The sequence below is a fragment of the Flavobacterium sp. GW823-FHT06G12 genome (assembly GCF_058794775.1).
In genome coordinates, this window is record NZ_JBXAHE010000007.1 from 115,343 (window position 1) to 173,013 (window position 57,671).

Annotated in this window: 48 protein-coding genes (2 of these 48 running past the window's edge); 17 read left to right on the plus strand and 31 right to left on the minus strand. The window is 34.5% G+C overall.

Translation table 11 applies throughout. The features are described 5' to 3' along the window. The 3 genes from AC1Q5Z_RS22750 to AC1Q5Z_RS22760 all read left to right on the plus strand — a co-directional run. Positions 1-263, plus strand: the final stretch of a protein-coding gene (locus AC1Q5Z_RS22750) for a LytR/AlgR family response regulator transcription factor (RefSeq protein WP_492446985.1). It extends 433 nt beyond the left edge of the window; the window shows 263 of its 696 coding nt (coding positions 434-696); its start codon lies off the left edge, out of view; it ends in the stop codon at positions 261-263. A 46-nt stretch (positions 264-309) separates the two neighbouring features. Beyond that, the gene (locus AC1Q5Z_RS22755) at positions 310-678 is read left to right on the plus strand and encodes a hypothetical protein (RefSeq protein ID WP_492446987.1); all 369 of its coding nucleotides are present in this window, start codon (positions 310-312) and stop codon (positions 676-678) included. 129 nt (positions 679-807) lie between these two features. Next, positions 808-1,308: a GNAT family N-acetyltransferase gene (locus tag AC1Q5Z_RS22760; protein ID WP_492446989.1), complete on the plus strand. Its 501-nt coding sequence runs from the start codon at positions 808-810 to the stop codon at positions 1,306-1,308. 227 nt (positions 1,309-1,535) lie between these two features. Here the strand turns inward: AC1Q5Z_RS22760 and AC1Q5Z_RS22765 are convergent, their stop codons facing one another. The 3 genes from AC1Q5Z_RS22765 to AC1Q5Z_RS22775 all read right to left on the minus strand — a co-directional run bounded on the left by AC1Q5Z_RS22765 (position 1,536) and on the right by AC1Q5Z_RS22775 (position 3,502). Further along, positions 1,536-2,021, minus strand: coding sequence for an anthrone oxygenase family protein (locus AC1Q5Z_RS22765; protein ID WP_492446991.1), 486 nt, complete (start codon positions 2,019-2,021; stop codon positions 1,536-1,538). A gap of 5 nt (positions 2,022-2,026) precedes the next feature. After that, positions 2,027-2,653, minus strand: a complete 627-nt coding sequence (locus tag AC1Q5Z_RS22770) for an NAD(P)-dependent oxidoreductase (RefSeq protein ID WP_492446993.1) — start codon at positions 2,651-2,653, stop codon at positions 2,027-2,029. Between the two features lie 78 nt (positions 2,654-2,731). Then, on the minus strand, positions 2,732-3,502 hold the full coding sequence (locus AC1Q5Z_RS22775) for a helix-turn-helix domain-containing protein (protein ID WP_492446995.1): 771 nt from the start codon (positions 3,500-3,502) through the stop codon (positions 2,732-2,734). A 236-nt stretch (positions 3,503-3,738) separates the two neighbouring features. Between AC1Q5Z_RS22775 and aspT the strand changes: the two genes are divergently transcribed. After that, positions 3,739-5,415 (plus strand): aspartate-alanine antiporter, encoded by a 1,677-nt coding sequence (gene aspT / locus AC1Q5Z_RS22780; protein ID WP_492446996.1) that lies wholly within the window; start codon positions 3,739-3,741, stop codon positions 5,413-5,415. A 30-nt stretch (positions 5,416-5,445) separates the two neighbouring features. Here the strand turns inward: aspT and AC1Q5Z_RS22785 are convergent, their stop codons facing one another. The 10 genes from AC1Q5Z_RS22785 to AC1Q5Z_RS22830 all read right to left on the minus strand — a co-directional run bounded on the left by AC1Q5Z_RS22785 (position 5,446) and on the right by AC1Q5Z_RS22830 (position 15,647). After that, positions 5,446-5,892 (minus strand): copper resistance protein CopD, encoded by a 447-nt coding sequence (locus AC1Q5Z_RS22785; RefSeq protein WP_492446998.1) that lies wholly within the window; start codon positions 5,890-5,892, stop codon positions 5,446-5,448. Between the two features lie 20 nt (positions 5,893-5,912). After that, entirely contained in the window at positions 5,913-6,629 is a 717-nt protein-coding gene (locus tag AC1Q5Z_RS22790; protein WP_492447000.1) for an anaerobic ribonucleoside-triphosphate reductase activating protein, read from the minus strand. Beyond that, positions 6,583-6,750 (minus strand): anaerobic ribonucleoside-triphosphate reductase, encoded by a 168-nt coding sequence (nrdD, locus tag AC1Q5Z_RS22795; RefSeq protein WP_198858071.1) that lies wholly within the window; start codon positions 6,748-6,750, stop codon positions 6,583-6,585. The genes AC1Q5Z_RS22790 and nrdD overlap by 47 nt, the downstream gene beginning before the upstream one ends. Continuing rightward, the gene (locus AC1Q5Z_RS22800) at positions 6,731-8,854 is read right to left on the minus strand and encodes a ribonucleoside triphosphate reductase (RefSeq protein WP_492447002.1); all 2,124 of its coding nucleotides are present in this window, start codon (positions 8,852-8,854) and stop codon (positions 6,731-6,733) included. Before AC1Q5Z_RS22800 ends, nrdD begins: the two co-directional genes overlap by 20 nt. A gap of 14 nt (positions 8,855-8,868) precedes the next feature. Then, positions 8,869-9,600 carry an iron-sulfur cluster repair di-iron protein gene (ric, locus tag AC1Q5Z_RS22805; protein WP_198858073.1) on the minus strand — a complete coding sequence of 244 codons (732 nt, stop codon included), beginning with the start codon at positions 9,598-9,600 and terminating at the stop codon, positions 8,869-8,871. 31 nt (positions 9,601-9,631) lie between these two features. Further along, complete coding sequence (nadB, locus tag AC1Q5Z_RS22810; RefSeq protein ID WP_492447004.1) at positions 9,632-11,146, minus strand: L-aspartate oxidase; 1,515 nt, start codon at positions 11,144-11,146, stop codon at positions 9,632-9,634. A gap of 29 nt (positions 11,147-11,175) precedes the next feature. Then, positions 11,176-12,108: a quinolinate synthase NadA gene (gene nadA / locus AC1Q5Z_RS22815; protein ID WP_492447006.1), complete on the minus strand. Its 933-nt coding sequence runs from the start codon at positions 12,106-12,108 to the stop codon at positions 11,176-11,178. Between the two features lie 189 nt (positions 12,109-12,297). After that, positions 12,298-14,295, minus strand: coding sequence for a TonB-copper family protein (locus tag AC1Q5Z_RS22820; protein ID WP_492447008.1), 1,998 nt, complete (start codon positions 14,293-14,295; stop codon positions 12,298-12,300). Between the two features lie 60 nt (positions 14,296-14,355). Beyond that, positions 14,356-15,204, minus strand: a complete 849-nt coding sequence (locus AC1Q5Z_RS22825) for a hypothetical protein (protein ID WP_492447010.1) — start codon at positions 15,202-15,204, stop codon at positions 14,356-14,358. 74 nt (positions 15,205-15,278) lie between these two features. Then, complete coding sequence (locus tag AC1Q5Z_RS22830; RefSeq protein ID WP_343586449.1) at positions 15,279-15,647, minus strand: hypothetical protein; 369 nt, start codon at positions 15,645-15,647, stop codon at positions 15,279-15,281. 127 nt (positions 15,648-15,774) lie between these two features. Between AC1Q5Z_RS22830 and AC1Q5Z_RS22835 the strand changes: the two genes are divergently transcribed. The 7 genes from AC1Q5Z_RS22835 to AC1Q5Z_RS22865 are packed head-to-tail and all read left to right on the plus strand — an operon-like array spanning position 15,775 to position 22,447. Further along, positions 15,775-16,251, plus strand: coding sequence for a c-type cytochrome (locus tag AC1Q5Z_RS22835; RefSeq protein WP_109193600.1), 477 nt, complete (start codon positions 15,775-15,777; stop codon positions 16,249-16,251). A gap of 32 nt (positions 16,252-16,283) precedes the next feature. Next, positions 16,284-18,257 carry a Sec-dependent nitrous-oxide reductase gene (gene nosZ, locus AC1Q5Z_RS22840; protein ID WP_492447011.1) on the plus strand — a complete coding sequence of 658 codons (1,974 nt, stop codon included), beginning with the start codon at positions 16,284-16,286 and terminating at the stop codon, positions 18,255-18,257. 54 nt (positions 18,258-18,311) lie between these two features. Beyond that, complete coding sequence (locus AC1Q5Z_RS22845) at positions 18,312-19,313, plus strand: nitrous oxide reductase accessory protein NosL (protein ID WP_492447012.1); 1,002 nt, start codon at positions 18,312-18,314, stop codon at positions 19,311-19,313. A 28-nt stretch (positions 19,314-19,341) separates the two neighbouring features. Further along, complete coding sequence (locus AC1Q5Z_RS22850) at positions 19,342-20,574, plus strand: nitrous oxide reductase family maturation protein NosD (RefSeq protein WP_343586437.1); 1,233 nt, start codon at positions 19,342-19,344, stop codon at positions 20,572-20,574. Further along, positions 20,571-21,293, plus strand: a complete 723-nt coding sequence (locus AC1Q5Z_RS22855) for an ABC transporter ATP-binding protein (RefSeq protein WP_492447014.1) — start codon at positions 20,571-20,573, stop codon at positions 21,291-21,293. Before AC1Q5Z_RS22850 ends, AC1Q5Z_RS22855 begins: the two co-directional genes overlap by 4 nt. Next, positions 21,277-22,044, plus strand: coding sequence for an ABC transporter permease subunit (locus AC1Q5Z_RS22860; RefSeq protein WP_492447016.1), 768 nt, complete (start codon positions 21,277-21,279; stop codon positions 22,042-22,044). The genes AC1Q5Z_RS22855 and AC1Q5Z_RS22860 overlap by 17 nt, the downstream gene beginning before the upstream one ends. Positions 22,045-22,075: 31 nt before the next feature. Next, the gene (locus AC1Q5Z_RS22865) at positions 22,076-22,447 is read left to right on the plus strand and encodes a group III truncated hemoglobin (RefSeq protein WP_492447018.1); all 372 of its coding nucleotides are present in this window, start codon (positions 22,076-22,078) and stop codon (positions 22,445-22,447) included. Positions 22,448-22,584: 137 nt separating this feature from the next. Here AC1Q5Z_RS22865 and AC1Q5Z_RS22870 read toward each other — a convergent pair whose 3' ends face one another. The 3 genes from AC1Q5Z_RS22870 to AC1Q5Z_RS22880 all read right to left on the minus strand — a co-directional run bounded on the left by AC1Q5Z_RS22870 (position 22,585) and on the right by AC1Q5Z_RS22880 (position 32,080). After that, positions 22,585-23,181: a Crp/Fnr family transcriptional regulator gene (locus AC1Q5Z_RS22870; RefSeq protein ID WP_286967611.1), complete on the minus strand. Its 597-nt coding sequence runs from the start codon at positions 23,179-23,181 to the stop codon at positions 22,585-22,587. A 251-nt stretch (positions 23,182-23,432) separates the two neighbouring features. After that, positions 23,433-24,746 (minus strand): OmpA family protein, encoded by a 1,314-nt coding sequence (locus AC1Q5Z_RS22875; protein ID WP_492447020.1) that lies wholly within the window; start codon positions 24,744-24,746, stop codon positions 23,433-23,435. 29 nt (positions 24,747-24,775) lie between these two features. Continuing rightward, on the minus strand, positions 24,776-32,080 hold the full coding sequence (locus AC1Q5Z_RS22880) for an MBG domain-containing protein (RefSeq protein WP_492447022.1): 7,305 nt from the start codon (positions 32,078-32,080) through the stop codon (positions 24,776-24,778). An 84-nt stretch (positions 32,081-32,164) separates the two neighbouring features. Between AC1Q5Z_RS22880 and AC1Q5Z_RS22885 the strand changes: the two genes are divergently transcribed. Continuing rightward, positions 32,165-33,172 (plus strand): SAM-dependent methyltransferase, encoded by a 1,008-nt coding sequence (locus AC1Q5Z_RS22885; protein ID WP_492447023.1) that lies wholly within the window; start codon positions 32,165-32,167, stop codon positions 33,170-33,172. Between the two features lie 15 nt (positions 33,173-33,187). Here AC1Q5Z_RS22885 and AC1Q5Z_RS22890 read toward each other — a convergent pair whose 3' ends face one another. From AC1Q5Z_RS22890 to AC1Q5Z_RS22900, 3 genes are all read right to left on the minus strand, one after another. Beyond that, positions 33,188-33,748 (minus strand): phage tail protein, encoded by a 561-nt coding sequence (locus tag AC1Q5Z_RS22890; protein WP_492447025.1) that lies wholly within the window; start codon positions 33,746-33,748, stop codon positions 33,188-33,190. Positions 33,749-33,960: 212 nt separating this feature from the next. Then, positions 33,961-36,315, minus strand: a complete 2,355-nt coding sequence (locus tag AC1Q5Z_RS22895) for a mechanosensitive ion channel family protein (protein ID WP_492447026.1) — start codon at positions 36,313-36,315, stop codon at positions 33,961-33,963. A gap of 95 nt (positions 36,316-36,410) precedes the next feature. Continuing rightward, complete coding sequence (locus tag AC1Q5Z_RS22900; RefSeq protein WP_492447028.1) at positions 36,411-36,656, minus strand: hypothetical protein; 246 nt, start codon at positions 36,654-36,656, stop codon at positions 36,411-36,413. A 90-nt stretch (positions 36,657-36,746) separates the two neighbouring features. Between AC1Q5Z_RS22900 and AC1Q5Z_RS22905 the strand changes: the two genes are divergently transcribed. The 4 genes from AC1Q5Z_RS22905 to AC1Q5Z_RS22920 all read left to right on the plus strand — a co-directional run bounded on the left by AC1Q5Z_RS22905 (position 36,747) and on the right by AC1Q5Z_RS22920 (position 43,095). Beyond that, positions 36,747-37,040, plus strand: a complete 294-nt coding sequence (locus tag AC1Q5Z_RS22905; protein ID WP_343586411.1) for a winged helix-turn-helix transcriptional regulator — start codon at positions 36,747-36,749, stop codon at positions 37,038-37,040. A gap of 87 nt (positions 37,041-37,127) precedes the next feature. Beyond that, complete coding sequence (locus tag AC1Q5Z_RS22910) at positions 37,128-37,505, plus strand: hypothetical protein (RefSeq protein WP_492447030.1); 378 nt, start codon at positions 37,128-37,130, stop codon at positions 37,503-37,505. A gap of 80 nt (positions 37,506-37,585) precedes the next feature. Further along, the gene (locus AC1Q5Z_RS22915; RefSeq protein WP_492447032.1) at positions 37,586-41,962 is read left to right on the plus strand and encodes a CusA/CzcA family heavy metal efflux RND transporter; all 4,377 of its coding nucleotides are present in this window, start codon (positions 37,586-37,588) and stop codon (positions 41,960-41,962) included. A gap of 2 nt (positions 41,963-41,964) precedes the next feature. Next, complete coding sequence (locus AC1Q5Z_RS22920) at positions 41,965-43,095, plus strand: efflux RND transporter periplasmic adaptor subunit (protein ID WP_343586404.1); 1,131 nt, start codon at positions 41,965-41,967, stop codon at positions 43,093-43,095. Between the two features lie 327 nt (positions 43,096-43,422). Here AC1Q5Z_RS22920 and AC1Q5Z_RS22925 read toward each other — a convergent pair whose 3' ends face one another. From AC1Q5Z_RS22925 to AC1Q5Z_RS22950, 6 genes are all read right to left on the minus strand, one after another. Beyond that, positions 43,423-45,363 carry an oleate hydratase gene (locus AC1Q5Z_RS22925; protein ID WP_343586401.1) on the minus strand — a complete coding sequence of 647 codons (1,941 nt, stop codon included), beginning with the start codon at positions 45,361-45,363 and terminating at the stop codon, positions 43,423-43,425. A 119-nt stretch (positions 45,364-45,482) separates the two neighbouring features. Further along, a complete protein-coding gene (pdeM, locus tag AC1Q5Z_RS22930) occupies positions 45,483-46,124 on the minus strand; it encodes a ligase-associated DNA damage response endonuclease PdeM (RefSeq protein WP_343586398.1) in 642 nt (213 codons plus the stop codon). A gap of 6 nt (positions 46,125-46,130) precedes the next feature. Next, on the minus strand, positions 46,131-48,590 hold the full coding sequence (locus tag AC1Q5Z_RS22935) for a ligase-associated DNA damage response DEXH box helicase (RefSeq protein ID WP_492447035.1): 2,460 nt from the start codon (positions 48,588-48,590) through the stop codon (positions 46,131-46,133). Beyond that, complete coding sequence (locus tag AC1Q5Z_RS22940) at positions 48,591-50,192, minus strand: ATP-dependent DNA ligase (protein WP_492447037.1); 1,602 nt, start codon at positions 50,190-50,192, stop codon at positions 48,591-48,593. It lies immediately after the preceding gene. A gap of 33 nt (positions 50,193-50,225) precedes the next feature. Further along, on the minus strand, positions 50,226-51,236 hold the full coding sequence (locus AC1Q5Z_RS22945) for a ligase-associated DNA damage response exonuclease (RefSeq protein ID WP_492447038.1): 1,011 nt from the start codon (positions 51,234-51,236) through the stop codon (positions 50,226-50,228). Between the two features lie 82 nt (positions 51,237-51,318). Further along, positions 51,319-51,636 (minus strand): hypothetical protein, encoded by a 318-nt coding sequence (locus AC1Q5Z_RS22950; protein WP_492447040.1) that lies wholly within the window; start codon positions 51,634-51,636, stop codon positions 51,319-51,321. A 225-nt stretch (positions 51,637-51,861) separates the two neighbouring features. On the opposite strand from AC1Q5Z_RS22950, the gene AC1Q5Z_RS22955 reads away from it, so the two are divergent. Further along, complete coding sequence (locus AC1Q5Z_RS22955; RefSeq protein ID WP_255562403.1) at positions 51,862-51,993, plus strand: hypothetical protein; 132 nt, start codon at positions 51,862-51,864, stop codon at positions 51,991-51,993. 87 nt (positions 51,994-52,080) lie between these two features. Here the strand turns inward: AC1Q5Z_RS22955 and AC1Q5Z_RS22960 are convergent, their stop codons facing one another. The 6 genes from AC1Q5Z_RS22960 to AC1Q5Z_RS22985 form a co-directional block, all read right to left on the minus strand. Then, the gene (locus AC1Q5Z_RS22960) at positions 52,081-52,710 is read right to left on the minus strand and encodes a DsbA family oxidoreductase (protein WP_492447042.1); all 630 of its coding nucleotides are present in this window, start codon (positions 52,708-52,710) and stop codon (positions 52,081-52,083) included. Positions 52,711-53,143: 433 nt separating this feature from the next. Next, positions 53,144-54,262, minus strand: a complete 1,119-nt coding sequence (dnaN, locus tag AC1Q5Z_RS22965; RefSeq protein WP_095930019.1) for a DNA polymerase III subunit beta — start codon at positions 54,260-54,262, stop codon at positions 53,144-53,146. Between the two features lie 107 nt (positions 54,263-54,369). Beyond that, complete coding sequence (gene gldG, locus AC1Q5Z_RS22970; RefSeq protein ID WP_343586381.1) at positions 54,370-56,055, minus strand: gliding motility-associated ABC transporter substrate-binding protein GldG; 1,686 nt, start codon at positions 56,053-56,055, stop codon at positions 54,370-54,372. Next, positions 56,055-56,780, minus strand: coding sequence for a gliding motility-associated ABC transporter permease subunit GldF (gldF, locus tag AC1Q5Z_RS22975; protein WP_343586379.1), 726 nt, complete (start codon positions 56,778-56,780; stop codon positions 56,055-56,057). Before gldF ends, gldG begins: the two co-directional genes overlap by 1 nt. 127 nt (positions 56,781-56,907) lie before the next feature. Beyond that, positions 56,908-57,204: a putative quinol monooxygenase gene (locus tag AC1Q5Z_RS22980; RefSeq protein WP_198858108.1), complete on the minus strand. Its 297-nt coding sequence runs from the start codon at positions 57,202-57,204 to the stop codon at positions 56,908-56,910. Positions 57,205-57,341: 137 nt separating this feature from the next. Next, positions 57,342-57,671, minus strand: partial view of a hypothetical protein gene (locus tag AC1Q5Z_RS22985; protein WP_343586376.1) — the 3' portion only. Its footprint extends 189 nt past the window's final position; the window shows 330 of its 519 coding nt (coding positions 190-519); its start codon lies beyond the right edge, outside the window — the gene reads right to left on this strand; it ends in the stop codon at positions 57,342-57,344.

Genomic DNA, 57,671 nt, shown 5'->3' on the forward strand with positions numbered 1-57,671 from the left:
TTGCTCTAAACGATATTTTATATATTGAAGGATTACGTGATTATATTCGCATTCATACCAATGACGAAAAGATAATGGCACTGGAGAATATGAAAGATATTTTGGAGAAACTTCCTAATCAGTTTATTCGAATTCATCGTTCTTATATTATTCCAAAGGATAAAATAAAGGTAATAGATGGAAACCAGATTGTAATGAAAAGCGGAAATGCTTTGCCAATAGGAGAGACGTATAGGAAATTGGTTACTGAGTGGTTGATGTAAGTCTAGAATTTTTTATAAATAGAAAATTAAAGTAAACTAAAAAGAAATGAAGAAGTTGGAATTGTATTGGAGAGACCTTAATATCGGATCGATTGTTGAAACCAATTGGGATATGAGAAGCTCTGGTAATATTTCGTTTAAATTTGATTATTTGGCTGAACCATCTGAAAATAAACATTTAGCTGACTTTATAAAATTCTCTATAGAAGATAGCATTTTATTAGGGGAAGGAGTTCAGGATGATGATTTGATTTTTGCTCAAGCGGAAGAGGAAAAAAAATTTCTTGATTTAATAGTTGATACTGCTACAGATTGGTATATTCTCAATGAGAAAGGCGAGAAAAGTATAATTCTTTGTCCAATATTTCATGAGGATGATCAGATAACATGGATGAAAGATTCTGACTATTTTTAATTTTGTTTTATTCCCTTGCACCAATCAGTGCTTTTTTATGATTGGAAATTTTCGATATATTTACAAAAGAGAAATCCTGTTACTGATTTTAGATGACAGATTCTAATTCATTTATATTAATAGTACCAAATGCATATTATCTATCAAAGCCCCAAAATAATTATACGCGAATTTTTGCCTGAGGAAAAACAGACATTCTTAGACCTTTTTGAAGATAATCAAGTGACGCAATATCTTCCTAATACTTCACCTGAAAGATATATCGAAATGTTTAGCGAACTGCTAGAAAATTATAAAAACAAAAATCTGAGCCGATGGGCGATATTTGACCCTGCGGATAATGGTTTTATAGGAATGTGTGTTGCCCGTATTTTTGTACACAATACAGATCAGATAGAGATAGGGTATGTGCTTAGTAAGGAATACTGGGGAAAAGGTATTGCTACAGAAGTATGCAGCGCTATAACTCAGTATTGTTTTGAAAATACAAATACAAATGAAGTGGTCGCCATAACAGATCTTGAGAACACTGGATCTCAAAATGTGTTACAAAAAGTTGGTTTTAAGCGATTAAGCAATCTGATAAGAAACGAGGAGGAACTTGCTTATTTTAAAATAGAGAGATCATAATTTCATTTATGATGGTATTAAAACTTTAATTTGGTCCAAATGACTTTATAAGATAAAAACAGAAGTAAAAGTATGTATTTAGATGTTGGATCGAATTCTATCTCATTGAGGTAAATAGAATAAAGAAAAGCCTGAGATTATATAGTTTCAGGCTTTTTTTATGCTTGGAAAATCTTTTCGTATTTTCTGTTTTTAGAAAGTCATATTGCTTTTAGTTGCAGTCCTCTTTATTTGTTTTCTTGAATACAGGTTAAAATCACAATTATCAAACTTAAAATTGATGCAACTGTTCTTATATTGTTCCAAAAATTCCAACGTTTTTCAAATATATTTCGCATTTGCTTTGCTGCTATTTCTGTCGAACTTGAAATGTCAAAAACGTCTAGTTTGTTGTTCAGCGGAACGTTTACAAATGCCGTTACCAGAAAAACACCTAATAAATAGATCAACGTTGCAGTAATCAAAAATATAAATGAGTTTTGATTGTAACGTGAAATACAGGCAATAACAAGCATTATTAAAGCACCAAAAAAGCAGGTGAAAAATATTGGATTTTGAATTTCTTTATTTATGTGCTGCATAGCACTAAGAAATTCTTTATCGCTCAATTTTCCTAAACCTAACATAACAGAAACAGAGTAGGAAAAGAAAAGACCAGCCATTAAAGCAGTAAAAGTTGCCGTAATAATAAGTATGATATCAGTCACTTTCATAGCCATTAATTAGAAATACTAACCGCTTTTTTCAAATACTCTTTTGCTAAAACCTGTTGCAGCATGAAGTTCGCAACATCTGCGCGAGAAATTTTCAAATTGAGCCCTTTAAGATTCCCATCAAACCCAATTTTAAATTGGTTGGTAATTTCTCCATCCGTGAAAGCACTTGGTCTTACAATGGAATAATCTAAATCGCTGTTTAAAATATAGTGCTCCTGTAATTTATGATCTGCAAAAGCTTTTTTTAGCAGCATTCCAAACATGATGTGTTTCCAGACAAAATTTAGGTTTGCGTAACTTTCACCCATTCCTAATGTGGTTTGGCAGATCAATCTTTTTATCCCGGTATTCCCCATTGCTTCAATGATCGTTTTGGTTCCTGCGGCTCTGATTGTTCCTGTTCTACCATCACCTAAGGCGCACAATACCGCATCTTGATTTTTTATTGCATTTTCTACTTGCTTGGCATTTAATACGTCTCCTTTATAAAGTATTAAATTGGTGTTGACTGCATGTTGCATTTTTTCAGGATTGCGAACAAAGGCTGTAACTTGGTGGCCTTGTGTTATTGCCTGTTTTACGAGTTCTTGACCTACTGTTCCTGTTGCTCCAAAAATTATAATTTTCATTTTATATCATTTTTTAAGTTAATGATACAAAGGTGCGACAGGGACTTTTTAGAAAATAGAATAAAAACGACAGTACCGCTATTTACTGAATTTTTTTGGTGTTTTGCCTGTGAATGCTTTAAACACTTTTATGAAATGTGATTGATCTGCAAAGCCATTTTCGTAAACTATATCAGTCAATTTTGTATAATTCTTTACGGACAATTGTTCCAATGAAGCTTGAAATTGCAATATTTGCGCAAACTGTTTGGGTGAAAGCCCTGTTTCTTTTAAAAACCTCCTTTCAAAAGTTCGCAGATTGATCTTTTGCTTCTCAGCAATGGCTCGAATAGGCACTTGTCCTTTTGCATCTATAATTTCTGCAATTGCCTGACGTATTTCTAGATTGAGATTTTGTTTTTTGGTTTCAAAATAATGTAGAAGCAGATTAGAAATAATGTCAATTTTTTCGTTTACCGTTTTGCATGAAATCAATTCCAGATTAAGTGCTGTAATTTTGTTGTCTGTATTGTCCAAATAATAGCAGTTGTCATTTATGCTTTGTGGAAGAATACCAAAGAAGGTTTGCAGGACAAAAGGATACAGCTGAAAAACGAGAATAGAGTAAGATCCTGAAATTTCTAGCACAATGGGATTGATGGTTTGTCCGTAAACAAAAATTTCTGGCATTTTCTTATCATGCGGTTTCACCGTCAATCCATTTTCAGACTGATTAAACATCAAACCTGGAAAACCATCTGCAAAAAATGGCAAACTCGTTGTCGCTTTGTTCTTTTCGCTTTCAAATACCCAAATATTTTTTACAAAAAGCGAAATAGATTTATCTGGTATTATGGTTTGAAAATTCATTTTTGTCTTTGTAATAATGGTTTCGTAGAATAATTGCTTGAGTTTATCATGCTAGAAATGGTTTGCATTTATGTTTATTCCAAATTAGCTCACTATCAAAAATAGCCATTTAGATTTAATTCTACCACTGTAACTTTTCCGTTTACTAGAATGTGATTATAATTAATTATTTGTAAATAATTGAAATATAGTATGTTGGTTGCTTTTTTTGCTTAAATTTATATAAAAAAAGTAATATGGCTACAGCTATACTTAGAGAACATCCTGAACTGGCACTTTTTTTATGCTTGGCTCTTGGGTTTTTAATCGGGCGTATTAAAATAGGTACATTTAAAATTGGTGTAGTATTAGGGACTTTATTTGCTGGAGTGCTAATTGGCCAATTGGATATTGATATTCCTGATATTGTAAAAACCATTTTCTTTGACTTTTTCCTGTTTTCTACAGGATATAAAGTTGGTCCGCAATTTTTTCAAGGTTTTAAAAAGAATGCATTTCCGCAACTATTGCTCACTTTGGTGATTTGTTTGTCGTGTTTATTAGTGGCATATTCTGTCTCCACTTTTTTAGGTTATGATATAGGGACAGCAGCTGGATTATTGGCAGGAGCGTTTTCTGAATCTACCGTGATTGGTACGGCTTCAGATGCTATCAGTCACTTAAATCTTGCAGATGCAGAAAAAAGCCGATTAATCAATAATATTCCAGTAGCCTATTCTGTAACTTATCTAGTAGGAGCAGCGTCTTTTGTGTTTTTTCTAACTGGAATTGCTCCAAAATTACTTGGAATTAATTTAGTTGAGGAAAGTGAAAAGCTGGCCGAAACTATTTCAGGTGAAACTGAGTATGGTCCAGGAATGAGAAGTGCTTACCAGAGATGGATTATCCGAGCCTATAAAATAACCAACGAGAAATGGATAGGAATCAGTATAAGCGAGTTTGAAAGATTAATATCTAACAAGAATATTGTGATCCAAAGGATACGCCATGAGCATCAATTGCTAGACCCAAAACCTGATACTATAATTTATAAAGATGATGTTTTGGTTATTATGGGACAGCACGGAATCATTTTAGACAGTCTCTTTTCTATTGGTCCAGAAATCTTGGATGAGGATTTATTAAACTTCCCATTAGCACATTTAGATGTTACAATAACCAATAAAGCAATTGAAGGAATAACAGTAAAAGCTCTTCGAAAAGCCAGTTTTTATCATGGACTAATGCTAAACAAAATAACGAGAGAGAATCATGAAATACCACTTGAATCGAGAACAGTTTTAAATAGAGGTGATATTTTGAATCTTTCAGGTAGACCTGCGAAACTGGAAGAAGCAGCGAAAGAAATAGGTTATCTGGATCGTTTAACTCCAGAGACCGATATCATTTTTGTCGGTTTAGGTATTGTTCTTGGCGGACTTTTAGGTTTGCTTTCGGTAACATTATTTGGAGTTTCGGTAACTTTAACAACAAGCGGTGGTGCGTTGGTAATGGGATTAATTTTTGGTTGGCTACATTCAAGAACTCCAGTTTTTGGAAAAATTCCAGAACCCGCTTTGTGGATATTTGACAACGTTGGTCTTGCAGCGTTTATTGGTCTTGTTGGTCTTGCAGCCGGTCCAAGTTTTATTTCAGGTCTTAAAGAAACCGGTTTTGGTATTTTGCTTGCCGGTGTAGCAGTTGCTTTAATCCCGCATATCATAGGAATGTATTTTGGAAGATATGTATTAAAAATAAACCTTCTAATCTTACTTGGCGCGCAAACAGGTGCAGGTACCTCAACAATCGGATTAAAAGCTGTTCAAGATGCATCAGGAAGCAAGTTCCCAGTTTTAGGCTATACTATTCCGTACGCATTAGCTAATATATTATTGACAGCTTTTGGACCAATACTTGTAGGAATGATGTCTTAAAATGGATAGATAAAATATTGGAGGGAATTTTTAAATCCCGCCATAACGCAACGTTGACCCCAAAATCAACATTGCAATACCAATTGAAGTAACAGTTAATATAATGAAAGCCATTTTATTGATATTATTAGGCTTAAGTTTTGGAATAATGAAAAACTGTGCACAAACTGCACAAAAGAAAGTGCAGAAAAGCAAAATCAGTTTTATTGAAACTACCTTTTCAAATCCGCTAGAAAAGTGAAACCAGGTTTCGGCTTTAATTCCAAAATCATACGCCATCCAGATTCCAGTTATAATAAGTAAAGCAAGAGAAGACATTCCGAGTTTTTCATACTTTTTTTCGAAATTTAAAATAATCTTAGGGTCTTTTTTCTTCAATGCTGTTGGAAGGTAGCAAATAGCTAAAAGCAAATGACCGCCAACCCAGATTGTGGCTGCCAAAAGATGAAGTATTAATACAAAATGATGCAAAGTCATAACGTGTTCATTTTGAGTTATCAAACTCTAAAAATAACTTTTATTTTTGAAGTTGAGAAGTTTTTAAATTGTATTTCTTTATTTGAATGGTCTAGTTTTGAAAGTGTTGGCACATTATTCATAAAGTGTTGCACATAATAGTTCCCTTCAAAATGTTTAGATTCAAGATATTTTATCATATTCACAAAATCATTTTCTGTAATTAAAGAAGAATGAAAAGTGGTGCGAACTTCAAACGGAATATTTGACTGAATTAAAATAGAAAGGCTTTCTTCAAATTCAGAAAATAAGCCTGATTGCGTTAGGTGTTTAAAGGTATGAGGAAGACTTTTGAAATCTAACGCGACATAATCAATTAATTGATCATGAATCAGGCTATTCAATATTTTTGGGTTGGAACCGTTGGTGTCTATTTTCACCGCAAATCCCATTGTTTTGATTTCTTTTATAAAATCAATTATTTTTTTGTGTAAAGTACATTCGCCACCACTTAATACTACGCCGTCTAATAATCCTTTTCGAGTTTTTAGGAAGGAAAGAACAGAATCAAAATCTATTTTTCCTTTTCCTAAAACAATATCAGGATTGTAGCAGTATAAACACCGCATGTTACAGCCTGCAAACCACACAATGCAGGCCGTTTTATGCGGATAATCTAATAAAGTAAAAGGCGTGAGGCTAAATATTCCTTTAATAGATAATGGTTTCTTCGAAATGTGTACGCTGTTGGTGTTCACCTTTTTTTCCAATATTAAAACTTTCTACAGGTCTGTGATATCCCATTACACGTGTGTAAACCAAACATTTACTTCTTTGCGATTTATTTTCTTCTAGAATCTTACGCGTTTTCGTTTTCATAAGCCAAGTGTTTTTGATTGTTTTTATTGAGTAAAATTTCGTCGCATTTTGGACAATATTCATGTTCTCCGTTTAAATAGCCATGAATAGGGCAGATGCTGAAAATTGGTGTTACGGTTATATAGGGCAGTTTAAAGTTGGTGAGAACTTTTTTAACGAAGTTTTTACAAGCTTCTGGACTGCTTATTTTTTCTCTCATATAAAGATGCAAAACTGTACCTCCAGTATATTTGCATTGTAATTCATCTTGAAGCAATAACGCTTCAAAAGGATCGTCGGTATGATCAACCGGAATTTGTGAACTATTGGTATAGTATATATTTTCATTTTGTCCCGCTTGCAGAATTTCTGGAAAACGTTTTTTGTCTTCTTTTGCAAAACGATACGTTGTTCCTTCTGCTGGAGTTGCTTCTAGATTGTAAAGGTTTCCAGTTTCTTCTTGAAATTCTTTCATTCGCAGTCGAATGTGATCGAGAATTTCTGTCGCGAAATGTATTCCTGAAGTGTCGGTTATATTTTGTTTTCCTTCAGAAAAATTGATTACCATTTCGTTCATTCCGTTTACGCCAATTGTAGAAAAGTGATTTCTAAAATGTTTCAAATAGCGTTGTGTGTAAGGATAAAGTCCACGGTCGTACATTTGCTGAATAAAGATTCTTTTTTTCTCCAAAGTCGATTTGGCTATTTGAAGCAATTCATCTAAATGTTCAAATAAAGTAATGATGTTGCCTTTATGCAAATATCCAAGACGAGCCATGTTGATGGTTACCACGCCAATACTTCCCGTCATTTCGGCGCTTCCAAAAAGACCATTTCCGCGCTTTAACAATTCTCTTAAATCGAGTTGTAAACGACAGCACATACTGCGTACAGCGTTTGGTTTATATGCATCTGGGTTTTCGATTCGATTTCCATTTTCATCCAAGAGATATTGGCTGCCAATAAAATTCTGGAAATAAGATGAACCAATTTTAGCTGTGTTTTCAAAAAGCAAATCGACATTTTCTCCGTTCCAGTCAAAATCGTCAGTGATGTTTACTGTTGGAATCGGGAAGGTAAACGGCTGTCCGTTTGCATCACCTTCTGTCATAATGGTGTAATACGCTTTATTAATAAGATTCATTTCTTTTTGAAAATCAGCATATTTTAAATCTATTAATTTTGAAACGCCTCTGTTTTTAGCTTCCAAAATCAGATTTTCATCAGTGACCTTCAAAAATAAATGTTCGTCATTTTGGGTCGGAATCTGTTCTTTTAAATCTTCTGGCACATTCCAATCCAATGTAATATTTGTAAAAGGGGATTGTCCCCAGCGTGCTGGAACATTTAAATTGTAAACAAAACTTCTGATTCCTTTTAAAACTTCATCATAAGAAAGCTGATCTTTGAAAACATAAGGAGCCAAATAGGTATCGAAAGAACTGAAAGCTTGAGCGCCTGCCCATTCGCTTTGCAGAATTCCTAAAAAATTAGCCATTTGCCCTAATGCTTCTCTAAAATGAGAAGGAGGTCTGCTCTCGACACGGCCACGCACGCCGTTAAAACCTTCATTTAACAGCACACGCAAGCTCCAACCAGCGCAGTATCCGGTAAGACAATCCAAATCATGGATGTGTATGTCGCCATTCCTATGAGCAGAACCTTCTTCTTTATTGTATATTTTATCCAGCCAATAATTGGCGATTACTTTTCCAGCAGTATTACTGACTAGTCCCGCGTTTGAATACGAAATATTCGCATTAGCATTAATTCGCCAATCAGATTGGTTAATGTATTCTTCAACAGTTTGTGTACTGTCTATATATGTGGTGTCATCGTTTAAACCATTAATATGTTCTCGCTGTAATTTTCTCGTATGGCGATAAATTATAAACGAACGCATAGCCTGGAAATATCCTTTTTCAAAAAACGCTCTTTCGATCATGTCCTGAATTTCTTCTACAGGCCACGAAAACTTTACCTCAAGACCAGAAAGAACAGTTTTGTAAATTCTTTTGTCGACAGGCTGACTGACGCTCTGAAAGGCTTTTTGAATGGCATCCTGAATCTTATAAGTTTCAAAGGGCTTATAATCTCCATTGCGTTTGATTACATATTTTTCCATGGTTTCGTTTTTATTTATGACACTTTTTCAAATGTTTTTTCAAGCTCAATTGCTTTTGGAAACAAGATGTTGTTTTCCAGATGAATGTGTTTTTTTAAATCTTTGTCAAATTCTTCTAGCATTAGAAAAGCAACTTTATAAGTGTTGCATGAGTCAACTGGCGGTGTATAATTATTGGTTAAAGCCGCAATTCTCTTAAAGCGTTGTCCTTCTGTAACATGATCATCTTTTAAGGTTACAATTGGTGCTTCAATAGATAAAAAAGGCGGTGTTTCCAGTTCTGTACCTTTACTGTGTGCGGCTTTCATTTTTTTAATAAAAGGAAAAACAACCAACTCTTCTCTTTTCATATGAGCCGTCAGATCTAAATACGTTTTTGAAAAAATAGTATGAATTTCATGAAGCTCAGGATGAATCGCACCGTGAACACCGCATAATTTATTTAAATACTCCAATATAACAGGGGACTTTTCTGTAACATATCTATGATGAGTTTTTGTTATATAATCTGCAATCATGTCTGCAGACCAGCTTTTATAATCAAAAGACTGATTGGCAGAACTGTTTCTTGCTTTTTCAATATGTTCAATAAGAACACTTTCTTCTATATCTCTTTTTTTGCAGACTTCTTCGATAGTTCGATGTCCTTTGCAACAGAAATCAATATGGAATTTTGTAAAAATGGCTGCTGTTTTGAAATCATCTGCGACGATTTCACCAATGGTTGTTTTACTTGTTAGTTTCATAATGGTTGGGGGTATAGATTTTTTTATGGTTTCAGCATATTTTTTGGTCTTCGGCAGCTTTACATTGTTTAATGATTAACAAAGAAGCTGCAATCATGTTCGAAAATTCAATAAACGGAATCGTGATTTCGTGTGCTTCTGTAAGCGAAACGGCATAATTATGAAGCTCTTTTATTTTTTCAAAAGCTAATTCAGCATCACGTTCTTCACTTGTATAAAATGAAGTAACCAGTTTTTGCAATTCTTTTTTAAGTATTTCAAAAGCAAGATAATCATCAACTTGATGTGCCTTTGGAAACTTCGGAATTAGTATTTGTGATGAAAAAATAAATTCGGCAATAGTTTTATCTACATTTTCTGAAGCCTGATGTGCAAAGACCAAACCTTCAAGAAGAGAGTTTGATGCGAGACGATTTTTACCATGAAGACCTGTTCTAGCGCATTCCCCAATTGCGTAAAGATTTTTTATTGAGGTAACTCCATTTTGGTCTACTTTAATTCCGCCACACTGATAATGTGCAGCAGGAACAACAGGGATTAGATCTTTTTCAGGTCGTATTCCTAACTCATTGCAATGCGCTGTAATTACGGGAAATTGATTTGAAAAAGCTTTTGGATCTAAATGTCTACAATCTAAATAAACATGATTTTTTCCGCTTATTTGAAGTTCTTTACTAATGGCACTTGAAACCATATCTCGTGTAGCCAATTCACCTCGGATATCATATTTAAATAAAAATCTTTTTCCTTCATCATTTACAATATGAGCACCAAAACCCCTAACAGCTTCTGAAATTAAAAACAACGGATTTTCTTTTCCTGTATATAAAGCTGTTGGATGAAACTGAATGTATTGCATATCAGTAATTTCGGCACCTGCACGAGCTGCAATTGCTAGTCCGTCTCCAGTTGCTATTTTCGGATTTGTTGTGTTTTCAAAAAGTTGACCACATCCGCCTGTGCACAAAACAACAGTTCTTGCTCTAATGTATTTAATTCGATTGTGTTTTTTTTCAAAGAAAAAGGCTCCGGCACAAGTAGTTTTAGCTTTTTTTGTTTCGGTATTTAAGTCAATGACCATATGATTTTCTAAAAGTTCAATATTGGGCATTTTCTTGATTATTTTGAGCAGTTTCTGCTCAATTTCCTGTCCGGAGCTATCTTTATGATGTAATATTCTGTGTTGTGAATGCCCGCCTTCTAAACCTAGATCCCATTGTCCTTTTTCATTTTTATCAAAAGAAGCACCTATTTCGATTAGTTCTCGAAGTCTTTCGGGAGCTTGTTTGATAACCATATTAACAACTTCTCTATCGCAGAGACCTCCGCCAGAACGAAGCGTATCATGTATGTGTTTGTTAAAACTGTCTTTTATAAGATCTGTCACTACAGCAATACCGCCTTGAGCGAGTTGCGTATTGGTATTTTTGGCTGTTTCTTTCGTCATTATAACAATAGATAAGTCTGGGCGTTTTTTTGCTGTTTTCATAGCAAAAAATAATCCCGAAATACCAGAACCGATGATAAGTATATCTGTTTTAAGCATGTTATTTTGATTTAAGGTTATTGCATTTTTTATGATAGTTCGAGCATTCTTTTAATAGGCTTTAAGGCTTCTATTCTCAGCTCGTCTTTAATTAGCATTTCTGGTCTTTCATTTTTGAGGCATAAATACAGTTTTTCGAGTGTATTCATTTTCATATAAGCACATTCACTGCAGGCACAGCTATTGTCATCTGTGGTAGGAGCCGGAATCAGCGTTTTATCGGGTACAGCTTTTGAAAGCTCATGCAGGATACCGGCTTCTGTGGCCACAATGAAAACGGCAGCAGGATCCGTTTTAATGAAATTAATAATTCCCGAAGTAGAGCCAATGTAATGTGCTGCTTTTAAAATATGTTCTTCAGATTCAGGGTGTGCCGCAATTTTTGCAGTTGGGTTGTTGTTATATATTTCAATTAGTTTGTCTAATGAAAAGGCTTCGTGTACAACACAAGAGCCTTTCCATAAGACCAGTTCGCGTTTGGTTTCTTTTTGTAGATATTTGCCCAAGTTTTCGTCTGGAGCAAATATGATTTTTTGTTCTGCGGGTATAGATTCGATTATCTTTTTTGCATTTGCCGATGTGCAGACTAAATCGCTCATAGCTTTTATTTGGGCAGAACAATTGATGTAAGTAACCACAATATGATCGGGATGCTGTTCTTTGAACAATCTAAAATCTTCTGGCGGACAGCCATCAGCAAGCGAACAGCCAGCGTTCCAATCGGGTAATACTACTTTTTTGTTTGGATTTAAAATTTTTGCTGTTTCTGCCATAAAGTGGACTCCTGCAAAAACAATAATATCTGCATTTGTATTTTGAGCTTTTTTTGCCAGTTCAAGACTATCTCCAATAAAATCTGCTATTTCCTGAATATCCTCATCTTGATAATAATGAGCCAGGATAACAGCATTTTTTTCCTTTTTCAATCGGATTATTTCCTGTACTAAAAAGTTCTTGTTCATTTTAATTCTTTGAATTTTCAGCTTCGCTAACCTATAAAGCTGATGGTGTTTATTTTTAAGCTTGTATTAAAATATATCTTAATACATAATTTTAATAGGGTAAATATATTATCATCATTTTTTTCAAAACATGATTCTAATCATACTGTTTTATATTTGTTTGTATATGTTAACCTTAATAATAGCAGCTTAATTTAAAGTGAAAGTGAGATTTACAAAGAGATTTCGACCCATTCGCGGAATTTTATTCCAGTCGGCATAAGTGGTGTAATATTTGTCAAAAATGTTTTCTACACCGGTTTGCATCTTTAATTTGTTTTGGCTCCAATTGAAAGTATAGCCAGCATTAAGTCCAAAAATGAGATAATCTGGAGTTTTAGTTTGTCCGTACACTTTTGCAAATTCATTTTGAGCTAGATTTCCTAAAGCATTAATTCCGACATTAAAATTTTCTTTTTTAAAATCGATTCCAGCGCTGTATTTAATCGGACTTATAAATGGCAGATTATTTCTTACATTATCTTTTCCAAAACTATAGGTCAGTTGCGATTTGAATTGCCAATTTTCCAGAAAATCGTAAGTCAGATTAAAATCAGTGTTGAATATTTTGGCATTGTCAATGGCCTCATATCTTTTTACTCCAGAAGCACCAATAGTCATAGGAAGCGTATTTGGATCAATTTTACCTATTATGTAGTTTGAAAAATAGAAATACGAACCCGTAATTTTTGCTGTGATTTGCGATTTTTTATAGCCAATTGAAAAGTTTCCCTCAAGAGCATTTTCATTTTTTAGACTTGGATTCCCGATATAATCATAGAAATCACTGCTGTTGTAGAGATAAAATCCGTAGCCTTCAGAAACTGAAGGAGCTCTTTCGGCGTAAGCTAAACCAAATCCGAACTCAAATTGCCCTTCATTTTTGGTGTAATTTGTGGCAAAGCTTTTTAGAAAACGGTTTTTTGAAGCATCCATATTAGGATAAAAAATGCGGAGACTTGCTAATCCGAAATCATTTGCTACGGTATTATTCTGAAATCCGAGATTTGCGCCAATTCTCAGCTGATCTTTTTCAGAAATTTTAATATTATCTTCTAAAGACAATCCGTTGTATAAAGTTCTGACATCTGGCCACGTATACATAAACATCAGATTTTCGTTAGGATCTGTCGGATACATGGTCATCTCTGCAATTGACTTATTATAAAAACCATTCAAGTCAGCTAGAAAATTATGGTTTTTAATTTTCCCTTTAATTCTCGAATAATAACCATAAGTATCTGACCATCCCGGCATATCCATGTGTATCGGTACATTTGGTCTTTTGGTATCGTCCATTTGGTGGGTGATGGAATTAAAATAGCCTTTTGTTTCCCAGTTTGTTATAAGGTTAGATTTTGGCACATATTTATAACTTAGAGATACAATTTTAGCTTCGGCTAAAGAAACATCCATAGGAAGGGCAGGGTAGCCCACATTTGTCGCTTTATCATAAATTACAGATGCTTCCAAAAGGTTTTGTTTGTTTATAAAATATCCAGCAGTAGCAGAAATATTGTATTTGGTAAATTGAGAAAAACTCACTTCTTTGTTTCCACCTGCTTTATAATTATCGGCATCACGATGCATAAAATCGATATGGGTGTAGAAACGAGAATCATTGTAACCTAAAGACGCACCAATAATTTTTTGAAGATTATTGCTTTCAAAACCAGAATTTAAACTGCCGTTCCAACCTGTTTTTTTATCACTAAACTGATTACGCTTTAAATCGACAGATCCGCCAATTCCTGCACCGTGACAGCTTGCCTGCTGTCCAGATGCTACGCTGGCTTCGGCCAAATTTGAAACCTCAACATAAGAAGTAATCGGATCCATTTTGTCGGTACACGCGCCAAATATGCGCATTCCGTCAATCGTAATCACGGTGCGTTCTGTAGCCATGTTATTTATAACTGGTTCCCAAGCATAGGCACCTCTTTTGATCATATTTACTTTTGATGATTTTGAGAGATATTCTTCTACAGAGGTTAATGATTTTGATTGTTTTAGATGCAAAGAAGGTTTACTTCCAATGACAATTATTTCGTTGAGCTTTACGGTTTCAAGACTGTCATTTGGTTTTTCCTGCGCCCAGCATATTGTTGAAAATACAGCCAAGAAGGTTGCTGTTAGATTTTTCATCATTTCTTACTTTAATAGAAAGAGACAAATTGTGTTATGTCTCTTTCTGATTGTTGTTTAGATTTAAAATTCAATCTCAAAATAAAGACTGCTTGATGGATTGTCTGTTGTAACAGGTTCTCCTTTCAAAACTTCACGATCAGCATTTAAAACCTGAAGATTTATTTTCCAATATCCTGTCATGGTAAGAGAAAGTTTTCCTTTATAAAAAACATTAGTTTCAGATTGAAGCAAATCTGTATTGTTTGGTGAACCATGATTTCCCATACTTGGCATTCTTGGATCGATTTTGATTTTGAAATTATTTACAGCCTCAAAAGTCATCATATCCTTCATTTTATAAATTCCTACTGTCATGTCGTTTATTGCCACTTTTGGAGAAGATGGTTCGATATAGGCAATTACATAATTGCTTCCGTCGCTTCCTTTAAAAGAGTTTACAGTTCGTTTTGCCGATGTAGGGATATTTATTTTGTCTGCTGCAGTATAAGCAACATTATTAACGGTGTAATTAAAACTGAGTTCCCAATACTCTGTTGCATTTTGTGCCATCTGAAAAATGATATCGCCTTCGTACAAAGTCTTTTTGCCTGATGCTTTAGTAACAACTGATTTAGGACAAGAATGCTGCATCATGCTCATGTGCATAAGCGGTGCCCATTCAAGTTTAGCGTCGGTAATATAAGTACTGGTTTTCTTGTCTTTTATTCGAAGTGAAATATGATTGTAACCCTGTACCAAAGAACCTGTTGATGAGAATAATTCTATAATATGAGTGTCATTTGCGATTTCCTGTATTTTATGAAGTCCGCTTGTTTCATCAACTGGAGTTGAAGAAGAATCGTTATCAGAAGAGCAAGAGAATGTGGTAATTGCTAAAAATAAAAGTGCTGTGTATTTTAAAATTTTCATGAGATTTTAATTTAAATATGATAATAAAAGGTCTGTCGAATGAATTCGATAGAAGGAAAAGAATGAAATAAAAATCAAATGAAAATCGGAGGGCGGAAGATGTTGACGGCCTCTAAATGATAATATAAGTTGTTATAAAATGCATTTACTATAAAAGTAGAAACTCTATTTTTTTCAAAAGAGAATACTGGGATTTGTACCATAAACAGAACCACAGTTTCTGCTGTTTCACTCTTCTTTTCGTTAGAAGCTGGCGTATCATTTTTATAACTTTTTGCCAGTTCTTTTTTCAAATGGCATTTTCCGTTACAGTGCAATTCTGGGGCATTTTTGTTTTCGCATAATTCAGTTGCGATGTAATGGTAGTTGACCACATAATCCAGGAATGGAAATGCTGGCCGAAATACCACTGCAAACAAAAATATGTAAATGCAAAACTTCATTGCTTGTTGATTTTTGAGAATACGAAAGTATTACGAACTTTTTTTTGAGGATATGATTGCAATCATACTTTACTAAAAACAAGTTTTGGAATTTTGATCAAAAGTTTAACAAGTAAAAAACAAAGTAATGAACAGATTATTTTTATTAACCATGTTTGGTTTTGCCCTGCTCACATCATGTGGAAAAGAGAAGTCAAACACCGATCAGGATTTTTCTACTCCAGCTGCAGCTGAGAAAACAGCTGATGCAGAATCTTACGATCCAAAGAGAGGTCTTGGGAAGTATGAAACAGTTGAATTAGGAGCTTCTTTAGATAAAGCATTAGCTGAAAAAGGGCTTAAAACTGCCGAAGTTAAATGTACCTCCTGTCATAAACCAACAGATGAAAAATTAGTTGGTCCGGGATGGAAAGGGGTAACAAAAAGAAGAACACCGCAATGGATCATGAATTTTATTACCAATCCAGATCCAATGATTGACAAAGACCCAGAATTGCAGGCACAATTAGAGCTTTGCATGATTCGTATGCCGAACCAAGGATTAACAGAAGATGAAGCAAGATCTATTTTGGAGTATATGCGCCAGAATGATGGAGTGAAATAATTAAAAGGAATCAAAATCAAAATAATAGCCTTATGAAAAATAAATTTTTAAAATCGATTTTCGTTGTTACGTTAGGGTGTGCTTTGTTTGTTTCGTGCAAACCGAAAGATTCTACAGATGCTGTTGAAGGCGATGCGGCCCAAAAAGTGTATGTAGCACCCGGAAAATATGATGAATTCTACAACTTTGTATCGGGCGGTTTTAGCGGTCAGGTCAGTGTTTACGGACTTCCGAGCGGAAGATTGTTAAGAGTAATGCCTGTATTTTCTGAAGATCCGCAAAGTGGTTATGGATACAGCGAAGAAACAAAACCAATGTTGAATACCTCTCATGGTTATGTGCCTTGGGACGATCAGCATCACTTGGATTTATCGCAAACAAATGGAGAAGTAGACGGACGATGGATTTTCGCTAATGCGAATAATACGCCACGTATTGCACGTATTGACTTGAAAACATTTAGAACTGCCGAAATTATTGAGCTTCCAAACTGTGCGGGTAATCACTCTTCACCATTTATTACGGAGAACACGGAATATGTGGTAGGAGCAAGCCGTTTTAGTGTGCCGCCAGATAACGATAATGGCGATGTGCCTATTAATACATACAAGAAAAACTTTAAAGGATATCTTAGTTTCGTGAAAATTGGTAAAGAAGGTCAATTGGATCTTTCTTTCCAAATCGTTGCTCCAGGTGTGAATTTTGATCTTAGCCACCCAGGAAAAAAAGAATCTCATGGATGGTTTTTCTTCTCTTGCTATAATACAGAACAAGCCAATACCTTATTGGAAGTTAATGCTTCTAAAAATGACAAGGATTTTATCATGGCGGTAAACTGGAAAAAAGCAGAAGAATACATTAAAGCTGGAAAAGGAAAACGAATTCCTGCAAAATATGCCCATAATACTTGGGATGAAAAAACTCAAAGTGCTAAATCTGTAATCATGAATGAGGTTTTAACTCTAGATGCTTCAGAATTGAAAGATATCTGTTATATGATTCCTTGTCCGAAATCGCCTCACGGCTGTGATATTGATCCAACAGGAGAATATATTATCGGAAGTGGAAAATTGGCAGCTTTGATTCCAGTGTTTAGTTTCACAAAATTAAAAGATGCAATTGCTAAAAAACAATTTGATGGTGCTTATGCAGGAATTCCAGTTGTAAAATATGAAGCAGCACTTTATGGTGAAGTTCAAAAACCTGGTTTAGGACCTCTGCATACAGAATTTGATGGAAAAGGAAATGCTTATACTACAATGTTCGTTTCATCTGAGGTTGTAAAATGGAACATCAAAGACTTAAAAGTTTTAGACAGAAAAGCAACTTATTATTCTCCTGGACACTTAATGGTTCCTGGTGGAAATACAGAAAAACCATTTGGAAAATACATGGTGGTTTACAACAAAATTACCAAAGATCGTTTCTTGCCAACTGGACCAGAATTAGCTCAAAGTGCACAGTTGTTTGATATTAGCGGAGATAAAATGAAATTGCTTTTGGATTTCCCAACTATTGGAGAACCACACTACGCACAAGGTATTCCAGCAGATAAAGTTAGAAATAACGGACAGCTGAAATATTATGATATTGCTGCCAACAAACATCCTTTTGCAACTAAAGGGGAAAAAGAATCTAAAGTGGTTCGAGAAGGCAATAAGGTACATATTTATATGACTTGTATTCGTTCGCACTTTGCACCAGATAATATCGAAGGAATTCGTGTGGGAGATGAAGTTTATTTCCATGTTACCAATCTTGAGCAAGACTGGGATGTTCCTCACGGATTTGCTATCAAAGGAGCAAACAATGCCGAATTGTTAATCATGCCAGGAGAAACCTTAACATTAAAATGGGTTCCTGAGAAAAAAGGAATCTTCCCATTCTATTGTACAGACTTCTGCAGTGCATTACACCAAGAAATGCAAGGGTATGTGCGAGTTTCGCCAGCAGGAAGCAACGTTCCGATTACTTACAGTGTAGGTACCAATTTACCAAAAGAATAGTCAGTAACCATAAGGGAACAAAGTATTCTTTGTTCCCTTTTATTTTGAATTATTATGAAAAATAAAAAACTATCCCCTTTTTCTAAAGTTATGCTGTTTTTATCAGGGCTTTTATTAATTGGAGCTGTATTCTTTCCTATTTGGAAAATTGAACTTACGGCACCCCAATATCCTGAAGGTTTGGTATTAAAACTTCATGCTTCTAAGATTGCTGGCGATGTTGATATTATAAACGGATTGAATCATTATATTGGAATGAAAACTCTGCATACAGAAGATTTTATTGAGTTTAAAGTGCTACCGTTTATTCTTGCAGGATTAGGAATTGTTTCAATTGCTTGTGCATGGAAATCAAATAGAAAAGGACTCTTTATTTTCTTCTTTTCTTTTGTGATTTTTGGAATATTATCAGCTTGTGATTTCTACAGATGGAATTATGAATACGGACATAATCTAGATCCGAATGCTGCTATTAGAGTTCCCGGAATGGCTTATCAACCGCCAATGCTTGGATATAAACAATTATTAAATTTTGGCGCTTATTCAATTCCGGATATTGGAGGATGGATGCTAATTGTAGTTGGAGCTTTGCTATTTGCCGCTATTATAAAGGAAAAATATACTAAACCATCTGGTCGGCTCTTGGGCATTTTGTTGGTTCCTGCTTTTCTTTTTTCATGTTCTGGAGACAAACCTGTTCCTATTAAACTAAATACTGACAATTGTGATTTCTGTATGATGGGAATTAGTGAAGGAAGACACGGAGCCGAAATTATTACAGAAAAAGGAAGGGCGTATAAGTTTGATGATATTGCTTGTATGGCACATTATTGTAAAGACCATAAAGACACCAAAGTAAAAGCATATTACGTACACGATTACGCCAAAAATAATGAATTAATAAAGGCAGAAAACGCTTTTTTTGTTTCGGGTGGCACGATAAAAAGTCCAATGAACGGAAATATTGCCGCTTTTTCTAACAAGAGTGAGGCAAAAGCTTTTGAAGCAGAATCAAAAGGAGTTGAAACAGAATGGACTGCAATTTTGAATAAATAAAATGCCATCTTAATTAAAATATTAAATCATGAAATTTCATTTTTGCCTTTCATTCCTATTGTTTTTTAATTGTCTCTGGTCTCAAAAGATTGAAGTAGGTTCAGATAAGTCAGTTAAAACAATTAAAAAGGCAATAGAACTTGCCAAATCTGGTGACACTATTATTGTCAATAAAGGCATTTATAGAGAAGGCAATATTATTATAGATAAAAAATTAATTCTACAAGGAAAAGGCTTGCCAGTTCTGGATGGACAGCAAAAATATGAAGTAGTTTCGATAAAAGCCGACAGCGTAGTTTTCTCTGGGTTTAAAGTTATCAATTCAGGATATGCTTCTCTTAATGATCCTTGTGGAATTAAAATATATGATAAAATCGGAGTTGTCGTAAAAGACAATGTTCTAGATAATAATTTTTTCGGAATTTATGTTCAGAAAGGATCAAACTGCATCGTAAAAAACAATACCATAAAAGCCTATCAAAAAGAAGAACAGCGTATTGGCAACGGTATTCATTGCTGGAAAAGCGATAGTATGCAGATTATAGGAAATAGAATTTCGGGACATCGTGACGGAATTTATTTTGAGTTTGTTTCTAATTCTGTCATTTGGCGCAATGTATCTAAAGCCAACATTCGTTACGGATTACACTTTATGTTCTCCAATGATGATTCTTACATAGGCAATGTTTTTAAAAATAATGGAGCAGGAGTGGCGGTAATGTTTACCAAAAATGTAAAAATGTTCAACAATTATTTTGAAGAGAACTGGGGCGACGCTGCTTATGGTTTACTGCTCAAAGAAATTTCGGATAGCTATATTGTTGGAAATAAATTTATCCGCAATACTTCCGGAATTTATATGGAAGGAACAAGCCGTGTAAAATTGGAACGAAATATTTTTAAAGATAACGGCTGGGGAATGAAAGTACAGGCAAGCTGTATGGATAATGAGATTTCGTTTAATAATTTTCTTTCCAATACTTTCGATATCAGTACTAACGGAAGTTTGGTTCTAAATCATTTCAATAATAATTATTGGGATAAATATGAAGGCTACGATTTAAATCGGGACGGAATTGGCGATGTGCCTTTTCATCCGCTGAGTCTTTTTGCTGTTATTACAGAAAACAATCCTTCGGCAATGCTTTTGTTCCGAAGTTTTATGATTACGCTTTTGGATAAATCAGAAAAAATATTGCCCAGTATAACACCCGACAATTTTGTAGATGAATCTCCCGAAATGAAATCTCTCATATTATGATTACTTTAAAAAATATAAATAGAAAATTTGGAAGACTGCAGGTTTTGCAAGATGTGAACCTTGAGTTTAAAGCAGGAGAATGCATTGCGCTTATTGGTCCAAACGGCTGTGGAAAAACAACTTTGATAAAATCGATTTTAGGAATGGTATTGCCTGATAGTGGTGATATTTTACTTCATGAAGAATCTATTTTAAAGAAGTTCGAATATCGAAATAAAATAGGGTACATGCCCCAAATTGGCCGTTATCCTGATAATATGACGATTTCGCAGATTATAGAAATGATCAAGCAGATTCGAAATTCGAAGAAGGAATTGGATGAAGATTTGATAAAAGCTTTCAAATTGGATAAAATGAGCGACAAACAAATGAGAACACTTTCTGGCGGAACTACGCAAAAAGTAAGTGCAACATTGGCTTTCCTTTTTAATCCTGATGTTTTAATTCTAGACGAACCAACCGCAGGCCTTGATCCGTTGGCGGCTGAAATCTTGAAGGAGAAAATCATTAAAGAGAAAAACAAAGGAAAACTAATCTTGATCACTTCGCATTTATTGAGTGAATTAGATGATATGATTACTCAAATCATTTTTATGCAGGACGGAAAAGTACATTTTCATAAAACGATTAAAGATCTTTTGGAATCAACCGGAGAAAGCAAAATTTCAAAATCTATTGCCACAATATTAAAAGAAAAGCAGCATGAACAGAATAATTAAAATTGTCTTATTGGATATTCTTAAAAATAAGATTGTTGTGAGTTATGCTCTAATTCTAGCGCTGCTTTCTTGGGGATCTTTTATGCTTGAAGACAATACGGCCAAAGGTTTACTGACTATTTTGAATGTTATTTTATTCACAGTTCCACTGGTATCGATACTTTTTTCAACCATTTATATTTACAATAGTTCGGAGTTTATAGAGCTGTTATTGAGCCAGCCTATTAAAAGAAAGAAAATCTGGATTAGTTTGTTTACAGGTCTTTCTATTGCAATGCTTTTGGCTTTTTTTCTTGGAGCAGGAATTCCTCTTTTGGTAAATGCGCCAGGAATGGCAGGATTGATGATGGTTCTGTCTGGAAGTTTAATTTCTATTGTTTTTGTGTCACTGGCTTTTTTGAGCTGTATTTTAACTCGAGATAAAGCAAAAGGAATAGGTTTGGCCATTTTATTTTGGATGTATTTTGCTATATTATTTGATGCTTTGGTGTTATTTCTTTTGTTTCAATTTGCAGAATATCCAATCGAAGAGGCGATGGTAGGAATTACAGCTTCAAGTCCGATTGATTTGGCTAGAATACAAATATTGCTGCATTTAGATCAATCTGCTATGATGGGTTATACAGGTGCTATTTTTAAAGATTTTTTCGGAACAACTATCGGGTTGGTGATTTCTTTTTTACTGCTTGTTTTGTGGATAGCAGTTCCGTTTTTAATTTCGGTTAGAAAATTTGACCGTAAGGATCTTTAATTTTTTATTATTTATTCAGAACAAAATAAGTATGAAAACAGATATTAGAAATAAAGATGATATAACGGTATTGGTCGACGCCTTTTATTTAAAAGTAAAAACAGATTCAACAATTGGGTATTTGTTTACAGAAGTGGCTATGGTCAATTGGCAGAAACACCTTCCTATTATGTATGATTTTTGGGATAATATTCTTTTTCATACTGGAAATTTTGAAGGTAACCCGATGCTGAAACATAGAATGCTAGACCAGAAAAGTAGACTTGCAGAAACTCATTTTAAACATTGGACAAAGCTTTGGAAAAAAACAGTCGATGATTTGTTTGAAGGAGAAAATGCTGATGAGATAAAAGTGCGGGCAGAGAATATTTCAAAATTAATGATGAATAAAGTCATTTCTTAATACAAAAACGGGAACTTTTTTAGTTCCCGTTTTTATTTTTAAAGCTATTAGAACTGAATTAATAATTTCTTTTAACCTTTTACAAAAGAAGAAAAAATCATGTTGTTTTGGTATGATTCAAATCATAAGACATGAAATTAGTAAAACAATTTATGATCTATAATTTCAATTTTTTTGTTTTTACTCATAAGTGATAATGTGCGTATTACAGTTTCTACCCGCAGTCCTGTAAAGTCAGCAATTTCTTGTCTCGTATATGGAATTTTCATTTTTATTGATGTGGCTACGTTATTTTGTTTTTTTAGATTATCTAAAAAATATTGAATGCGATATTCTGGTTTATGATTGACTATATTTTTGGAAAAGACAATTTTGTTATAGATTTTCCATGCAAATAGCTTGAGTATCCTAAATTGTATTTCTGGATTTTCTTCTAGAAAAGAAAAAAAGCTGTTTTTGGATAATTTTAAAATGATACAATCTGTTTGCGCAATTGCTGTAGCAGGGTAGGGTTGTCCGATAAAAAGTGGCGGTTCGCCAAAACTATTTCCTTCATTAAAAATACCAACCGTCAGATCTTTGCCATCTTCATTGGTATAACTCATTTTTACAGTTCCTTCTAAAATTTGAAAAAAGGAAAGTGCAGCATCATTTTCAAAAAAAATAATTGAGTTTTTAGGAACTTTTTTAGCCACAGCTCCCCAAGTATAAAGCAAATCAGTATCAATGTGCATGATAAAACAATTATTGCATTTTGAAGAATTGGTTAAGTGTTTGGTTTTGTTTTTATTAAGGCAAATAAAAGTATTAAAGAGGAAAGGAAATATGATAAATGTTAGCTTTTAAATTATTTTTTTGAATCAAAATATATTCTAATGAAATTTGGAAATAATGGCATGAAAAGGGAGAATTTTATAAAAAAGATAAAGCATGATGAAGAGTTAAACTCTTGCATCATGCTTTATACAATTGTAGATTAAAAAAATTATTTTGCGTCTATCAGCGTAAGTGAAACTCTTCTGTTTAGAGGTCTATTCTCTACTGGAATATTTGGAACTAAAGGTTCGCTTTCACCTTTTGAAAATAAATGCATACGATTAGATTCAATTCCTTTATTCTGTAAATAATCTGAAACTGCCTGAGCTCTTTTCATTCCAATTTCAAGATTGCGTGCTTCAGTTCCTATATCGCAAGTATATCCTGTAATATTAAGATCTGTATCTTTATTTGATTTTAGAATTTTAGCAATTTCGTCTAATCTTGTAGCCAATTCAGGCGTTACATTAGTGTTGCCAACTTCTTGGAAAGCAAGAGGTTTTTCGACATATGTGCGTTCAGTTGGTGTAAGCTCTTTTTTTGCTGTTGGAGCTTCAACCACTTTCTGCTGTACAGGTGCCGCTTCTTGAACAGGAGCTTCTGTCTTGGTCATGATTTCTTCTTTTGGTGGCACAGGTTCTGGTTTGTTTTTAGTTAGCATAAAACCTAATTTCAGTTGAATACCTGCAGAGAAGTAACGGCTTTCTTGAACAATTTTTCTATTGCCGCTTGTACCATTTGCCTGAATATTATCAATCCCGTTTGGGCTATAAGCAACTATATTAACATCTGGATTTTCTTTTGCCATTTCTGTTAAACCGTAATCTAGATATATGCCAGTATAAAGTTGCGTTTTTTCTTTTAGTTTGAAAGTAAGACCAGTTTCTATACTTAAAAGAAAAGAAGGATCTAAGTTTACTGTTGTTTTATCTTGCCAATTGGTTACTTTACCAAATCCGTGAGAAGGCAAATCATCAATCAAGAGATTTATGTCAGGATAATAACCGCTCAATTGCAACTCAGATGCTGATGCTTTTGCTGTTTGTTTTCCTGGAAAAAGAATTTTTCCTCCAACTCCAAAATACAGTTGTGTCTGTGGTGCAATTGATGTTCTGTATTGCATCATTAATGGAACTGCAATAGAAATGAAGTGTTGATCTTCTTTATAGTTTGTCGGAGTAACTTGATACTCAAATGCAGAAGTCTGGTCATCGATCTCATAGGTTGAGATTGTAGTTCCGTTATGGAATTCAAAACTGTTTTGGTTGTACATTGCATCAATTCCCGTCATAATTCCCCAATGGCTGCTGAAGAAATAGGTGTAACCGACACCTATTCCTCCGCCAAATTTTAGTTTGCCATCTCCAAGAGTGCTATCATAAAGGATTCCTGATGGACCTCCATTAATCTTGACATTAATTTCCTGTGCTTTTATAGTGAAAGTAAACAGTAGAAGTATGGCTATCGTGGTTTTAATTTTCATCGCTTGTAATTTTAAATTAAATCTCATTTTTATTTAACCAATAAGTTGATTGTTTTTAATTGACCATCAGCCAATTTAAGAACAACAATATATAGGGCAACCTGTGATGGAGCGGTTATTTCATTTTTGGCTTTTACATTTGAAATAGTCTGTACTAATTTTCCTGTAATGTCATAAATAACCACTTCAGATCCATTTAATTGAGAATCGCTAAAATCACATTCTAAAGTAAATTGAGCTCCCGGTTTAACTGGGTTTGGATAGATTTTTATCTTTTTGGTAAAAATTGTTCCAGTAGTCTCAATTGGACAAGATTTAATTGAATTTCCGTTTTTGTCTTTTGCAATTACATAATAAGTACCGTTTAAAGGCAGAAGCTCGCTATAATACTGACGTGTTGCACCAGAAACAGCTGTTCCGTTTTTATACCACTGCCAAGCCACAAAATTATTCGATTTGTTATCAAAGAATAGCACATTTGCCCATTGCTGTACAACGAGTCCAGATTGGCTTATTTCTATTGGTTTAACAACGGCTGTAGCTTCATTATGATTCTGATCTCCATTTTGCGTTGCAGTAATGGTTGAATTTCCTGAACCTGTAATATTTAAAGTTGATCCAGAAATTGTTCCTAAAGCTGTATTTGCAATGGTATAAGAAATTGGTAATCCGCTATCTGCTGTTGCAGTTAAGGTTACGTTATCAGAATCTAAACATCCAAAATCTAAAGTTTGGTTCCAAGTGATAGTTTGGTCAGCTTTAGTAATTTCAAATTCTGCACCGGTAAAATCAATTATATAATCAGCACCAGCACTAATTGATCCTAGCTTAATGTTATATTTTCCAACATTTTCTCCAGTATCTCTTGAAAGAAGACCTGTAAGTATTGAGTTTGTGTCTCCATTAGCAAAACCTAAAGCCGTATAATTGAATACTGGATCGGCTGTACCATAAACTTTGGTATGTCCTGCTGCTGCAGTTATAGTAAGCGTATATTTTTCTGTTGTAAAACTTACTTCATTTCCATAATTAACAAAACCGTTACTGTTTACAGCATAAGTTCTAACATAATAAGTTCTATTTCCTCTAAGGCCTGATAAAGAGCTTGTAAATGTTCCTAATGCAGCAGTAACATTAATTTTAGTATCGGCTGTAGTAGGAGAGGCATGTTGTGCATATACAAAACCAACTTCTGTTAAACATTCTCCCTTGTCAGTATCTAATCCGTCAGAAGATGCAGTACCAGATAATGAAGCACCAGTTTGCGTTATTCCTGTAATAGTTGCAGTATTTAAATTAACTGGATTATCAGGCTGTGTTATGTCAATACTTAGAGAAACTGAACAGGAATTTGCATCTGTAACCGTAACCATGTAAGTTCCAGCTACTAGATTAGTTGCCGTTGAAGCATTTCCTCCAGATGGAGACCAAGCATAAGAATAAGTGCCTGTACCGCCTGTTACGCTAACTGTAGCCGAGCCATTATTTCCGTTATAGCAAGATACCGCTACAGCATTTGCTGTTAAGGTTAAAGCGTCTGGTTCTGTAATTGTTATGATATTTGTTGCAGAACATGAATTTTCGTCTGTAACAGTTACTGTATAAGTTCCTGCAGTAAGGCCAGTTGCTGTTGCAGCATTTCCACCTGATGGAGACCAAGCATAAGAATAAGTGCCTGTACCGCCTGTTACACTAACTGTAGCCGATACGTCGCTTCCGTTATGGCAAGATACCGATGCTGCATTTGTAGTTAAGGTTAAAGCATCTGGTTCTGTAATTGTTATGGTATTTGTTACAGAGCATGAATTTTCATCTGTAACAGTTACTGTATAAGTTCCTGCAGTAAGACCAGTTGCTGTCGCAGCAGTTCCGCCAGAAGGCGCCCATAAATAGCTATAATTGCCTGTTCCTCCAGTAGCCACTACAGATGCAGTACCATTATTGCCTTGGTTACAAGAAACATTAGTATGTGAATCTGATGCAGAAAGTACAGATGGCTCTGAAATTATTACTGACTCTGTTACAAAACATCCATTTGCATCGGTCACAGTAACAGAGTAAGTATTTGGACTTAATCCTGTAGCTGTTGCGGCAGTTCCTCCAGAAGGAGACCAAGAGTATGTATAAGTTCCAGTTCCTCCAGTAGGAGTTACCGTTGCTGTTCCGTTATTTGCTTGATTGCATAAAACATCTGTTTTGGCTATTGTCGCTGTAAGAGCAGGCGGTTCATTAATGGTTACCGTTGCTGTTGCAGAACAAGAATTAGCATCTGTAACAGTTACCGTATAAGTTCCTGCAGTAAGTCCAGTTGCAGTTGCTGCATTTGCTCCAGATGGAGACCAAGCATAGGTATAGCTACCCGTGCCGCCAGTTACGTTTAATGTAACCGATCCGTTATTTCCGTTATGGCATGAAACATCTGCAATAGTTGCTGTTAAATCTAAAGCATCTGGTTCTGTAATTTCTATTGTATTTGTAATAGAACATGAATTTTGATCTGTAATAGTTACAGTATATGTACCTGCAGTTAGATCAGTAGCTGTTGCTGCTGTTCCGCCAGAAGGTGACCATAAATAGCTGTAGTTTCCTGTTCCTCCTGAAGCCGTTACTGATGCGGAACCATTATTGCCACTTTTGCAAGATACATTTGTATGTGTATCTGTTGCCGAAAGTGCATCAGGTTCTGTTATCTCAATAGTTTCTGTTACGAAACATCCGTTTGAATCTGTTACTGTAACAGTATAAGTGTTTGGACCTAAATCGGTAGCTGTTGCGGCAGTTCCTCCTGATGGTGACCAAGAGTATGTATAAGTTCCAGTTCCTCCAGAAGGATTTACTGTTGCTGTACCATTATTTGCCTGATTGCATAAAACATCTGTTTTTGATGTTGTAACTGTAAGTAAAGCAGGTTGTTCTATAAGTACTGTTGCTGTAGTTTCGCATAAATTAGCATCTTTTATAGTAACAGTATAGTTTCCTGCCGCTAGTCCGCTGGCAGTTGCATTAGTTCCTCCAGAAGGTGACCAAGAATAGGTGTAAGTTCCTGTTCCTCCAGTAACATCTACAGTTGCAGTTCCGTTAGTGCCTCCATTACATGAAACATCAGTTTTAGAAGTTGTTGCTGTAAGCGCATCAGGTTGTGTTATGGTAAAACTTTGTGTCTTTTCACAAAAGTTAGCATCTGTAACTGTTAAAGTATAATTTCCAGCAGAAAGACCCGTTGCGGTTGCAGCGTTCCCTCCAGAAGGAGCCCATGAATAAGCGTATGCACCAGTTCCTCCAGCTACTGTAGTACTCAACGATCCGTTGTTTCCTCCATTGCAGGTAACATTTGTTTGCGGACCAGGTGTTATTGTAAGAGCCGATGGCTCTGAAATTGTAAAATTTTTCACAATAGAACATCCGTTACCAGAAGTAATGGTTACAGAATAGTTTCCTGCACTAAGATTACTTGCTGTATCACTGGTACTAACATTAGGAGACCAAACATAGTTGAAAGGCCCAGGAGCCCCAGATGGAACTACTGAAGCTGAACCAGTATTAGAACCATTACAAAGTATATCAACTTGAGCAGTAGAGGCAACAAGTGTATTAGTTGTAGAAATAGTAAAATTTCTAGTTATAGAACAACCATTTGCATCTGTTATCTCGCAACTGTGTAAGCCTGCAGCAAGACCAGTAACAGTTGGTGTTGTTGCTCCAGAAGTAGACCATAAATAGCTATAACCAGCTGTGCCTCCAAATGCTGATACAGAAGCTTGACCACCGGTTGAACAAGTTGCATTTATTTGAGATGTGGTAGCATCTAACGGATCATTTGGCTCTGTAATAGTGAAAGAAACTGTTATGTTACACAGATTTTCATCTCTAATAAGACAAGTATAAGTGCCAGCTATTAGTCCAGTAGCCGTTGCAGCAGTTCCACCTGAAGGAGACCATGTGTAAGTGTAGTTCCCTGATCCGCCAGAGGCAGTGACAGTTGCTGTACCGGTTGCCGAACCATTACATAAAGCTTCTGTTTGAGATTGTGTTGCAGATAAAGCAGATGGTTCTGTAATAATAAAATCTTGGGTAGCTGTACAGTTGTTACCGTCAGTCACCGTTACTGTATAAGTACCTTCTGCAAGACCAGAAGCCGTTGCTCCAGTTCCGCCAGTAGGTGCCCATTGGTAAGTGTAAGTGTTTGCTCCTGTACCTCCTGTGACATTTACTGTAGCTGTACCATTTGTTCCTCCAGCGCAAGAAACATTGGTTTGATTGCCAATGCTTGTTACAATAGCAGGAGATTGTTCTACAGTAAAACTTCTGGTCGTTTCACAGCTATTAGCATCAGTTACCGTTACAATATAAGTGCCGGCTGTAAGACCTATTGCTTTGGCAGTTGTTTGAACAGGAGTTGTGTCCCAAGAGTAAGTATAAGTTCCAGCTCCGGTTCCTCCAGATGCTATAACCGTTGCAGTTCCATTAGCGCCTCCATAACAAGGAACGTTGTCTATAGCACCAGCTATGGTTGTTAAAGCAGTTGGCTGTCCTAATGTTACACTTGCTGTATTTGAGCATGAGTTTTCATCCGTTACTGTTACAGTATAAGTTATTCCTGCTGCCAATCCTGTGATGGTAGCAGTATCTCCTCCGTTAGACCACGAGTAGGTATAGTTACCAGTTCCTCCGCTAGGACTCGCAGTAGCTGTTCCTGTTGAAGCACCAAAGCAGGCTACGTCGATTTTGGACATTATTATTGTAATATGATTGACGGTTAGAGTAGCACTGTTTGAAGTAGCAGAAGGAGTGCATGTTCCAGTAGCTACAGCTCTGTATTTGTATCCATTAAATTCTACAGGTGCTCCAGTTATAGTAAGAGTAGCTGTGGTTACATCAGAATAAGGAGCTGCATTTAGAACATCAGCAAATCCTGCACCATCTCCTTTATCTACCTGCCATTGATATTCTGTTGCATTTTCTGCACTTACAGAAAAAGTAGTATTGCTGCCAGAGCAAACAGATGTTGATAATGGGTCTGCTGTAATAGCAGGAAGAGGATTTACAGTAAGGCTTACACCGTTTGAAGTAGTTTGCGGGTTACATACCCCAGAAGCAACAACTCTGTATTTATATCCATTAAAAGCATTTGACACTCCTGTTATTATAAGAGTAGCTGTAGCGGTGCCAGAATAAGGAGCTGTATCTGTAATATCTTGAAAACCAGCATCTTGTCCTTGGTCTTCTTGCCATTGATATCCTGTTGCATTGGCGGCAGTTACAGAAAAAGTTGCGTCATCCCTTTGACAGGTAGTACTTGCAGAAGGTTGTCCTACTATAGTTGGAGCAGAATTTATCGTTAATAAAGCAGTGTTAGAAACAGCTAATGGCGAACAAGATCCAGTTGCTACAGCTCTGTATAAATATCCGCTCATTGCGACAGTTGCTCCTGTTATTGTAAGTGTAGCCGAAGTATTGCCAGAATAAGGAGCACCGTTTGGTACAGATTGAAATCCGCCTCCGTTATCTACCTGCCATTCATATCCTGTGGCATTAGCAGCTGTAATAGAAAAACTAGCATTACCTCCTGAACAAGTCAATGTTGATGAAGGTTGACCTATTATAATAGGAGCAGAATTTACCCTTAGTTCGGCACTGCTTGAAGTTGCAACAGTGGGGCAAGTATTACTTGCTATAAGTCTGTACCTATATCCGTTCATTCCTGCAGTAGCCCCAGTTATGGTAAGTGTATTTGTAGTAATGCCAGAATAAGGAGCACCGACAGTTATAGGCGCAAATCCAGTTCCTTGATCTACCTCCCACTGATATCCTGTTGCATTAGCGGCAGTTGAAGTAAAAATGGTATTAGCACCTGCACAAATTGTACTCGTAGAAGGCTGCGCTGTTATAACAGGAAGCGGGGTTACGGTACCAGATAATGCCACATTTTTTGTTGGTATTCCTGTAGAAGAAACAGCTAAATTTCCAGTTGGTGTTCCTGTAGCTGTCGTTGCTAGACGAACATATATGGTTGTATTTATATTGCCTGAAGAAGGTGTTATTGATAAATTAGCCGCATAAGTTCCGTTAGGTGCTGTCGATACTTCATATCCTGTTGGAGATGATAAATCTAAATTTGAAGTTAACTGACCAGCTCTTAATATAAAAGTCTGATAGACAGAGGTAGAGCCAGCACATGTTGTAAACCCGCTTAGAGAAGTTACACTAGTTGAAGCTCCAGGAGATTCAGCTATTGTAACGGATTGTGTTTTAGAACATCCTCCCGATCCAGTTTGAGTACTGTCCCAAATAGATACAGTATAATTTCCTGGAGCGAGCCCAGATGCTGTAGCTCCTGAGCCGCCAGCAGGTGCCCAGGAATAATAATATGATGTAGTACCTCCTGATACACTAACTGTTGCACTACCATTGTTTTGCCCATAAGCACTTGGGGTGTTGGCTGAAACATTGCTAGAAAGTTCTACCGGAATCGTCAATGTTGCAGGATTAGAATTTACAGATCCCGAACCTGTTGCCACACAACGATACTGATATCCGTTAAAGGCTGATGTCGCTCCTGTAATTGATAGTGTTGAACTAGTTGTGCCAGAATAATTAGCGTTATCTGAAATATTTCCAAAGCCTTGACCTGTGTTAACCTGCCATTGGTAACTAGTGGCATTAAGAGCTATAACCGAAAAAGTAGTAGTAATTCCAGAGCATATTGTCTTACTGCTAGGATGAGTAGTAATTGTTGGAGCTACAATATCGGTAAACGTAAAATTATCAATTGCAAAGTAATCGTAATTACTGCTCAATTGAATCTCTAATTGATCAATAGCTTGATTTGTATTATCAGAACCACCTTCATTGGCGAAATTCACATTCGTAAATCCGTTTCCAGGTAATAAATTTCCAGTATTTCCACCAGTTGTATTTCTAACCACTGTAAACACGGTACTTCCTCCCAGTTTTCCTCTAAAAGTTATTGAGCCAGGAGCATAGTTGAAAGTTACACCCGGATTTTGTCCAGAATTACCGCTTACATATATCCAAAAATTGTTTATCTTAAAAGTTCCTGACAAAGAGCTAATAATTCCAGTTTGGCCCATTGTTTCTTGATTTGTGCCGTCATTTACTTGTATGAATTTTGCGCTTCCATCATAACCATAATTACCAACTGGACTTGCAGTTACAAATCCATAAGTAGTTGAAGATGTCAGATTAAAAGTTTTTCCATTACTAGAAAAGCTTGAAACACCTGTCTGTATGCTTTCAAATGTTTCGGTTACTTGCGAATATATGTGTGGTACCGAAAAAAATAGAAACATTAATAATGAGTAGAGTTTTTTCATAAATTTTGTAATATTAAATTGTCAAATACTATTCTCGTATGATATTTTAACTTATATTTCAATCATTAAAAGTATGTTGTATATATGTATAAACACAAACTTACAATTATTGTCAATTCTATCATAGCATCAACTAGTAATGACGAACAAATATATTGGGCACAAAAGCTTTCTGTTTTTTACAAGGAAATTATCGATGCTAAACATTCAGATGAAAATGAAATGGTTGTGCAAGGAGGAATAGCGTTGTCAAGTTCTGGCGCAGCTGATTGTGTGGATGATTATCTACGTACAACTAACTTCATTAAAGGTATTTTTAAAGCATTAAACCATTTAGATGCTCTTTTTCCTGAAAGAAGCATTAATATCTTGTATGCGGGTTGTGGTCCTTATGCAACATTAATTCTGCCTTTGCTTCCATTGTTTAAGAAAGAGAGAATTAATGCTGTTTTGATTGATATTAACAAAGCTTCGATTGAATCAGTACAAAAACTCATTTCTGTAATCGATATTGAAGACTATAACCTCCAGTTGATAGAAGCAGATGCGACTACATATACAATTCCAAAGAATTTTGAAGTTGATCTTGCAGTTTCTGAAACTATGCATTATGCTTTAACCAGAGAACCTCAAGTGGCCATTAGCAAAAATATAATTCAGCAAATGAATAAACATGCGATATTTATTCCACAAGAAATAAAAATTGACCTAGTCTATACTTTTTTTGATTATGAACCTTCTCTTAAAGTAGATATAAACGGAATAAAGGGCTACAAAAATATGCAGCCCTATGTTTACAATATATTTGTTGATAGAGTATTAACAATAAACAAAGAGCATTTTGGCAGAGAAAATCATAATTCAAAAATAGAAAGTGCTTTTTATACTCTGCCAGCTACCTTTGAAAATTGTCCCGATGTGTGTCTTTTTACCGAAATTACCATATTTGATGATATCGAGTTAAAAACCGCAGAGTCTTTTATTACCAATCCATACTGTCTTGTTTCTATGTATGGTATAAAAGACTCTTCAGAAATTAAATTAGCATATGATTTCTATGATGTGCCGAAATGGTCATATATATTAAAATAAAGCTACCCTTTGACATTAATTTCTTGATGGATATAAACCTTGTATGCAAATAACGTAGTTTATTGCTAGATAGGGTTGCATATTATTTATAGGCACACCACTTCCCGTTGCGGCAGTAGTAATATTACTCGTTAAATTTACACTTGGAGTTGATGTTGCGAAACCTAATGTTGGTGTAAAAACTCTTGATACCACAGATCCTGGTGTTGCAATAGATGAGCCATCTACTGGAGTAGAGTCAGTTGCTTGAGCACTTGTTACACCAATTTTACCTGGTCCAGTATGCACGTGAGCAGGCATATTGCTTGTTAAAATGCTTGTTGTTGGAGAACCAGCTATTTGACCAAGAGAATAAAAATTTCCAAACCTATCTTGACCTTGCCCAATAGGAACGACACCTTGTAAGTTTGGTAAGGCAAAATTAGTGGTCCCATTTCCTCCATAAGTTGTTCCGATAATTGAAAATAAAGCTTGATATGGCGAAATAGGCAATAATTGACCTGCACAAAACATAAAGTTTCTTGGTGCGAAATTGCCTGAGAACATTTTAATTACTCCAACGTATTCTTCTTCCATATTTTTTTGAGATTTAATAGTTAATATTAGTTTGATCGTGTTCTTATTATATAGCTAAATTACTTTATATGTAAATAATGGATACACGGGTTTATACGTGTTTTTAAGTAAAGTCTTATAATTTAACATATTACTATAAAAATGTATCAATATTTAGATATTGCTGTAAAAGAAAAGGCGGTAAAATTAATTACCGCCTTTTCTAATTTTTATTAGCTTGAGAAAGTTAAGCCTTTGTTTTTGAAACCAATATAAAGTTCTTGTCTTGCCGAACTTATAGTTTCTTCGGTTCTATAAATACTGCACCAAAACTTGATTAAAAGTTTATATTTTCCATCAGAAATTGAGCTATAGTATATTTGTGATGGTTTCGCATTGTTTACTAATGGAAGATTAGCAAGCGTTTCAGTTACGATGGTATTAATTTCTTCTGGAATAGTTTCTCCATTGATTTCAAAAGTAATTTCGACCAATTTAAAATTATCAGTATAAGTCCAATTGGTGATATTTTGAGATAATAAGTTACCATTTGGAATAATAATTTCAGCGCCATTTGGAGCATTAATCTTAGTGGTACGAAGCCCCATCGATTTAATGCGTCCAGATTCTGAACTAATTTCTACAACGTCGCCAACTTGAATTGGCTTGTCAAAGATTAAAATAATTCCCGACACAAAATTGTTTACGACATTCTGAAGCCCAAGTCCGACACCGACACCTAAAGCACCAAGAAGAATACTCAATTTATCTAAAGGCATTCCAGAAGCAGCAACAGCAAGAAGATAACCGCTTATTAGAACAACCAATCGTGTAATAAGCAATTTAGAATGCTGTCTTTTATTAATATTTTCTTCGTTTTCATCATCAATTTCTCCAAAGAAATAAGCAACATATTTTTGAAGCAAATGCGCGGCCCAAATAATAATAAAAAATAAAACAACGCTTCCTAAAGTAAACGTAATGCTTCCAATTGTATTAGGATGGCTTAATAACTTTCCTAAAGAACCACGAAGTGATTCCCAAATATTCAAATTTGAAGCAATTACAATTAGCCACATATAACTAATTACAATGATAAACGGTTTTTTCAAAGTGTCTGATAAACTTTCGTAATCAAACATTTTTTCAATTCCTCTTTTTACTCTAGTTGTATAAATTTGAAGTAAAATAATCTCTAAAATAATTTTCAAAAGAACACTTAAAGCAACAATTTGAGTAAGTGAAATAAAAGCCGTAATACTTAACATATTAGAAAGCGAAACCCTTCCAAATAAATTATATAAAATCGATAAAATATTTAGTCCAATAAAAATGATACTTGCCCATTTAAAAAAGCCTTTTATATAAAGTTCTTCTTTAAGTGTTTTTATTTGAACCAATCCGTAGCGAATACCTAAAATATTAATCGCTACAAAAGCAAAACGCTGTAATAATCCAATTGTGATAAACAAATCCAAAAAGCAAAGTGCAAAGAACAATCCTAAAAGAAAAAGCCAATTCCTCATGGCAACACCTGACCATTGATTTTTAAAAAGAAAGATTAAAACCCCTAAAAGGAAAAGCTGGATTAACTCTAAAAATAGAGCAGGAGCATATAAATTGGTTACTACAGCAATATTTAATGCAATAACTAGAATTGGCAGTAAAACACCTCGGTTTAAATATTTGAAATTTAAAAGCTGTAGATTTTCGGCATAACCATTTGTGTTTAGATATTTAATATTTCGAGAAATATACCAAAACAAAAGTCCCATAAAGAAACACAGCGTAATAAGTCCGCCAGCTTTGTAGCCTAAATAATATGCTGATACATTTTCTTCAATTATAATTTTGGCTCCAATATTATGTTTTACTCTTTTCTTTGCAACAGAATCATTAATCTGCCATAAAGAAGGATATTCTTTATTGAAAATGCTAATTCCAGATTTTTCCAGTTTTCCTTCAACGGCAACTAAAGCATTAGAAACAGAAATTTTTCGTTGTACTGTAAGTCGTTTTTTATTGTTTAAAGTAGTTTGGTTTTTAGTCATTAAACTATCGGTAGCAACATATCTTTTTCTAAGATCTCCAAATTCTTTCTTAAATTGTTTACGGCGAATAGTATCCTTTATTAAGGTAATTAAAGTTTTGTCTTTTCGAAGATCAATTACACGTTTTTTGATGTTTTCAAGATCCAGATTTTTAGCATTAATTGCCTTATTCTGTTCCTCCAGTTCTTGTTGAATTTCTTGCAGAACAATACGGTACATCTGCTGGTTTCGCACATTAGGATTAGCTCCTTTTAAACTAGCCAAAATTAAGTCCAGTTTACTTTCTGTACGTTTCATTTCGCCAAAAAGATGACGTGTATCACCTGCAAAATCGATATCATTATAAGCAGATTCTAGTACTTCTCCGGCTTTTTCAATTGCCATTAAGTAATCGCTATCTGTAGCCGTAGTGTCGTTAAATAATCTACCGCGGCTTTCTTTTTTAACTGTTTTCTGTTGTTGTGTGTAGTTAAATTGAGAGAATAAAAGAAGTAAAAATAGAGAGAGAAAATAAAAAGTCTTTTTGTGAATAATCATAATTTAAGGGCTTGTTAATTGAGCCCAAATTTAATTTTTTTTGAATGACTTTGCAGTTAAGAAATTTTAAATTTAAAAAATTAAATATGAAGGTTTTATTCTAAGTTTCGATTAGCAATTTCATGTTGTATTTCTTTAAGAAAATTAGAGTTGATAATAAGAAAGGCAATCGATAAAGGAAATACCATTAAAGTTAATAATCCTTTCTCGAGAAATAGAAATACGATAAGAAGAAGAAGAAAGGTGGCAATTAAAATTAAAACTTTAATCGTTTTTTTTATTTTTTTCTGTGCTCTTAATAACTCTTCAACGCTCATTTCGCTTGGTTTCTTTGCTTTCATTTTATATTTTTACTTTAGATTTACAACAAAATTTGATTAAAAAACTTTCGAAAACAATAGGTCAATTTTTTTTGACTACCCGCAATAATTATGGAAGAAACAGAAACTTGTCCCGCACAAAGACTCTTAAAAGTATTATCTGGAAAATGGAAAGCAGAAATTTTTCGTTTAGCTGTAGAGTCACCTTTACGTTTTAATAAATTACTGCGTCAAATTCAAGGCTCAAATAAGCAATCTTTGGCTACAGCTTTAAAAGAATTGGAAGAAGAAGGTCTTTTAGAAAAGGTAACTATTAAGTTGAAACCTCTTCATATCGAGTATAATTTGACAGAAAAAGGAAAATCGTTAATTCCTGTTTTTCAGCAGTTAGAAGGATTATCTTAAATAATTCAATATTTTTTAATTGTTAAAAGAACCTTTTCAGAAGGCAAAAATGATGAAACCTTAGATAATTTAAGTTAAATTTGCGTTGTGCGAAAAACAATTGTCTACATATTTATCCTTCTTATTGCCTCCAATAGTAGTTTTGTACAGCAGTTTTATAAACTGCCTATACTAATTGCGCACTATCAAGAACACAATAAACTGCAAAATGTGAGTTTTGTAGATTTCTTGTCAATGCATTATTGGGGAGAAGATTTAAACGACAATGACGACGATCGCGACATGCAACTTCCTTTTAAGGTAATTAGCAGCGCTTCTTTTCACTTTATATTCATATTAGACGACAAAGATTTACTTCCGGTTCTCTTTAATCCGGAATTTCCACAATCAAAAATTCCAACTTACAGATCGGATCTTTTTTCAGATCCAAATCTACTTTCTTTATTTAGACCTCCAATCGCATAATTAATTTTTAAATTTTTTATTGAAGTGGCTGAGACGTATCGTTTTCAGTTGCTCATTTATTATTTTTTAATTAATACATTATGCTTAATAAAGTAATTCAGTTCTCAGTTAAGAACAAACTGGCAATTGGAATCTTTACACTACTGTGGATTATCTACGGTGTGTATGAAGTTACCCAATTACCAATAGATGCTGTGCCAGACATCACTAATAATCAGGTGCAAATTATCACAACAGCCCCATCGCTTGGCGCCGAAGATGTAGAAAGGTTAATTACTTTCCCAATCGAACAAGCGATAAGTAATATTCCAAATTTAAAAGAAAGCAGAAGTATTTCTCGTTTTGGACTTTCTCTTGTAAGCGTCGTTTTTGACGACGATGCCGATGTATATTGGGCACGTCAGCAAATTGCTGAAAGACTCCAGCAAGTAGAAATTGACCGAAATGCCAATTCGCCTGAAATGGCACCTGTAACAACTGGTTTGGGAGAAATCTACCAATATGTTTTAAAACCAAAACCAGGTTACGAAGAAAAATATTCTCTAGAAGACTTAAGAACAATTCAAGACTGGACAATCAGAAGACAGCTTTTAGGAACGCAAGGAATTGCCGATGTTTCTACTTTTGGAGGAAAATTAAAACAGTATGAAATTGCGGTAAATCCTGCTAGATTAAAGGCCCAAAACTTAACGATTAGTGAAGTTTTTACGGCTTTGAATACTAGTAACGAAAACACTGGAGGAGCCTATATTGAGAAAGGCCCAACGGTTTCCTACATTAGAAGTACAGGTTTAGCCAAAAGCATTAAAGACATTGAAAACATTGTGGTTAAAAGTACGCAAGGTGGACTTCCGATTCTGGTAAAAGATGTTGCCGATGTGAAGATTTCTTCTGCGATTCGTTACGGTGCTTTAACGACGGACGAATATGGGGAATCGGTTGGTGGAATTGTAATGATGCTGAAAGGTGAAAACGCCAATAATGTTATCGTCAATGTAAAAGACAAAATTGCTCAAATCGAGAAAATTCTTCCTGAAGGTTTAAAAATCGAACCTTTCTTAGACAGAACAAAAATGGTAGATAACGCCATTGGAACAGTAGAAAAAAACTTAATTGAAGGAGCTTTAATCGTTGTTCTAATTCTGGTTTTATTTTTAGGAAATCTTAGAGCAGGTTTTATTGTAGCTTCAGTAATTCCGTTAGCGATGCTTTTTGCCATTATTATGATGAATACTTTTGGCGTAAGCGGAAACTTAATGAGTCTTGGAGCATTAGACTTCGGATTAATTGTAGATGGAGCTGTAATTATAGTTGAAGCCATTCTGCATCATCTTCATAGTTCTAAAAAATATAAAGCGGTAAATGATATTTCGCAAGAAGAAATGGACAAAGAAGTGACAGGCTCTGCAGCGCGTATGATGAACGCGGCGGTGTTTGGGCAAATTATCATTTTGATTGTGTATTTACCAATTCTTTCTCTTCAAGGAATAGAAGGTAAAATGTTTAAACCAATGGCGCAAACTGTTGCATTTGCCATTTTAGGAGCTTTCATTTTGTCATTGACTTATGTGCCAATGGTGAGCGCTTTATTCTTAAGTAAAAAAATCAGCCATAAAAAGAATCTTTCTGATCGTATAATGGCGAAACTAGAAAATGCTTATGAAGGTTGGCTGACGAAAGCTTTAGGCATTAGAAAATCGATTGTTATTGCAGCATTTATACTTTTTGGAATCGCTGTTGTTTTGTTCGGAAGAATGGGAGGTGAGTTTATTCCGCAATTAGAAGAAGGGGATTTTGCCGTTGAAACTCGATTATTGTTAGGAACTAATCTTTCTACGACGACCAAAACTATTGAGAAAATTTCAGCCGAATTAAAGAAGGAATATCCAGAAGTGCAACAAGTAGTTTCCAGAATTGGAAGCGCGGAAATCCCAACCGATCCAATGCCAATTGAAGGTGGAGATATGATTATTGTTTTAAAGGATAAATCAGAATGGACAAGCGCTTCTTCGTTTCCCGAATTAGCCGATAAAATGACTAAAACCGTAAAAAGAATTGCCCCTGGAGTTACAACAGGATTTCAGTTTCCTGTTCAAATGCGTTTTAACGAATTGATGACAGGAGCAAAACAAGATTTGGTTTGTAAGATTTACGGAGAAGATCTTCAAAAGCTTTCTGAATACGCTGAAAAATTAGGAGCAATTAGTAAAACAGTTGAAGGCGCAGCCGATTTATATGTAGAGAAAGTTACAGGAATGCCGCAAATCGTAATTGATTACAATTGGGCAGAAATGGCGAAATACGGTTTACGCGTGGCTGATGTGAATGCAACGATTAATGCCGCATTCGCAGGAGCTGTTGCTGGAAGTATTTACGAAGGCGAAAAACGTTTCGATATGGTCGTTCGAGTGGAAGACAATGGAAGAAAAGGAATTGAAGATGTTAGAAATCTTTTGATAGCAACGCCATCGGGAATGCAAATTCCGCTTTACCAAGTGGCTAGTGTCGAAGAAGTTGAAGGCCCAAATCAGATTCAGCGTGAAAATGCTAAAAGAAGGATCATCGTTGGATTTAATGTTCGAGGAAGAGATGTTCAATCTATTGTAGAAGAATTGCAGCAAAAAGTAAATCAGCAAATCAAATTTGATCCAGGTTATTATATTACTTATGGAGGAGCTTTTGAAAACCTTCAGCAAGCAAAAGCAAGATTGGGAGTTGCTGTTCCTGCGGCTTTATTAATGATTTTTGCCTTATTATATTTTGCTTTTAGATCATTTAAAGAAGGAATTATCATTTTTACGGCAATTCCATTATCAGCCATCGGCGGTGTATTTGCATTGGTAATGCGCGACATGCCTTTTAGTATTTCTGCCGGAGTTGGATTTATTGCGCTGTTCGGAGTCGCCGTTTTAAACGGAATTGTTTTAATATCCGAATTCAACCGAATTCAGAAACAAGGAGAAATTACAGATCCTTTCCAGATTATTTTATTAGGAACTAAAAACAGGTTGCGTCCAGTTTTAATGACAGCAGCTGTTGCTTCTCTCGGATTTCTTCCGATGGCATTGAGTAACGGAGCAGGAGCAGAAGTGCAGCGTCCATTAGCAACTGTAGTGATCGGCGGATTGGTAACCGCAACACTTTTAACGCTTTTTGTACTTCCTGCTATTTATTTAATGACGTATCACGCTAAAGTTTTCACTAAAAAAAGAAAAAAGCATATGAATAATCTAACCATTTTATTGAGTATTCTTTTTATTGGTAACATGGCAAAAGCGCAAGAGTTGCCAATTTCGCTTGATGAATCTATTTCTATTGCGATTCAAAATAATCGAATAGTTAAATCGGCTAAATTAAATGAGCAGTCTAAAAGTTATTCGCAGAAAACGGCTTATAATATTCCGCAAACGCAAATAGATGCCGATTACGGACAATTTAATAGCTCGCAGAATGATACACGTTTTGGAATTAGCCAGACTTTTGCTTTTCCGACTGTTTATAGCAATCAGAAAAAAGCTTTAAAAGCCGATTTCTATAAAGCAAAAGCCGAAGTGCAATTGACTTCGCAAGAAATAAAAACTCGTGTTAGAAATATTTACTACGATTATTTGTGGCTCAACAGCAAAAAAGAACTTTTAGTTTACGCTGATTCAATCTACAGGATTATGGAGAAAAAATCAGATTTAAGGTTTAAAGCTGGAGAAGCAAATGTTTTAGAAAAAAGTGCTTCACAATCTGCAAGACAGTTCTACAGCAATCAATTGGTAATGGTCAACCGTGATATTGAAATTGCTTTGAATTCGTTCAATGCTATTCTTCAAGATAAAGTGGAGCATACTCCAAAAAAGATGAATTTAAAAGCGGTTTTAAATCGTTCGTCTATCGAAAATTTAAAAGCAGAAAATCTTCCAGCAGTTCAGCGTTCGCAGTTTGAATCGGAATCGGCTAAGTATAGATGGAAAACGGAAGGCGCTAAATTACTTCCTGAAATTACTTTAGGATATAACAATCTAAGCATTATCGGAAGTCAAACTAATGCTTCAGGTCAAGAAGTTTATTATGGTAGCGGACAAAGATTTAATTATGTTAATGCAGGTCTTTCGATTCCAATATTTTTCACTAGTCAATCAGAGCGAAAAAGAGCCGCAAAAGCAGAATACGAAAGCTTTGTCGAACTTTCTGAAGCAACTAAAATCGAAGTGAAAACGAATATTGAAAATGCAGATCGCGAGCTAAAAAAATTCCAAGAAAGTTTACAATACTATGAAACTGATGGATTAAAAAATGCTCAAACAATTATCGAAGCGTCAAGCAGTCAATTGCAAAATGGAGATATCGATTATTTGCAATGGGTTTTGGTGGTTAATCAAGCTATCACAATCAAAAGTGAATATTTAGACGCGCTTAATGCTTACAATAAAGCAGTTGTTACACTGCAAAATCTTAATAATATTTAAAAATGAAAAAATGTATTGCAGCGTTTATAGGCGCTATATTTCTTATTTCTTGTGGAAATAAGAAAAATGAGGAAACCAAAAGTGCTGAAACTAAAAGCATTGATATTATTAAATTAAGTCCTGAACAAATTAAAAATGCAGGATTAGAAAGCGGTAATCCAACGGTGAAGAATGTAAAAGAGATTTTACAGCTTCAAGGTACAGTAACAGTTCCGCCAAAAAGCGTAATAAGTATTAGTATTCCGTTGGGAGGTTATGTAAAAAGCACTAATCTTATTGCCGGAATGAACGTTCAGAAAGGTCAGGTTTTGGCTGTTTTAGAAGATATGCAGTTTATAGAATTGCAACAAAATTATCTAATGGCGAAAGAGAAATTCGAATTGGCTCAAAACGAACATAAAAGACAAAAAGAGTTAAATGCAAATAAAGCGGCGAGTGATAAAGTTTTAGAACAGATTACAACTGAAATGAGAACGCAACGCATTACAATGTCTTCTTTAGAGCAAAAATTAAATCTATTAGGAATTAATGCTAAAACGCTAAATGTCGGAAATATTAGCAAAACGATTCGAGTTGTTTCTCCAATTAACGGTTTGGTTTCTAAAGTAAATGTCAACATTGGAAAATATGTAAATCCGACAGATATGCTTTTTGAATTAATTGATAAAAAAGATATTGTTCTAACTTTAAACGCGTTCGAAAAAGATGTGACTTCGCTTTCAATTGGTCAGACTGTAATGGCTTATACCAATGCTTCTGATGCTAAAAAGTATGCGGCTAAAATCGCTTTTATCAATCAAAGCTTAAATGGAGATCGAGCGGCAGAAATTATCTGTAATGTAAACGCTTATAATCCTGCACTTTTACCTGGTTTGTTTGTAAACGCCGAAGTTGAAATTGAAAATAAGAAAGCGTTAACTGTTCCAGAAGATGCAGTAGTACGTTGGCAAGGAAAATTTTATGTGTTTACAGCTATTGGAGATAACCAGTTTCAAATGAATGAAGTTAAATCTGGAGTCAAAAATGAGGGCTTTACTCAAATTACTTCTGATGCGATTTCTGACTCTTCAAAAGTGGTTATCAAAAATGCTTATACTTTATTGATGTCTGCCATGAATAATGACGAACAATAATGTTTATTTTCTGATTACAATTTAGAGTTAAACAAGAAAACCCAGTAAATTTAGTTTTACTGGGTTTTCAATTTTAATAGAGCAATATTATTCCGATTTCATTCCGCAAGAATAGCTTATTGATAAAATTAGAATTTGAACGTTTGATTGTTTGACCATATTTTTTTTCGATAAAAATCAGGTTCCCCTACAGAACACATTTCACAACAATATCATGATTTTTCACCGACCAAATATCCCTAACAGAATGTAATTTATTACTTTAGATAAAATGATTTAAATAGTTTTAAATTAATTATTCACAATTCACAATTCACAATTCATAATTTAATCTTTAACCCCTTTTATCCAATCTTTAAATCGGTTTACCTGTTCGGAAATAAAAGATTCATGTTCTTCTTTGTCTTCTTCAATTGGTGGCAAAACATGCTCAAAGTAAGTTCCTCTTAAAACTTTATGCAGAATACTTTCGCCTAAAAATGCTTTTCCGTCATTGAGCGTTCTTACTGCTTTTAGCAAATGACGAATATCATACTGAAGCGGATTAATATCGGGAACCTGTTTGTTTAAATTCAATAATTTATAAACCGCAATTCTAGCCGTTCTAATCGAGCTTTCCATTGTGAAAACAACATCATTATTCGTTTCAACAAATTGTCCAATTAAACCAAGATTTTTGCAGCCTTCAGGTACAACTCTAGGACGATCGCCTTTTGCTCGAGGCATAAACATAGAAGTAATGTAGGGCATAAAAGCACTTCGTACAATTGTATTTTCAATTACATTATCAAGTTTGTCGATTATTCCGAGATGAAAGCTTAATTCGGCTAAAATTTCGTCTCCTGTACATTCAGGCATTACTTTCTTAATATAATTTCCTGGTTTGTCCATAAACAATGAATAAACCCAAATTACCAAAATATCATCTGGCTGATCTGGAAAGTGCGGCTGTCTGTTACAAGTAAAACTCATTAGCCAATTAGAATCGGTAATCGTGATAATTCCGCCAGTCACTGTTTTTCCTGAGTATGGATCGTTTACCGAGTATTCTTTTAGTTTCTCTACAAAAGCAGAAGGTCGGCAAGTTAAAGTGACAGATTCCCAAGATGATTTTTCGATATTACTGCAGAACTTTTCAGGCTTGCCAAAAATAGGAGATTTTGCTGCAAGATTTTTCCACAACATCCATCCCGGACTTTTACCGCTTGTAGAGTTGTCGATACCAATAATTGGTGCTGTTTTATTGTCTCCATAAAAAGTATCTTCGGTCATAGAACCTGTTGTTACAATAACAAAATCATCCTTTCCGATAGAAGATCTAGATTCTTTTCCTTCATGCTCAGTAATAATTCCTTCAACAATTTTACCTTCAGTATTACTTTGAATAACTAGATCTTTTATAAGCGTATGAAATTTAATATTTACGCCTTTTTCTTCAAGAAATTTTCGAAGCGGAGTAATGAAAGTATCGTATTGATTGTATTTCGGAAAGACTAATGAAGAGAGATCATTTAATCCGTCAATGGCATGGAGAAAACGATGCATATAAAGTTTAAGTTCTAATAAACTATGCCAGTTTTCAAATGCAAACATAGTTCTCCAAAACGTCCAAAAATTGCTTTCTAGAAACGTTGCACTAAAATAATCTTCAATAGTAAGATCATCTAATTCGTCTTTTCTTTTAAGCAGTAATTTTACAATAGCAAGCTGATCTTTTTTGTTTAAACCAAATTTACTAAAGTCTTTAATTTCGCCATTTTTATGAATTAAACGCGCTTTAGAATAATTAGAATCATTATCATTGATTAATCGATATTCATCTAAAACGGTATATGGGGGCGGCATTTCTAGAGCGGGAATATCTTGGAAAATATCCCAAAGATTTTCATAAGTCATATCCATTTCGCGCCCTCCACGAATAATATATCCATCTTTCGGATTTCCTGCGCCGTCCAAAGAACCGCCGTCAATATGAAGTTGTTCTAAAAAAGTGATGTTTTTTGCTGGAATTCGGCCATCTCTTATAAAATAATAGGCCGCGGCCATTCCTGCAATACCGCTTCCTACAATATAAATTTTGCTGTTTTCATAAGATTTAAGTGGAATTCCAATGTTACGTTGGTAATTTCCAATTTGATCTGAAAACGGCATTGATTTTTCTGGGGTGTTTAACTGGGTTTCTGTACTCGAATCTGGTTCATGATTTACATTTCCGTAGGTCGTAGAATTGTTTAGAACTTTTTCAAATTTTGACGTAATATTCTTCATTTTCTAAGCTTTAACTGTTAATCCAACTAAATTAAGCCTAAAATGTAAAATTTTTCTGTTTTTATTTTGAAATAAAATACGTATATTTTCCTGATTATTAGTGAGATATATCTTTTGTGTCAACTGTTTTTCTTATTTATTAGAATGACTTCATTTGAAGCAATAGCATAAACAATATGATCGATTTCGGGTTTAAGGAAAAACTTCCCAGTAAATTCTCCAAAAGCAGGTAAAATCATTTGATTTGGCTTATGAAAGAAACAGCGTAGTTTCAAACTTTGCAATCCTAATCCTCGAAGAACAATCCCGGGATGAATGTGTCCTGAAAAATTAAATAAATTCTCTTTTTCTGTAGGATGATGTGTGAAGAAAAAAGCATCTATTTGTAACATTTCAATGACCACAACACCAATCGTTTTGTAGTGTTTCTCGTCAATTATATCGTGATTTCCCGTAATCAAATAGGTTTCTTGATTGTGGTTAGAAAGCCATTTTTCAAATAAATCCCATTCTGCATTTTTTGAACTGTGAAATAAATCGCCGAGAAAAATGATTTTTTCAGGCATGAATTCATCCAAAACTTCAGTAATTTTTCTAAAATTTTCAGAAATGGCATTTTGCGGTATCGCGATTCCGTGTTTTCTAAAATGTGTAACTTTTCCTAAATGAACATCAGAAATGATAATTATTTTTTTAGATTCCCAAAAAACAGCTCCGCTTGGGTGAAGTATAAAGGTTTCATTTTGTATTTGAATTTTCATAAGTTGTTATTTCATATATGAAGCAGTCATTTTCTGAATTCTTTCAGCCAAAGTTTCACTTGATAATTTTTCTCGTAAGCGATCGGTAATAATTGGAAAACTAAATGGTGTTGGCTTTAAGCATTGTTTCCAAATAATTTTCTGATTGGCAATTCTTTCCAAAGCCATTATCAAACGTCCTTCTTCTAATTGATGTTCAAATGTTTCGCGATAGGCTTGATGCAGTAATAAATTATCAGGTTCAAAATCTCTAAAAACTTCAAATAACAATTGAGAACCACTTTGCAAATGTTTAGTCTTAACCATTTTTCCAGGAAAACCAGTAAAGACTAATCCTGAAATTACAGCAATGTCTCTAAATTTTCTTCGAGCCATTTCGGTTGAATTTAAGCTTTTCTGCAAATCATGATGCACATATTCTGTTGAAAAGAGATTATTGTCTAAAACGGCTTCAATATCAATTTCCTGATCTGAAAGCAATTCAAAACCATAATCATTATAAGCCAAAGAAAAAGTGATTGATTGCAATAAACTAATTCTAAAAGCCAATAAACTAGCCAAAGCTTCATGAACAAAGCGACCTTCAAAAGGATAAAAAATAGCATGAAATCCTTCTCGAGTTTTAAATGTTTCAATTAAAAATTCATCTGAACTCGGCACAATAGATTCTTTTCGCTGTCTTTGAAATAAAGGCTGTAAAGCTCTTAATTCAGGAGAAAGATTATCAGTATTGGCGCGATATAATTCTTTTCGAAGCAATTCGCTCATTTGAGAAGAAAGAGCCAAACGCCCACCCATCCAGCTTGCAATTTTAGATTCTTTCTTAGGATTCGCTTTTTTAACCAAAACCTGCATATTTCTAATTTTGAATAACTCCAATTTTTTTCCTCCGAAAATGAAAGTATCGCCAGGTTTTAGCTTCGAAATAAACCACTCTTCAATTGTACCAATATAACCACCACTGACATATTTTACATTCATAACAGCATCACCAACGATTGTTCCAATCTGCATTCTGTGATGCATCGCAATCATTCGGCTGTTTATTTTATAACAGCCGTTTTCATCAATTTCTACTTTTTTAAATTCGTCGTAGGCATGAAGACTCTGACTGCCTTGCGTAATAAAATTTAAAATCCAATTCCAGTTTTCTGATGAAATGGTTTGATAACTAAAAGTGCCTTGAATTTCTTTAAAAATTTCGTTGGGATAAAATCCATCAGAAACAGCTAAAGTATTGAGATATTGAACCAAAACATCCCAACTGTTTAAATACGGAACCCGATCTTCAATAACACTGTTTTCAACCGCTTTTTTTAATGCCGAAGCTTCAATAAGTTCAATAGCGTGAGTGGCTAGAAAATAAATAACACTTTCTTTTCCGGGTTGATGCCCACTTCGTCCGGCGCGCTGCATAAAACGGGCGACACCTTTTGGTCCACCAACCTGAATAATCGATTCGACTGGAGCAAAGTCAACTCCCAAATCTAAACTTGAAGTGCAGACTACTACTTTTAATTCTTCATTCCGAATTGCATTTTCTACCCAAATTCTCGTTTCTCTGTCAATACTTCCGTGATGCATTGCCATTTCTCCAGCAAATTCAGGATATTTTTCTAATAATCTTTGATACCAGATTTCGCATGCTGAGCGAACATTCGTAAAAATTAAAGTAGTTTTACTGGCTTTGATAATTTTAGCCGCTTCATCAATCAAATGCAACCCCATGTGTCCGCGCCACGGATACGTATCCATTTTCTCTGGAATGATAGAAACGACTTTTATTTTCTTATGAATTACGGCTTTGATTAAAATAGAATTATTAAAAGCTTCAGAATCAACTCCGAGTAAAACTTCTTGCGCTTGCTGAAGATTGCCAATTGTAGCTGAAATTCCCCAGATACGTAATTTTTTGGTAATCGTTTTTAATCGGGATAATGCCAATTCTATCTGAACGCCACGTTTGGTTCCGAGTAATTCATGCCATTCATCAATGACAATAGAACTGCAGTTTTTAAATGTATTAGCATAACCTTTTGTTGCCAAAAGCAATTGTAGGCTTTCTGGAGTTGTAATCAATAAATCGGGCATTTTGCCTTTTTGCTTGGCTCTTTCTGCCGAAGAAGTATCTCCAGAACGAATCCCGACCGTCATTGGAACGTCTAGATCGTTTAAAACTCGTTCTGCTGCTTGTTTGATTTCTACAGATAAAGAACGAAGCGGTGTGATCCAAATCGCTTTTAAACCTGGATGGTGTTTAGTTTTATAATTCGGATTTTCTTTAATGTAATTTAAAATAATCGGAAGCCAGAGCGCATAGGTTTTTCCGCTTCCAGTTGGCGCGTTCAATAAACCATTTTTGCCTTGAAGAAAAGCAGTCCATGTTTGAGTTTGAAATGGAAAAGGTTTCCATCCCTGACTTTCAAACCAATTGTTAGCGATTGTAAATAACTGCTCTCTGTTCATTTATAAAATCATATTTTTTAAATCTTCTATCGAATTGGCTTCTTCAATTTTTTTATCGTGTCGCCATCTTAAAATGCGCGGAAAACGTGTTGCAACGCCACTTTTATGTCTTTTAGAAAGTGCAATTCCTTCAAACCCAATTTCAAAAACCAATTTAGGCGTAACACTTCTAACTGGACCAAATCGCTCTAAAGTATTCTTTTTAATAAAATCATCGACCATCCTGAATTCTGCATCGGTTAAACCAGAATACGCTTTCGCGAAAGTGACGAGTTCTCGTTCGTTGTTTTCATTTTCTTGCCAAAGCGCAAAAGTATAATCGGTAAATAGATTTGATCGTCTTCCGTGACCGCGCATAGCGTAGGTGAGGACAGCATCTATGGTTAAAGGCTCAATTTTCCATTTCCACCAATCTCCTTTTTTTCTTCCAACGAGATAAGGAGAATCTTTTCGTTTTAGCATTAAACCTTCGCTTTTCATTTCGCGAGATTTTAATCTTTCATTTGTAATTTCTTCCCAAGTAGAAAAATTAATTCGTTCTGAAAGCTGTAGCGGAATATTTTTTCCAATTAAACTGGTAAACATTTCTTCTAATAAAGTACGGCGTTTTTCGTAAGGAAGATTCCGAATATCATTTCCCTGCCATTCCAATAAATCGTAAGCTTTAATGATGACAGGCGTATTTTTTAAAATAGAAGCCGATACATTTTTACGGCCAATTCGAGTTTGTAGATCATTAAAAGTTCCGATTTGATTGTTTATGAAAGGAAGAATCTCTCCGTCAATTACAGTTCCATTAGGGATTAGTCCAATAAAAGAATTAAATTCTGGATATTTATCGGTTACTAATTCTTCGCCACGGCTCCAGACGTAGATTTCGTTTTCACGAATAATCGTTTGAGAACGAATTCCGTCCCATTTATGTTCTGCACTCCAATCTTCGGGATTTCCTAAACTTTCCAATTCGCCTTCAATCGGATAAGCCAAATAAAACGGATAAGGTTTTGATAAATAATCACTGCTTTTTTCATCTAAAACCAATTCCTGAAATGTAATCGTATTCGGATTCCAATCGCCCATTAATTTGTACGCCAATGTATCTTCATCTATATTTTCAGCTTTAGAAAGCGCTCGCGTCATCAACTTCTGACTCAAACCAATTCTAAAACTTCCGGTAATTAATTTAGTAAAAACAAAACGTTCGTAATAATTTAGATTCAGCCAATTGGTCTGTAAATATTCTTTTTTCTCTAAATCAGTTTTCTTTTTTAAAGCGATTATTTCCTGTAGAAATTCAGTCAGACTTTTGTCTGTATGCTCTTTTGTAGTCGGAATAACAAGCGCAATGGTTTCGGCCAAGTCACCTACAATATGATAACTTTCTTCGAACAGCCAAAGCGGAATATTAGCCAATTCGTTTGCCCATAAACGCAATAAAGTGGTATTAACTGGTCGGGGAGGACGGCGATGCGAAAGTATGGCAATGGTCCAGACTTTATCTTCATCGCTTGCTTTTAAGAAATAGTTTGTCAGCGCATCAACTTTTACCGATGTTTTATTAGAACTGTCTAAGGTTTTTATAAGCTCGGCAAAGTTTTTCATTTGATTATGAATTTTGAGTTTGAAATTAATAATTTACAATTCATCATTATTTGCGTCGTTCGTTTCTCCTTCATATTGCGTGTTGGCTGTTCTCGCATCGTAGCCTAATTCTTTTAAATATCTTGAAAAAATATCTGAATAGCCATGAGTGCAGATTACTCTTTCTGCGCCTGTTGCTTTTATGCTTTCTAGTAAACCTGTCCAATCACAATGATCGCTTAAAACAAAACCTCGGTCTACAGCTCGTCTGCGTCTTGCACCGCGAAAAGCCATCCAACCACTTGCTGTTCCTGTTGCAAAAGGAGTCATTCTTCTAATCCAAGTACTTCCGTGAGCGCTTGGTGGTGCAATGACAATATTGCCTAATAAATCTTCTTTTTTAGTTTCTAAAGTGATTCTTGTAGTTTGCGGCAAATCAATTTGCGGACGAACAATATTAGTCATGTTTTCGATTGCGCCATGTGTGTAAATTTGCCCAATGCTGGTATCAAGATTTTTTAATAATCGTTGTGCTTTTCCTAAAGAATAGCCAAATAGAATAGAAGTTTTTCCTTCTGCACGGTTTTCTGCCCACCAATTATTGATATCAGTCATGACATCTGCTTGTGGTTCCCATTTAAAAGCGGGAAGTCCGAAAGTGCATTCTGTTATAAACGAATGGCATTTTACAACTTCATAAGGAACTGAGATTCCATCGTCTTCTGTTTTATAATCGCCAGTAAAAACCCAAATTTCACCTTTGTATTCAACTCTAATTTGTGCTGAACCAATAATATGGCCAGCAGGATGAAAAGAAAATTTCACGCCGTTTATAATAAAAGTTTCATTCCAGTCTTTGCCAGAAACATTTATTTCTCCTAGACGATATTTTATAATCGGAATATTTGAATAATGTGTAATATAGTTTTCATGCCCCCAACGCGCATGATCTGAATGTCCATGTGTAATTATCGCATTTTTTACTGGCCGCCATGGATCGAGATAAACATCGGCTTGCTGGCAGTATATTCCTTTATCGTTAAATTGTAATAAGGGTGCATTCATTTTTTAATTGGATAATTAGAAAATTTGGCAATTAGATAATTATTCTTGTTCATTCTTTGATGATCAGCTATTTCGGATTTTTTTAGTATTCAAAATTACTATATGGAGGACAGCTGTATTTGTCATCTTCATTATCTAAATTATAACTGTCGTAAGGATTGGTGGTGTCGTAAGTTGAAAAAGGAGTATTGTTTTCAGCTAAATTTAGTCCGCTTTCTATAATTTCATAACAATCAGAATAGTCAGTAAACTGATTTCTATAATTATTATCTTCATTTTCACCCGAAGTAAATTCATGATCCATTGCTTCATTTTCATGTGCGGTATCAATATGATCGGGTTTACTGCATTTAAAATCATTTAAGGTTGCAGTTTGTCGGCTGTTTGCATCTTTTCTCATGGCTGCTGTTTTAAATTAGTAAGTTTTCTAAATTTTTGATATATACAAATTTGAAAATTAGACGCTTAAAAAAATTATAGGATTTACATTTAATCTTACATGATTTGTTTATTGGGGCGTTTTAGCCTAATTCTCATTTTGTAAAACTCAAATATAATTTTGTAAAATAAGCACTTAGCTATTTTGCAACTTTGTATAACTAATAATTTAAAAAATTATAACATTATGGAAACTTCAAGAAAAGATTCGAAATCTGGAATGAAAGATTCTGGAAAAACTCAAAAATCAACAGCTGGTTCTAGAGCAAAAAGCACTACAACAAAATCTAATGATTCTAAAGGTAGAGCCGGACATTAATTTTTTAGTTTATTTAAGGACTAAATAATAAAAGCGTGCTGTTTAAATGTAGACAGCACGCTTTTACGTTTTTATAAGATTAAAGTTTTATTTTAAAACTTCTTGAATTGTTTTTACAAAAGTTTCAATTGGTTGAGCGCCAGAAACTGCATATTTACGATCAAATACAAAGAATGGAACTCCTTGAACGCCTATTTCGGCAGCTTCTTTGATATCTGCTTGAACTTCTTTAATAAATAAATCTTCGCTTTCTAGAACTTCTCTAATTTCATTTTCTTCTAAACCAGCCTGAATTCCCAATTTAATCAAAGATTGACCATTGTTTAAATCTTCTCCGTCGGTAAAATAGGCTTTAAAGAAAATCTCTTCCATTCGATCGCCAATATTTTTTGTTTTAGCTAATTGAATGATTCGATGCGCGTTTAAAGAATTTGAGATAACAGCTTTATCAAAATTATAATCTAAACCAACACTTTTAGCACGTTCTGCGACACCTTTGTGCATTTCTTTAGATTGTTCAATTGACATGCCTTTTCTTTCTGCTAAGAACGTGTAAACGTCCATGTCTGGTTCTGCAGTTATGGTTGGATCAAGCTGAAAGCTTTTCCATTCAATTTCAAATTCATCATTTGGAAATACCGCAAGTGCAGTTTCCAATTGTCTTTTTCCGATATAACAAAACGGACACATGATGTCCGACCAAATTTCTATTTTCATTTTACAAAGATAAGGAAAAATGTTTTTTTAAGTTTTAAGTTTCAGATTTCAAGTTGATATGCTTTGTTTTTCTAACCGAAAAGTGCGCAAAGGTTACGTAAAGGTCACAAAGTTTTCTTTTTACTAAAGTCTTTGTAAAGAGTATAAGTACACAAAGCTTTGCGTTCTTAGCATTCTAAAACAATCCTAAGCAAGAATCTTAGCGAACTTTGCGTAATCTTTGCGCACTTTGCGGTAAAAATTATACGCATAGTATATCAACTTGAAACCTTAAACTCAAAATAAACCCAAATAAAAAACCGCAACTCTTTATGAGGAATTGCGGTTTCTAGGTATAAAAAATGGTTGGTTAATAGCGATATCTTTTTTTTACAATGATAAATCTTTTATTTAAAACTAAAAAATATCCCTGTAACAGAAAGAAACTTTAATGTTAACTATTTAACATTACAGGCATTACCAACATAGTAACAGTTTCTCCCTCTTCTAAACCATCAACTGGAGTTAAAATTCCAGCTCTGTTAGGTAAAGACATTTCAAGCATAATCATGTCTGACTGAAGGTTTGTAAGCATCTCTGTCAAGAAACGAGAGTTGAAACCAATTTGTAAATCATCACCTTGATAATCACAAGTCAATCTTTCTTCTGCTTTATTTGAGTAATCGATATCTTCTGCAGAAACGTTTAATTCAGCTCCAGCAATTTTCAAACGAATTTGGTGTGTAGTTTTGTTAGAGAAAATCGCAACACGACGAACAGAGCTTAAGAATAAAGAACGATCGATCATTAATTTGTTTGGATTTTCTTTTGGAATTACCGCTTCGTAATTAGGATATTTTCCGTCGATTAAACGACACATTAAAATATAATTATCAAATGAGAAAGTCGCATTTGAATCGTTGTATTCAATTTTTACTTCAGCGTCAGAAGTTCCTAAAATACTTTTTAAAATGTTTAAAGGTTTTTTAGGCATGATGAAATCTGCTACTTGAGAAGCTTTTACATCTGTACGAGAATATTTCACCAATTTGTGAGCATCTGTAGCAACAAAAATTAATCCTTCTGGCGAAAACTGGAAGAATACTCCAGACATTACTGGACGTAAGTCGTCGTTTCCAGCAGCGAAAATAGTTTTGCTTACCGCAGTTGCCAAAACTTCTGCAGGAACAAGCGTTACAGATGGATCTTCTAAACTTACCGCTTTAGGAAATTCTTCTCCTGCAGCATAAGCCAATGCATATTTACCAGAGTTAGAGCTAATTTCTACTGTGTTATTGTCTTCAACAGTAAAAGTTAATGGCTGCTCTGGGAAAGTTTTTAAAATTTCAAGCAAAAGTTTAGCAGGAACTGCTACGCTTCCTTTACTTGTAGAATCGATCGATAATGTAGCCGACATAGTCGTTTCAAGATCTGAAGCCGAAACGGTCAACTCATTGTTGTTTAGTTCAAATAAAAAGTTGTCTAAAATAGGCAACGTATTATTGCTATTGATTACACTACCTAAAACTTGTAATTGCTTTAATAAGTATGAACTCGATACTATAAATTTCATCTGTTTTGTTTTATTTTTTGATGCGCCTTTGAATAAATTAAGGTCTAAATATACGGATTACAAATATATCTTAAACTATCCAAAGTATTACATTTTTTTATTAACATCTATTTGCTGTACTTTTTCTTTCTCATAAAAGTAAATACTAGTCCAAAGATCAATAAAATTAGAATTGGAACTCCGATAGTTATGAATTGGGTCAAAGTATAACTTTCGTAAACTTTTTCTTTGTCCAATAAAGGCAATTCGACATCTTTACTTCTAATGTTAATAAGTCCAGTATCATCAAGAAGGTAATTGATACAATTCATGATAAAGTCTTTATTGTCGTACAATTGGCCAGTTCTCTGGTCGTAACCTAATTCAACGGGCATCATATTTTTGTCTAATTGGTTTCTTGCAATATCTCCGTCAGCAACAACAATCATTTTGTTTGGCTTTCCTTGTGCTGTGAAAGAATTGTCTTTGAAAGGCAAAACTCTATTCTCAAAAGCCGAATGAAAAGAACCTTCCAATAAAACAGCAAGCGGTTTGTTTCCTTTATTCAAATAATCTTGCGGAGTTGTTTTTTCTGTAACCATGTTTAGGTTAACTTCTGTTGGCGTTCCAATTGTTTTAGAATATTGAGAAGATTGCAGTAATACTGTTTTCTTAATACCGTTTTTCAAAGTGTCAATCGGATTTGCGAAATCAAATTTAATTCCGCCTAGATTTTTAACGATTGGATGCTGGCTTGTTGGATAAACTTGTGGAGCAAATTTCCAGATAAAATCTTGATATTGCGTTGCACTTCCTTGTTCACCAGTTGCCAGTTTTATTGGACTTCCTTGTTCGTCTTTGATCAAATCAGGATTAATTCTGAAACCGTATTTGAAGAACATATCGTTCAAGTTTAAATCTCTAGGATAAGCCAAAGTCGCACCCATGTCATTGTACAAACTGTCCATGTCTGCAGCTGTCTGATCAATTAGCCAAAGCGTTTTTCCGCCATTCATAATAAATTGATCCAAAACTTCTTTTTCTTCGTCAGAGAATTTTTCTGTTGGTTTTGCAATAATCGCTAAATCGTATTTTTTAAGTTCGCTTAAAGTTCCACTCGGATTTTTTGAAACTGAATCTAATGTAAATGGACCTATAAGATAACTTTCGTGAATCTGTTTCAACATATTAGCAATATGCCTTTCTCTCAATTCGCCATTTCCTTTAATGATTGCAACCTTTTTCTGTTTGTCTTTTGTGACTTTATTAATTGCATCTGCAATAGAATATTCTAAATGCTGGATAGATCCGATAACTTTTTGCGTTGTCGAAGCTCCCATGATATTTTTTAATAAAGGAATATTAACTTCTTTATTATTGTAAACGGCAACAGCCCAAGGAAAAACCATTGCTTGAGATTGTTTTCCTTTATCGTCAACTGTAATGTTTATTGGCGTTAATCCTTTTTGGAAAAGTGACTTTGTCAATTCATCGCTTTCATCTGCATTTTCTAACGGATCAACAAATTCAAAAACAATATTGCTGTTATAGGCCTGAAATTCTTCTAATAATTGTTTCGTTTCCTGTTGCAAACGTCTAAAATCTGCAGGAAGATCTCCTTCCATATAAATCTTAATGGAAAGCGGATTCTTTACTTGTTTTAGAATTCCTAATGAAGTTGGAGATAAAGTATAACGCTTGTCTTTTGTTAAATCAAAACGATGAAAAAAGATCGTTCCAAGTACATTTAAAACAACTAAAATAAAAATAGTAATGCCTAATGTCTTTAAATTATGTTTTGTAGATGGTTTCATTAAGCTTTATAAGATTTTAATTGATAAACAGTAAAAGACAAAAAAGCGGCTGCAATGCTTAAAAAATAAATAATATCGCGAGTATCAATTACACCTCGACTCATACTTTTAAAGTGATTTTGCATTCCTAAAGCCGAAACAAAACTATTTGATCCTGGAATTAATGAGCTCAATCCTTCAAAACCAAAATAGAAGAAAAAGCACAGGAAAACAGCAATAATAAAAGCCACAATCTGATTTTCTGAAAGGGTAGAAGTAAAGATTCCGATTGCTGAATAAGAAGCAATTAAAAACAATAATCCGAAATAAGAACCAATAGTGCTTCCCATGTCAATATTGCCTTCTGGTGAGCCTAAATCTGAAATGACTTTTACATAAATTAAAGTTGGAATGATTGCCAAAATGATCAGCAAAAACGAACCGAAGAATTTACCATTTACGATTTCCCAAATAGATAAAGGTTTAGTCAATAATAGCTCTAAAGTTCCTTGTTTTTTTTCGTCTGAGAAACTTCTCATCGTTACGGCTGGAATTAAGAAAATCAAAATCCAAGGTGCCAATGTGAAAAATGGAGTTAAGTCGGCATAACCTGTTTTTAGAATATTGTAGTCGCCTTCAAAAACCCATAAAAATAGTCCGTTGCTAATTAAGAAAATTGCAATGACCAAGTAGCCAATAGGAGAACCAAAAAAGGATTTAATTTCTCTTAGAATTATAGACTTCATATATTTTGTTTCAATTTTTTTCTAACCGCAAAGAACGCAAAGTTTTTGCTGAAAGCTTTGCGAACTTAGCGTTTTTTACAAAGCTTTTTAAGAAAAGAACTTGCGTTCTTTGCGGTTAAATATTGTTTTAATTTAAGCTCACCAATTTATCCAAGCTCCAAGCTTCTGGTTTTGCATTGAATAGTTTTTTTGTAAAATCCCAAACGCTATTAAAGAGTTCAGAATTTCTATAATTTTCCAAATCTTCTTCAGTTTCCCAATAACTGTAGGTAAAAAAGACCCCTTTATCATTTTTGTCCTGATACAATTCTAAAAAACGATTTCCTTCGGCATTTCGTATTTTCTCTTTCACTGATTCAAAATTCTCCAGAAAATCTGGGATTTTTTCTTCGTGAAAACTCATTTTTACTATTCGAACAAACATGTTTGTAATTTAAGATTTTAGATTGCAGATTTTAGTTTTTTTTTAAGTCTAAAGTTTTACAGGTGCGCAAAAATACCAAATTTGATTATTGTTTTTTCTTTAAAGAATCATTTATTATAAAAAAACATCTTGAGTGACTAAGTTGCCTTAACTATGGCATTTAAATTAAAAAGCTTTTGCCCATTTTTATCAATAAATTTCTTTAGTTTTTCACCATGAAAACTTTTTAGAAAGTCCCAATTGCTTGCATTTATGCCACAATTTCCATTTTTATTAATATTTGGAAGAATTTCCAGATTACCCATAAATTCTAAATTGTCACGGAAGAGTATAAAATCTTTTCGCCAAATTATCAATGAGCACGAACCTAAAAGGCATGGTTTTATTTCAGGATGTAAAGACCACATTTTTTCTAATTCGTGTTCTGAATAATTGTACGAGTTTTTCTTAGTCATATTTCCAACACC

Coding starts and splice junctions, on each gene's coding strand:
- AC1Q5Z_RS22755 (WP_492446987.1), top strand. CDS start 310: ATGAAGAAGTTGGAATTGTATTGGAGAGACCTTAATATCGGATCGATT.
- AC1Q5Z_RS22760 (WP_492446989.1), top strand. CDS start 808: ATGCATATTATCTATCAAAGCCCCAAAATAATTATACGCGAATTTTTG.
- AC1Q5Z_RS22765 (WP_492446991.1), bottom strand. CDS start 2,021: ATGAAAGTGACTGATATCATACTTATTATTACGGCAACTTTTACTGCT.
- AC1Q5Z_RS22770 (WP_492446993.1), bottom strand. CDS start 2,653: ATGAAAATTATAATTTTTGGAGCAACAGGAACAGTAGGTCAAGAACTC.
- AC1Q5Z_RS22775 (WP_492446995.1), bottom strand. CDS start 3,502: ATGAATTTTCAAACCATAATACCAGATAAATCTATTTCGCTTTTTGTA.
- aspT (WP_492446996.1), top strand. CDS start 3,739: ATGGCTACAGCTATACTTAGAGAACATCCTGAACTGGCACTTTTTTTA.
- AC1Q5Z_RS22785 (WP_492446998.1), bottom strand. CDS start 5,892: ATGACTTTGCATCATTTTGTATTAATACTTCATCTTTTGGCAGCCACA.
- nrdD (WP_198858071.1), bottom strand. CDS start 6,750: ATGAAAACGAAAACGCGTAAGATTCTAGAAGAAAATAAATCGCAAAGA.
- AC1Q5Z_RS22800 (WP_492447002.1), bottom strand. CDS start 8,854: ATGGAAAAATATGTAATCAAACGCAATGGAGATTATAAGCCCTTTGAA.
- ric (WP_198858073.1), bottom strand. CDS start 9,600: ATGAAACTAACAAGTAAAACAACCATTGGTGAAATCGTCGCAGATGAT.
- nadB (WP_492447004.1), bottom strand. CDS start 11,146: ATGCTTAAAACAGATATACTTATCATCGGTTCTGGTATTTCGGGATTA.
- nadA (WP_492447006.1), bottom strand. CDS start 12,108: ATGAACAAGAACTTTTTAGTACAGGAAATAATCCGATTGAAAAAGGAA.
- AC1Q5Z_RS22820 (WP_492447008.1), bottom strand. CDS start 14,295: ATGATGAAAAATCTAACAGCAACCTTCTTGGCTGTATTTTCAACAATA.
- AC1Q5Z_RS22825 (WP_492447010.1), bottom strand. CDS start 15,204: ATGAAAATTTTAAAATACACAGCACTTTTATTTTTAGCAATTACCACA.
- AC1Q5Z_RS22830 (WP_343586449.1), bottom strand. CDS start 15,647: ATGAAGTTTTGCATTTACATATTTTTGTTTGCAGTGGTATTTCGGCCA.
- AC1Q5Z_RS22835 (WP_109193600.1), top strand. CDS start 15,775: ATGAACAGATTATTTTTATTAACCATGTTTGGTTTTGCCCTGCTCACA.
- nosZ (WP_492447011.1), top strand. CDS start 16,284: ATGAAAAATAAATTTTTAAAATCGATTTTCGTTGTTACGTTAGGGTGT.
- AC1Q5Z_RS22845 (WP_492447012.1), top strand. CDS start 18,312: ATGAAAAATAAAAAACTATCCCCTTTTTCTAAAGTTATGCTGTTTTTA.
- AC1Q5Z_RS22850 (WP_343586437.1), top strand. CDS start 19,342: ATGAAATTTCATTTTTGCCTTTCATTCCTATTGTTTTTTAATTGTCTC.
- AC1Q5Z_RS22855 (WP_492447014.1), top strand. CDS start 20,571: ATGATTACTTTAAAAAATATAAATAGAAAATTTGGAAGACTGCAGGTT.
- AC1Q5Z_RS22860 (WP_492447016.1), top strand. CDS start 21,277: ATGAACAGAATAATTAAAATTGTCTTATTGGATATTCTTAAAAATAAG.
- AC1Q5Z_RS22865 (WP_492447018.1), top strand. CDS start 22,076: ATGAAAACAGATATTAGAAATAAAGATGATATAACGGTATTGGTCGAC.
- AC1Q5Z_RS22870 (WP_286967611.1), bottom strand. CDS start 23,181: ATGCACATTGATACTGATTTGCTTTATACTTGGGGAGCTGTGGCTAAA.
- AC1Q5Z_RS22875 (WP_492447020.1), bottom strand. CDS start 24,746: ATGAAAATTAAAACCACGATAGCCATACTTCTACTGTTTACTTTCACT.
- AC1Q5Z_RS22880 (WP_492447022.1), bottom strand. CDS start 32,080: ATGAAAAAACTCTACTCATTATTAATGTTTCTATTTTTTTCGGTACCA.
- AC1Q5Z_RS22885 (WP_492447023.1), top strand. CDS start 32,165: ATGTATAAACACAAACTTACAATTATTGTCAATTCTATCATAGCATCA.
- AC1Q5Z_RS22890 (WP_492447025.1), bottom strand. CDS start 33,748: ATGGAAGAAGAATACGTTGGAGTAATTAAAATGTTCTCAGGCAATTTC.
- AC1Q5Z_RS22895 (WP_492447026.1), bottom strand. CDS start 36,315: ATGATTATTCACAAAAAGACTTTTTATTTTCTCTCTCTATTTTTACTT.
- AC1Q5Z_RS22900 (WP_492447028.1), bottom strand. CDS start 36,656: ATGAAAGCAAAGAAACCAAGCGAAATGAGCGTTGAAGAGTTATTAAGA.
- AC1Q5Z_RS22905 (WP_343586411.1), top strand. CDS start 36,747: ATGGAAGAAACAGAAACTTGTCCCGCACAAAGACTCTTAAAAGTATTA.
- AC1Q5Z_RS22915 (WP_492447032.1), top strand. CDS start 37,586: ATGCTTAATAAAGTAATTCAGTTCTCAGTTAAGAACAAACTGGCAATT.
- AC1Q5Z_RS22920 (WP_343586404.1), top strand. CDS start 41,965: ATGAAAAAATGTATTGCAGCGTTTATAGGCGCTATATTTCTTATTTCT.
- AC1Q5Z_RS22925 (WP_343586401.1), bottom strand. CDS start 45,363: ATGAAGAATATTACGTCAAAATTTGAAAAAGTTCTAAACAATTCTACG.
- pdeM (WP_343586398.1), bottom strand. CDS start 46,124: ATGAAAATTCAAATACAAAATGAAACCTTTATACTTCACCCAAGCGGA.
- AC1Q5Z_RS22935 (WP_492447035.1), bottom strand. CDS start 48,590: ATGAACAGAGAGCAGTTATTTACAATCGCTAACAATTGGTTTGAAAGT.
- AC1Q5Z_RS22940 (WP_492447037.1), bottom strand. CDS start 50,192: ATGAAAAACTTTGCCGAGCTTATAAAAACCTTAGACAGTTCTAATAAA.
- AC1Q5Z_RS22945 (WP_492447038.1), bottom strand. CDS start 51,236: ATGAATGCACCCTTATTACAATTTAACGATAAAGGAATATACTGCCAG.
- AC1Q5Z_RS22950 (WP_492447040.1), bottom strand. CDS start 51,636: ATGAGAAAAGATGCAAACAGCCGACAAACTGCAACCTTAAATGATTTT.
- AC1Q5Z_RS22955 (WP_255562403.1), top strand. CDS start 51,862: ATGGAAACTTCAAGAAAAGATTCGAAATCTGGAATGAAAGATTCTGGA.
- AC1Q5Z_RS22960 (WP_492447042.1), bottom strand. CDS start 52,710: ATGAAAATAGAAATTTGGTCGGACATCATGTGTCCGTTTTGTTATATC.
- dnaN (WP_095930019.1), bottom strand. CDS start 54,262: ATGAAATTTATAGTATCGAGTTCATACTTATTAAAGCAATTACAAGTT.
- gldG (WP_343586381.1), bottom strand. CDS start 56,055: ATGAAACCATCTACAAAACATAATTTAAAGACATTAGGCATTACTATT.
- gldF (WP_343586379.1), bottom strand. CDS start 56,780: ATGAAGTCTATAATTCTAAGAGAAATTAAATCCTTTTTTGGTTCTCCT.
- AC1Q5Z_RS22980 (WP_198858108.1), bottom strand. CDS start 57,204: ATGTTTGTTCGAATAGTAAAAATGAGTTTTCACGAAGAAAAAATCCCA.